Annotated in this window: 58 protein-coding genes and 2 rRNA genes; 3 read left to right on the forward strand and 57 right to left on the reverse strand. The window is 36.1% G+C overall.

Annotated elements, in window-relative coordinates:
* From ACK4M9_RS19805 to ACK4M9_RS19940, 28 genes are all read right to left on the reverse strand, one after another.
* Positions 1–90: ribosomal RNA gene (locus tag ACK4M9_RS19805) — 16S ribosomal RNA — on the reverse strand; the annotation flags it as partial.
* A gap of 348 nt (positions 91–438) precedes the next feature.
* Positions 439–1,929 (reverse strand): lysine--tRNA ligase, encoded by a 1,491-nt coding sequence (lysS, locus tag ACK4M9_RS19810; protein ID WP_409854384.1) that lies wholly within the window; start codon positions 1,927–1,929, stop codon positions 439–441.
* A gap of 240 nt (positions 1,930–2,169) precedes the next feature.
* Positions 2,170–3,162, reverse strand: coding sequence for a tRNA dihydrouridine synthase DusB (gene dusB / locus ACK4M9_RS19815; RefSeq protein ID WP_409854385.1), 993 nt, complete (start codon positions 3,160–3,162; stop codon positions 2,170–2,172).
* 22 nt (positions 3,163–3,184) lie between these two features.
* Positions 3,185–3,391, reverse strand: a complete 207-nt coding sequence (locus tag ACK4M9_RS19820; protein WP_409854386.1) for a helix-turn-helix domain-containing protein — start codon at positions 3,389–3,391, stop codon at positions 3,185–3,187.
* Positions 3,343–3,876 (reverse strand): 2-amino-4-hydroxy-6-hydroxymethyldihydropteridine diphosphokinase, encoded by a 534-nt coding sequence (gene folK, locus ACK4M9_RS19825; RefSeq protein ID WP_409854388.1) that lies wholly within the window; start codon positions 3,874–3,876, stop codon positions 3,343–3,345. Before folK ends, ACK4M9_RS19820 begins: the two co-directional genes overlap by 49 nt.
* Positions 3,869–4,234: a dihydroneopterin aldolase gene (folB, locus tag ACK4M9_RS19830; protein WP_409854390.1), complete on the reverse strand. Its 366-nt coding sequence runs from the start codon at positions 4,232–4,234 to the stop codon at positions 3,869–3,871. The genes folK and folB overlap by 8 nt, the downstream gene beginning before the upstream one ends.
* Entirely contained in the window at positions 4,227–5,069 is an 843-nt protein-coding gene (folP, locus tag ACK4M9_RS19835) for a dihydropteroate synthase (protein ID WP_409854392.1), read from the reverse strand. The genes folB and folP overlap by 8 nt, the downstream gene beginning before the upstream one ends.
* Positions 5,070–5,076: 7 nt before the next feature.
* On the reverse strand, positions 5,077–5,937 hold the full coding sequence (pabC, locus tag ACK4M9_RS19840) for an aminodeoxychorismate lyase (protein WP_409854394.1): 861 nt from the start codon (positions 5,935–5,937) through the stop codon (positions 5,077–5,079).
* Between the two features lie 5 nt (positions 5,938–5,942).
* Positions 5,943–6,515, reverse strand: coding sequence for an aminodeoxychorismate/anthranilate synthase component II (gene pabA / locus ACK4M9_RS19845; protein ID WP_409854396.1), 573 nt, complete (start codon positions 6,513–6,515; stop codon positions 5,943–5,945).
* A gap of 12 nt (positions 6,516–6,527) precedes the next feature.
* Complete coding sequence (gene pabB, locus ACK4M9_RS19850) at positions 6,528–7,901, reverse strand: aminodeoxychorismate synthase, component I (protein WP_409854470.1); 1,374 nt, start codon at positions 7,899–7,901, stop codon at positions 6,528–6,530.
* A gap of 212 nt (positions 7,902–8,113) precedes the next feature.
* Entirely contained in the window at positions 8,114–9,037 is a 924-nt protein-coding gene (gene cysK / locus ACK4M9_RS19855; RefSeq protein WP_409854397.1) for a cysteine synthase A, read from the reverse strand.
* A 181-nt stretch (positions 9,038–9,218) separates the two neighbouring features.
* On the reverse strand, positions 9,219–10,097 hold the full coding sequence (hslO, locus tag ACK4M9_RS19860; RefSeq protein WP_409854399.1) for an Hsp33 family molecular chaperone HslO: 879 nt from the start codon (positions 10,095–10,097) through the stop codon (positions 9,219–9,221).
* A gap of 180 nt (positions 10,098–10,277) precedes the next feature.
* The gene (locus tag ACK4M9_RS19865; RefSeq protein ID WP_409854400.1) at positions 10,278–11,045 is read right to left on the reverse strand and encodes a type III pantothenate kinase; all 768 of its coding nucleotides are present in this window, start codon (positions 11,043–11,045) and stop codon (positions 10,278–10,280) included.
* Between the two features lie 115 nt (positions 11,046–11,160).
* Entirely contained in the window at positions 11,161–13,158 is a 1,998-nt protein-coding gene (gene ftsH / locus ACK4M9_RS19870) for an ATP-dependent zinc metalloprotease FtsH (protein ID WP_409854401.1), read from the reverse strand.
* A gap of 71 nt (positions 13,159–13,229) precedes the next feature.
* Positions 13,230–13,769 (reverse strand): hypoxanthine phosphoribosyltransferase, encoded by a 540-nt coding sequence (gene hpt / locus ACK4M9_RS19875; protein WP_409854473.1) that lies wholly within the window; start codon positions 13,767–13,769, stop codon positions 13,230–13,232.
* A gap of 230 nt (positions 13,770–13,999) precedes the next feature.
* Positions 14,000–15,388: a tRNA lysidine(34) synthetase TilS gene (gene tilS / locus ACK4M9_RS19880; RefSeq protein WP_409854402.1), complete on the reverse strand. Its 1,389-nt coding sequence runs from the start codon at positions 15,386–15,388 to the stop codon at positions 14,000–14,002.
* Positions 15,372–15,815: a threonine/serine exporter family protein gene (locus ACK4M9_RS19885; protein ID WP_409854403.1), complete on the reverse strand. Its 444-nt coding sequence runs from the start codon at positions 15,813–15,815 to the stop codon at positions 15,372–15,374. The genes tilS and ACK4M9_RS19885 overlap by 17 nt, the downstream gene beginning before the upstream one ends.
* Before the next feature lie 16 nt (positions 15,816–15,831).
* Positions 15,832–16,587: a threonine/serine exporter family protein gene (locus tag ACK4M9_RS19890; RefSeq protein WP_409854404.1), complete on the reverse strand. Its 756-nt coding sequence runs from the start codon at positions 16,585–16,587 to the stop codon at positions 15,832–15,834.
* Positions 16,588–16,652: 65 nt separating this feature from the next.
* Positions 16,653–17,624, reverse strand: a complete 972-nt coding sequence (locus ACK4M9_RS19895; protein WP_409854405.1) for a serine/threonine protein kinase — start codon at positions 17,622–17,624, stop codon at positions 16,653–16,655.
* Positions 17,593–18,324: a VWA domain-containing protein gene (locus tag ACK4M9_RS19900; RefSeq protein ID WP_409854407.1), complete on the reverse strand. Its 732-nt coding sequence runs from the start codon at positions 18,322–18,324 to the stop codon at positions 17,593–17,595. The genes ACK4M9_RS19895 and ACK4M9_RS19900 overlap by 32 nt, the downstream gene beginning before the upstream one ends.
* Positions 18,325–18,563: 239 nt before the next feature.
* A complete protein-coding gene (gene spoIIE, locus ACK4M9_RS19905) occupies positions 18,564–21,020 on the reverse strand; it encodes a stage II sporulation protein E (RefSeq protein ID WP_409854409.1) in 2,457 nt (818 codons plus the stop codon).
* Positions 21,021–21,387: 367 nt separating this feature from the next.
* Positions 21,388–21,861: a S1 domain-containing RNA-binding protein gene (locus tag ACK4M9_RS19910; RefSeq protein WP_409854410.1), complete on the reverse strand. Its 474-nt coding sequence runs from the start codon at positions 21,859–21,861 to the stop codon at positions 21,388–21,390.
* A gap of 70 nt (positions 21,862–21,931) precedes the next feature.
* Positions 21,932–22,309 carry an FtsB family cell division protein gene (locus tag ACK4M9_RS19915; RefSeq protein WP_409854411.1) on the reverse strand — a complete coding sequence of 126 codons (378 nt, stop codon included), beginning with the start codon at positions 22,307–22,309 and terminating at the stop codon, positions 21,932–21,934.
* Positions 22,310–22,321: 12 nt separating this feature from the next.
* Positions 22,322–22,912, reverse strand: a complete 591-nt coding sequence (yabQ, locus tag ACK4M9_RS19920; protein WP_409854412.1) for a spore cortex biosynthesis protein YabQ — start codon at positions 22,910–22,912, stop codon at positions 22,322–22,324.
* A complete protein-coding gene (gene yabP, locus ACK4M9_RS19925; protein WP_409854414.1) occupies positions 22,909–23,217 on the reverse strand; it encodes a sporulation protein YabP in 309 nt (102 codons plus the stop codon). Before yabP ends, yabQ begins: the two co-directional genes overlap by 4 nt.
* Positions 23,218–23,447: 230 nt before the next feature.
* On the reverse strand, positions 23,448–23,717 hold the full coding sequence (locus ACK4M9_RS19930) for an RNA-binding S4 domain-containing protein (RefSeq protein ID WP_409854415.1): 270 nt from the start codon (positions 23,715–23,717) through the stop codon (positions 23,448–23,450).
* A 42-nt stretch (positions 23,718–23,759) separates the two neighbouring features.
* Positions 23,760–25,223, reverse strand: coding sequence for a bifunctional methyltransferase/pyrophosphohydrolase YabN (gene yabN, locus ACK4M9_RS19935; protein WP_409854416.1), 1,464 nt, complete (start codon positions 25,221–25,223; stop codon positions 23,760–23,762).
* 69 nt (positions 25,224–25,292) lie between these two features.
* Positions 25,293–26,885 (reverse strand): putative polysaccharide biosynthesis protein, encoded by a 1,593-nt coding sequence (locus ACK4M9_RS19940; protein ID WP_409854417.1) that lies wholly within the window; start codon positions 26,883–26,885, stop codon positions 25,293–25,295.
* A 132-nt stretch (positions 26,886–27,017) separates the two neighbouring features.
* On the opposite strand from ACK4M9_RS19940, the gene ACK4M9_RS19945 reads away from it, so the two are divergent.
* Entirely contained in the window at positions 27,018–28,031 is a 1,014-nt protein-coding gene (locus ACK4M9_RS19945; RefSeq protein ID WP_409854419.1) for an NAD-dependent epimerase/dehydratase family protein, read from the forward strand.
* A gap of 47 nt (positions 28,032–28,078) precedes the next feature.
* Here ACK4M9_RS19945 and spoVT read toward each other — a convergent pair whose 3' ends face one another.
* The 19 genes from spoVT to metG all read right to left on the reverse strand — a co-directional run bounded on the left by spoVT (position 28,079) and on the right by metG (position 47,731).
* A complete protein-coding gene (spoVT, locus tag ACK4M9_RS19950) occupies positions 28,079–28,618 on the reverse strand; it encodes a stage V sporulation protein T (protein ID WP_409854421.1) in 540 nt (179 codons plus the stop codon).
* Between the two features lie 257 nt (positions 28,619–28,875).
* Positions 28,876–32,397: a transcription-repair coupling factor gene (gene mfd, locus ACK4M9_RS19955; protein WP_409854423.1), complete on the reverse strand. Its 3,522-nt coding sequence runs from the start codon at positions 32,395–32,397 to the stop codon at positions 28,876–28,878.
* A gap of 177 nt (positions 32,398–32,574) precedes the next feature.
* Positions 32,575–32,805: an anti-sigma-F factor Fin gene (gene fin / locus ACK4M9_RS19960; RefSeq protein ID WP_409854425.1), complete on the reverse strand. Its 231-nt coding sequence runs from the start codon at positions 32,803–32,805 to the stop codon at positions 32,575–32,577.
* Between the two features lie 150 nt (positions 32,806–32,955).
* On the reverse strand, positions 32,956–33,513 hold the full coding sequence (pth, locus tag ACK4M9_RS19965; protein WP_409854427.1) for an aminoacyl-tRNA hydrolase: 558 nt from the start codon (positions 33,511–33,513) through the stop codon (positions 32,956–32,958).
* A 158-nt stretch (positions 33,514–33,671) separates the two neighbouring features.
* The gene (locus tag ACK4M9_RS19970; RefSeq protein ID WP_409854429.1) at positions 33,672–34,304 is read right to left on the reverse strand and encodes a 50S ribosomal protein L25/general stress protein Ctc; all 633 of its coding nucleotides are present in this window, start codon (positions 34,302–34,304) and stop codon (positions 33,672–33,674) included.
* Between the two features lie 108 nt (positions 34,305–34,412).
* Complete coding sequence (locus ACK4M9_RS19975) at positions 34,413–35,363, reverse strand: ribose-phosphate diphosphokinase (RefSeq protein WP_409854430.1); 951 nt, start codon at positions 35,361–35,363, stop codon at positions 34,413–34,415.
* A 35-nt stretch (positions 35,364–35,398) separates the two neighbouring features.
* Positions 35,399–36,769, reverse strand: a complete 1,371-nt coding sequence (gene glmU, locus ACK4M9_RS19980; protein WP_409854432.1) for a bifunctional UDP-N-acetylglucosamine diphosphorylase/glucosamine-1-phosphate N-acetyltransferase GlmU — start codon at positions 36,767–36,769, stop codon at positions 35,399–35,401.
* Positions 36,770–37,000: 231 nt separating this feature from the next.
* Positions 37,001–37,294 (reverse strand): septation regulator SpoVG, encoded by a 294-nt coding sequence (gene spoVG / locus ACK4M9_RS19985; protein WP_129078280.1) that lies wholly within the window; start codon positions 37,292–37,294, stop codon positions 37,001–37,003.
* A gap of 177 nt (positions 37,295–37,471) precedes the next feature.
* Entirely contained in the window at positions 37,472–37,846 is a 375-nt protein-coding gene (locus tag ACK4M9_RS19990; RefSeq protein ID WP_409854475.1) for a RidA family protein, read from the reverse strand.
* A gap of 2 nt (positions 37,847–37,848) precedes the next feature.
* Positions 37,849–38,691: a pur operon repressor gene (gene purR / locus ACK4M9_RS19995; RefSeq protein WP_409854434.1), complete on the reverse strand. Its 843-nt coding sequence runs from the start codon at positions 38,689–38,691 to the stop codon at positions 37,849–37,851.
* 59 nt (positions 38,692–38,750) lie between these two features.
* The gene (gene ispE, locus ACK4M9_RS20000) at positions 38,751–39,614 is read right to left on the reverse strand and encodes a 4-(cytidine 5'-diphospho)-2-C-methyl-D-erythritol kinase (RefSeq protein ID WP_409854436.1); all 864 of its coding nucleotides are present in this window, start codon (positions 39,612–39,614) and stop codon (positions 38,751–38,753) included.
* Positions 39,615–39,924: 310 nt separating this feature from the next.
* The gene (locus ACK4M9_RS20005; protein WP_409854438.1) at positions 39,925–40,107 is read right to left on the reverse strand and encodes a small, acid-soluble spore protein, alpha/beta type; all 183 of its coding nucleotides are present in this window, start codon (positions 40,105–40,107) and stop codon (positions 39,925–39,927) included.
* A 305-nt stretch (positions 40,108–40,412) separates the two neighbouring features.
* Complete coding sequence (veg, locus tag ACK4M9_RS20010; protein WP_409854440.1) at positions 40,413–40,679, reverse strand: biofilm formation stimulator Veg; 267 nt, start codon at positions 40,677–40,679, stop codon at positions 40,413–40,415.
* A gap of 219 nt (positions 40,680–40,898) precedes the next feature.
* Positions 40,899–41,768 carry a sporulation peptidase YabG gene (gene yabG, locus ACK4M9_RS20015; protein ID WP_409854441.1) on the reverse strand — a complete coding sequence of 290 codons (870 nt, stop codon included), beginning with the start codon at positions 41,766–41,768 and terminating at the stop codon, positions 40,899–40,901.
* 75 nt (positions 41,769–41,843) lie between these two features.
* On the reverse strand, positions 41,844–42,713 hold the full coding sequence (gene rsmA, locus ACK4M9_RS20020) for a 16S rRNA (adenine(1518)-N(6)/adenine(1519)-N(6))-dimethyltransferase RsmA (protein WP_409854442.1): 870 nt from the start codon (positions 42,711–42,713) through the stop codon (positions 41,844–41,846).
* Positions 42,706–43,269, reverse strand: coding sequence for a ribonuclease M5 (gene rnmV, locus ACK4M9_RS20025; RefSeq protein ID WP_409854444.1), 564 nt, complete (start codon positions 43,267–43,269; stop codon positions 42,706–42,708). Before rnmV ends, rsmA begins: the two co-directional genes overlap by 8 nt.
* Before the next feature lie 201 nt (positions 43,270–43,470).
* Complete coding sequence (locus tag ACK4M9_RS20030; RefSeq protein ID WP_409854445.1) at positions 43,471–44,685, reverse strand: ubiquitin-like domain-containing protein; 1,215 nt, start codon at positions 44,683–44,685, stop codon at positions 43,471–43,473.
* Between the two features lie 230 nt (positions 44,686–44,915).
* The gene (locus ACK4M9_RS20035; protein ID WP_409854447.1) at positions 44,916–45,683 is read right to left on the reverse strand and encodes a TatD family hydrolase; all 768 of its coding nucleotides are present in this window, start codon (positions 45,681–45,683) and stop codon (positions 44,916–44,918) included.
* Positions 45,684–45,781: 98 nt separating this feature from the next.
* The gene (gene metG, locus ACK4M9_RS20040; RefSeq protein WP_409854449.1) at positions 45,782–47,731 is read right to left on the reverse strand and encodes a methionine--tRNA ligase; all 1,950 of its coding nucleotides are present in this window, start codon (positions 47,729–47,731) and stop codon (positions 45,782–45,784) included.
* A gap of 826 nt (positions 47,732–48,557) precedes the next feature.
* On the opposite strand from metG, the gene abrB reads away from it, so the two are divergent.
* Positions 48,558–48,845, forward strand: a complete 288-nt coding sequence (gene abrB / locus ACK4M9_RS20045; protein ID WP_409854451.1) for a transition state genes transcriptional regulator AbrB — start codon at positions 48,558–48,560, stop codon at positions 48,843–48,845.
* A 37-nt stretch (positions 48,846–48,882) separates the two neighbouring features.
* On the opposite strand, the gene rsmI is transcribed toward abrB, so the two are convergent.
* The 8 genes from rsmI to ACK4M9_RS20085 form a co-directional block, all read right to left on the reverse strand.
* Positions 48,883–49,755 (reverse strand): 16S rRNA (cytidine(1402)-2'-O)-methyltransferase, encoded by an 873-nt coding sequence (rsmI, locus tag ACK4M9_RS20050; RefSeq protein ID WP_409854453.1) that lies wholly within the window; start codon positions 49,753–49,755, stop codon positions 48,883–48,885.
* Between the two features lie 166 nt (positions 49,756–49,921).
* A complete protein-coding gene (locus tag ACK4M9_RS20055; protein ID WP_409854454.1) occupies positions 49,922–50,659 on the reverse strand; it encodes a tRNA1(Val) (adenine(37)-N6)-methyltransferase in 738 nt (245 codons plus the stop codon).
* Positions 50,660–50,815: 156 nt separating this feature from the next.
* Positions 50,816–51,166, reverse strand: coding sequence for a DNA replication initiation control protein YabA (gene yabA / locus ACK4M9_RS20060; RefSeq protein ID WP_409854456.1), 351 nt, complete (start codon positions 51,164–51,166; stop codon positions 50,816–50,818).
* Between the two features lie 7 nt (positions 51,167–51,173).
* Positions 51,174–52,007 carry a PSP1 domain-containing protein gene (locus ACK4M9_RS20065; RefSeq protein WP_409854457.1) on the reverse strand — a complete coding sequence of 278 codons (834 nt, stop codon included), beginning with the start codon at positions 52,005–52,007 and terminating at the stop codon, positions 51,174–51,176.
* Positions 52,008–52,011: 4 nt separating this feature from the next.
* The gene (gene holB / locus ACK4M9_RS20070) at positions 52,012–52,998 is read right to left on the reverse strand and encodes a DNA polymerase III subunit delta' (protein ID WP_409854459.1); all 987 of its coding nucleotides are present in this window, start codon (positions 52,996–52,998) and stop codon (positions 52,012–52,014) included.
* 11 nt (positions 52,999–53,009) lie between these two features.
* The gene (locus ACK4M9_RS20075) at positions 53,010–53,339 is read right to left on the reverse strand and encodes a cyclic-di-AMP receptor (protein WP_409854461.1); all 330 of its coding nucleotides are present in this window, start codon (positions 53,337–53,339) and stop codon (positions 53,010–53,012) included.
* A 273-nt stretch (positions 53,340–53,612) separates the two neighbouring features.
* Positions 53,613–54,245 carry a dTMP kinase gene (gene tmk / locus ACK4M9_RS20080; RefSeq protein ID WP_409854463.1) on the reverse strand — a complete coding sequence of 211 codons (633 nt, stop codon included), beginning with the start codon at positions 54,243–54,245 and terminating at the stop codon, positions 53,613–53,615.
* The gene (locus tag ACK4M9_RS20085) at positions 54,238–55,689 is read right to left on the reverse strand and encodes an aminotransferase class I/II-fold pyridoxal phosphate-dependent enzyme (protein ID WP_409854465.1); all 1,452 of its coding nucleotides are present in this window, start codon (positions 55,687–55,689) and stop codon (positions 54,238–54,240) included. Before ACK4M9_RS20085 ends, tmk begins: the two co-directional genes overlap by 8 nt.
* A 248-nt stretch (positions 55,690–55,937) precedes the next feature.
* On the opposite strand from ACK4M9_RS20085, the gene ACK4M9_RS20090 reads away from it, so the two are divergent.
* Positions 55,938–56,132 (forward strand): sigma factor G inhibitor Gin, encoded by a 195-nt coding sequence (locus ACK4M9_RS20090; RefSeq protein ID WP_409854467.1) that lies wholly within the window; start codon positions 55,938–55,940, stop codon positions 56,130–56,132.
* A gap of 121 nt (positions 56,133–56,253) precedes the next feature.
* Here the strand turns inward: ACK4M9_RS20090 and ACK4M9_RS20095 are convergent, their stop codons facing one another.
* Both ACK4M9_RS20095 and rrf read right to left on the reverse strand, forming a co-directional pair.
* Entirely contained in the window at positions 56,254–56,766 is a 513-nt protein-coding gene (locus ACK4M9_RS20095; protein ID WP_409854469.1) for a GrpB family protein, read from the reverse strand.
* Between the two features lie 107 nt (positions 56,767–56,873).
* Positions 56,874–56,989 (reverse strand): 5S ribosomal RNA (rrf, locus tag ACK4M9_RS20100).
* Positions 56,990–56,996 lie beyond the last annotated feature (7 nt).

A 56,996-nucleotide genomic window follows, 5' to 3' on the forward strand; every position in this document is an offset into this window, starting at 1 on the left:
AAAGTAAACTTTTTTTCAACTCCGCTCGACTTGCATGTATTAGGCACGCCGCCAGCGTTCGTCCTGAGCCAGGATCAAACTCTCCATAAAAGTGTTTGATATAGCTCAAAAAATTTTGTTACATTGACGAGATATTACTATCTCTTTAATTCGCTTGGCTGTGTGTTCAGTTTTCAAAGAACAATATTCGCTCATCGGCGACTTTATTAATATAACATAGCAACAAAACAATGTCAATAACGTTTGTTGAAAAGTTTTTGATGGTGTCTTGAAGCGACAAGTAATAATTTATCATGTACAAATATAAAAGTCAATAACTTTTTATCAACTTCTCCTGTTCCAGTTATTCTATTTCTTCTTATCTTAATTTGAGTATTTAAAGAAAAAAAGCCGATCCGTAAAAGCTACGAATCGACTACTTCCATATTTCTATATTTTTTATTCTTTATGTTTCATTTGTGGGAATAACAGAACATCTCTAATTGAAGGAGCATTTGTTAATAACATTACTAAACGATCGATGCCAATTCCAAGTCCACCAGTAGGAGGCATGCCGTATTCCAACGCTTCTACAAAATCATCGTCCATCATATGAGCTTCATCATCACCTTGGGCACGTTCTTCTAATTGCGCTTCAAAACGTTGACGTTGATCAATCGGATCGTTCAATTCAGTAAACGCGTTGGCATGCTCTCTACCAACAATAAATAATTCAAAACGATCAGTAAATCTCTCATCTTCAGGATTTTTCTTGGCTAAAGGCGAAATCGCTACCGGGTGCCCAAAGATAAATGTAGGTTGGATTAACTTTTCTTCAACAAAGTGCTCGAAAAATTCATTAACTACATGACCATATGTCATTGTTTCTTTAACTGGAACCTTGTGTTCTTTAGCAATCTGGCGAGCCTCTTCGTCCGTCATCTCTCTCCAAAAATCTACACCTGCATACTCTTTAATCGCATCTACCATGTGAAGTCTTTTCCATTGCGGCTTTAAATCAACTTCATAATCTCCATATTGAACAGTTGTTTTCCCTAATACTTCTTCTGCGATATGAGCAACTAAATTTTCAGTAAGAGCCATAATATCTTTATAATCAGCATACGCCTCGTATAATTCAATCATTGTAAATTCTGGATTATGTCTTGTAGAAACCCCTTCATTTCTAAATACTCGTCCGATTTCATATACTTTTTCAAGCCCACCAACAATTAAACGCTTTAAATGTAATTCGATTGCAATACGCATGTATAATTCCATATCCAACGCATTATGATGAGTAATGAATGGCCTAGCTGAAGCTCCACCAGCAATTGAGTGCATCATTGGCGTTTCTACTTCTAAGTAGCCGTTAGAATCTAAATAGTTTCTCATCGACTTAAGAATTTTACTTCTAGTAACAAACGTTTTTCTCACTTCAGGATTCATAATTAAGTCAACATAACGTTGACGATATCTTTGTTCAACATCTTTTAATCCATGAAACTTGTCAGGAAGGGGACGTAGTGATTTTGTTAGCAATTGAAATTCTTTTACTTTAACTGATAACTCTCCTACCTTCGTTTTGAATGCAGTTCCCGTCACACCAACAATATCACCAATATCAATTGTATCAAAAATAGCATATTGTTCTTCACCAACTGCATCTTGACGTACATAGATTTGAACTTGTCCTGTAAGATCTTGCAAATGAGCAAACCCAGCTTTACCTTTTCCTCTTTTAGTCATAATACGACCAGCGATAGTGACTTCAATTTCCTTTGCTTCTAGATCTTCTTTTGTTAAACCTTCAAACTCCACTTCCATCTTCTCGGCTGTATATGTTCGCTCAAATCTTTTCCCAAAAGGATCTAACCCTTCGTTAAATAAGTTTTTGAGCTTCTCTCTCCGCACTCGCAACTGATCATTCAATTCTAATTCATTTGTCATTTATCTCATCTCCTAACAATTTATTAGCAACATTTATGTATGTAATAAGTTTATTATCTTGTATGTCCATTTCCAATTAAATGTATAATTTTAATTATTTAATCCATGCTTTGTTCAATAATGCGATTAAACGTGCAACTAAAAAAGATATAATTGCCTTTGTATAAGAAAACTGCCAGCGTCTTGCTGGCAGTTACCAATTACAGAGGTATTATAGGTTACATAAGTTAGATTGTCAAATTACTTTGTTATTGACTCATTAGCTTCGATTTCACTAACAAAACCATATAAAACTTCTTTAATCTCTTCTCTAGAATTAAATTGGTTAATTTGATCCTTAATTTTTGATGCACCTTTCATGCCTTTAACATACCATGCAACGTGCTTTCTCATTTCACGAACAGCTACATACTCTCCCTTAAGGTCAATGAGACGATCTAAATGCAGCATGCACACATCGACTTTTTCTCGAAGAGATGGATCGGGAGCTAATTCACCAGTTTCTAAATATTGTACCGTTCGATACAACATCCATGGATTACCTAATGCTGCCCTTCCAACCATCACTCCATCAGCGCCAGTTGTCTCTAATAGCCGTTTAGCGTCTTGAGGGCTTTTCACATCACCGTTGCCGATAACTGGAATATTTACGGATTCCTTTACTTGCCTAATAATATCCCAATCTGCTGTTCCCTCATACATTTGCACACGAGTTCTGCCATGAACAGCAACTGCTTTGCCCCCAGCTCGTTCAACAGCTTGTGCATTTCGAACTGCATAGATATGCTCTTCATCCCAACCCATGCGCATTTTCACCGTTACAGGTTTCTTTACGACATCAACAACAGCTGCTACCATTTCATATATTTTATCTGGATCTAAAAGCCATTTCGCTCCAGCATCACACTTGGTAATTTTCGGAACCGGACAACCCATGTTTATATCAATGATATCAGCATTCGTTTGTTGGTCTACTACTTTTGCAGCTTCAACTAACGTTTTTTTATCACCACCGAAAATTTGTAAACTTAATGGTTTTTCCCGTTCATCTACATATAGCATTCTTAATGACTTTTCATTTTTATAGAGGATCGCCTTGTCACTAACCATTTCTGCACATACTAACCCTGCTCCAAATTCTTTAGCAATTAATCGAAATGCCGGGTTACACACACCAGCCATTGGAGCTAATACAACAGGGTTTTTCATAGTAATGTCACCTATTTTCAACATGGATGCCACCCCCTATCTAAATTTAGTTAATTGAATTTAAGTCTTCTTTAGCAACTTTTAAAACTAAAGATATTTGATTAATCAAATCTTCAGAAGGGATTCGATTTCCTCGTTCGATTTCTCCTAATACCGATACTGATACTCCCAACTCTGTCGCAAGTTGTTCCTGAGTATAGCCTTTTAGTTTTCGAAATGCTCTAATTCTTCTTCCCCAAATGGATTCTTCCATAATCGAACACCTTCTTTATCTAATAATTCTTGATACACTTCTTGAATTGACTTTTTGATAGCGCTGAAGTAGAGAGATGGAGCAACTTCCTTTAAAGGCACCATAACAAAACCTCGTTCAAACATCCTCGGATGGGGAACAATTAATTGTTCCATTTCAATATTTTCTTGATTATATAGTAAAATGTCAAGATCTAATGTTCGTGGACCCCATTTAATATTGAATTTCCTTCCTGATTTCCTTTGAATTTCTTGGGTACATTTTAATAGCTCTAGAGGAGTATATGAAGTCTCAAGCTCAACAACCATATTCAAAAAATCCGCTTGATCTAAAAAACCAACTGGTGTTGTCTCATATATAGACGAACAATTTTTTATGGTTATATTTACATTTTCATTTAAATTCATCACACCATATCTTAAAAACTCTAGGCGGTCTCCCATATTTGAACCTAATGAAACATATACTATATTGCCTTTATTCATATCGACTTCTCGTTATTTCAACAGCTACAGAATGATAATGCCCGACAATTGGCGGATTAGGCTTGATTAGTTTTATTGTACAAATTGAAACTAAAGTAAAGCGGCTTAATATATCGTTAGAAATCTTTTCGGCCACTGCTTCAACAAGCTTATACGGGGGACCTTCAACTACCTCTTTAACTACTTCATAAATTTCTGCATAGTTTATCGTTTTTGTTAAATCGTCTGTTTTTCCAGCATCCTTAAGGTCCGCTTCTAAGATAACGTCAACAATAAAACGTTGTCCCAATTTAGTCTCTTCTGGAAACACACCGTGGTAGCCATAAAACTCTAACTGATTCAATAAAATTTTATCCATTTCTTAAATCACTTCTTCCCATTAATACATCCATCATTTGGGCAGTTCTTGAAATTTGTAACACATCATGGACACGCATAATGTGACAACCCTTCATTACTCCATAACAAACCGTCGCTTGAGTTCCTTCTAGACGTTCTTCTGCCGGTAAGTTTAGAGCCATACCAATCATTGATTTTCTTGAAGTTCCTAACAATACTGGGTAACCCAAAGCAGTAATTCTATCTAAATTTTGCATAACCTCAATATTTTGGTCATACGTCTTAGCAAAACCAATGCCTGGGTCTAAAATAATTTTATCGTGTTCAACACCTGCCTGTTCACAAATCGCAATACTCACTTGTAGATCAGCGATCATGTCATTTATCAGGTTTGTATAGTTTTTGTTATCACGGTTATGGGTTAAGACAATTGGCAACTTATAGTTAGCAGAAAGTTCAGCTATTTTCGGCTCAGCTTTCGCTCCCCATACATCATTGATAATAGTTGCACCGGCTTTTATCGCCTGTTTCGCTACTTCGTACTTATACGTATCAATTGATATTGGAATATCAACAACATTAGAAACCGCCTGAATAATTGGGATTACACGAGCGAGTTCCTCTTCCGCACTTACCTTCACTGCACCGGGACGGGTCGATTCACCACCAATATCGATGATGTCAGCCCCTTCCTCTACCATTCTTATTGCTCTTAAAACAGCTAAATCTATATCGTTGTATTTACCACCATCTGAAAATGAATCTGGAGTTATATTTAGAATACCCATAATGAAGGTTTTCTTCGAAAAATCTAATTCGTGTATTCCAAACTTCATTAAGTTCGTTTTGTTCATAAGACAATTAACTCCTTTCTTCTATCTCTTTTATTCCACAAAGGCGTTTCGTTTTATAATCATCATAAAACTCCTGTAATAATTGAGTTATTTCAGATGAAGAATACTCAAAACCATTCACCATCGTAATCGATACGATTTCTTGAATCGAGTTGGTAATAAAGACCTCATCAGCTTCCAATACTTCTTCAGCTTTGTAAAAACCCTCATGACATGGAATATCGTTCTTTTTCAATAACTCAATAACGAATTTTCTGGTAATGCCATTTAAGATCCCTGTCTTTACTGAGGGAGTATAGACATGTCCATTTTTAACCCAAAAAACATTTGAGACAACACCCTCGGCTACAAAACCATCCTTAGTTAAGAATATACCTTCAGTATCTTGATCAGGAACTTCTCGTTTCCCAAGAATATTATTTAAGTAATGATGTGACTTTAATCTGATAGTACCTTCTGGTGTGTTTCTAACAGTATTTAGGAAAATAGCTTTCTTTGCGTGCAACATTTGACCAATAATCGGCTTTATAAATGCAATAACATTTGGATTATTATACACTTCTGTTTGTAAACCAATTGGAGCTTCTCCCGCGGAAACATTAAACCTTATATATGCATCCCGCAACTTGTTAATTTTCAATAGTTGCTCAATAATCTTCAAAAGATCGTTTTTATCCAATGGAAGTATAATATTCAGTTCTTTTACACTACAAGCTAAGCGTTGAAAATGGTCATCCAATAAAAATGGATGACCATCATAGGTACGAAAAGTTTCAAATACGCCAAGTCCATATAAAAAACCATGGTCAAAAGGAGAAATTCTTGCATCTTTTTGTAAAACAAACTCTCCATTCATATATATATACATTTGAGTTACCTCGAATAATGTTCAATGAAATTTTTTAATAGCTTTTTTCCTTCGACTGTCATAATTGACTCTGGATGAAACTGCACGCCTTCAATCGGTAATTCTTTATGACGTAGGGCCATTATTTCACCTTCAGCCGTTTCTGCTGTTATTTCAAAACAATTCGGAAGCGTTTCTCTTTTTACAATTAAAGAATGATATCTTGTCGCTGTAAAAGGTGAAGGCATTCCTTTGAAAATCGTATTTGCATCATGGGACATCTCTGATGTTTTACCATGCATGAGACGGTCAGCGCGAACAACATCACCGCCAAAAACTTGAGCAATTGCTTGATGTCCTAAGCACACACCAAAAATAGGGATTTTCCCAGCGAAATGTTTAATTGCTTCCAAACTAATACCTGCCTCATTTGGACTACATGGTCCGGGTGAAACCATAAGGTATTTAGGATTTAAACGTTCAATTTCTTCGATACTAATTTTGTCATTTCTTCTTACAATTAACTCCTGGCCCATTTCACCTAAATATTGAACAAGATTATACGTAAATGAGTCATAATTATCAATCATTAAAATCATTTTTACTCCTCCTCAGCTCTTCACTTTACTATTCTCTACTTCACTCAACTCTTTTGCTTTCCATAAAGCCCTTGCCTTTTTTAATGATTCTTTGTACTCTGCCTCTGGATCAGAATCAATTACAATCCCTGCACCAGCTTGAACATAAGCAAAACCATTTTTCGCTACCAATGTTCTAATCGCAATATTTAATTCCATATTACCATTATAACCGATCCATCCGATAGAGCCAGTATAAACACCCCGTCGCACTGGTTCAAGTTCTTCGATAATCTCCATCGTCCTAACTTTTGGAGCCCCTGTTATTGTCCCTCCTGGAAAAGTAGCTTCAATAACATCAAATAAATCATAGCACGAGTCAAGCTTCCCACGGACATTTGAAACGATATGCATGACGTGCGAATACTTTTCAATGACCATCAGTTCATTTACTTCGACAGATCCAAACCGGCTAACTCTTCCTAAATCATTTCTCTCTAGGTCTACTAGCATCACATGCTCAGCTTTCTCTTTTTCGTTTTCAATTAGCGTTCGTGCTAATAATTCATCTTCCTCAGAATTTTTCCCTCGAGATCTTGTACCAGCAATTGGTCGAGTACTAATGTCCTCTCCTTGTTTCTTTACTAACAATTCCGGGGAACTACTCACTAATTGCACCTCTGGCGTATGGAAGTAAGACATATATGGTGAAGGATTTAGTTGTCGTAATTTTTCATATATATGTAGCGGATCAGTCTGTAACTTTTTCGCTTGGCGCACTGATAAGTTCACTTGAAAAACATCACCCGCTGCAATATAGTCTTGAATACTTGTTACTGCTTTCTTGAACTCTTCTTCCGAAAGTGATGTTTCCCAATGGTTATCTTCTTCTACATCAACATCCTCGAAACGCCTTTCTTTTATAGGACTTGTCCAAAGCTTTTCTAGTTCAACTAGACGCATTTCTGCTTCTGCCTTTTTACCATCTTGATAATGAGTAATTATCCAAAACAGCTCTTTTTTATGGTCGTATACCAATAAATCATCAAACAATAAGAAGTATATATCTTCCGTTTGTAAGTCATCTTCGCTTGAATTCGGTAACTCTTCAATCTGTCTCACAAGATCATAACTTATAAAACCAACTGCTCCACCTTGAAATTCTGGTAAATCATTATCCACTTCAGTTTTGAAATGACTCAACCATTCTTTCATTGACCTTAAGAGCGGCCCAGTTTTTTTATACACTTCATTGTTAATATTTATCAGCAACTCTTCATCTTTACCCGTTAAAACCGCCCAAGGGTCAAGACCGATGATGCTATAGTTTCCACCTCGGCCACTTTCTAAAATAGTATGATGTACTTTACCTTCTGAAAGTTCCTTATATTTCCCAAACCAGTCCATTTCTTTCGCACATAAAGACTTACCAAGTGGAAACCTTTGTATAATTTGATTATTTATCTTTTGTCCCAAAATGACATCCACACTCCAAATAACACTTTTTTATTAGTCTATCTGCTTTTTCTAAATATATTTTATCATTAATGTCCGGGATACTAAAAGCAGGAAAGCACGATAATACTAAAAAGCAGCCCCAATGGGACTGCCTCGAATTATTAATCTTCAAATTGATATAATGGTGTACTTAAATATCGTTCTCCATTACTAGGGATAATTGCTACGACTTTTTTGCCTTTGCCTAACTTTTTCGCTACTTTTAATGCTGCCGCAATAGCAGCTCCTGAAGAAATACCGCCTAGAACACCTTCTTCTTTAGCAGCACGGCGCGCAAATTCAAAGGCTTCTTCGGTCGAAATTTGAATAACTTCATCATAAATGTTTGTGTTTAAAATATCTGGAACAAATCCTGCACCAATACCTTGGATTTTATGAGGGCCAGGCTTTCCACCAGATAATACAGGTGAGTCAGTCGGTTCAACTGCAGCAATGTGCAAATTCGGGAATTTCTCTTTTAAAACTCCACCTGCACCAGTGATTGTTCCTCCTGTTCCAATTCCTGAAACGAAACCATCTAATTGATCACCAACTTGCTCAAGTAGTTCTTTACCAGTCGTTAAACGGTGCACTTCAGGGTTTGCCTCATTCTCAAATTGTTGAGGAATGAAATATCCATTCTCTTTTGCTAATTCTGTAGCTTTACGAATAGCTCCCCCCATACCTTCTGGTCCTGGAGTAAGAACTAACTCTGCTCCATATGCACGAAGTAGATTACGCCGCTCCAAACTCATCGTTTCTGGCATTACCAAAATGGTACGGTATCCTTTAGCAGCAGCAACCATCGCTAAACCAATTCCAGTGTTACCACTAGTTGGCTCAATAATAGTATCTCCTTCGTTTAATCTTCCATCTTTTTCTGCACTTTCAATCATTGCCAGGGCAATACGGTCTTTAACACTACTACCTGGGTTCATATATTCAAGCTTTAAATAAATATCTGCATGATCCTCTGTAACAAGACGATTTAGTTTAACCAATGGTGTTTGACCAATCAAATCCGTAATTGAGTTTGCTACCTTCATATTAATTTCCTCCTCGAGCTATTTTATTTTAATACCGAGTAAATTCATTGGTTTAATTAATATTAATTTATCAGAGGATTTAGAAACTGTCAATATACTTTTTTGGAAAAAAATCCCCTACAACTAAGAATATACTTCTCTATCGGGATATTTATGTAATTTAACGACAGAGAAAAGTTGACTAGTTGGCGTCTTCCCTTAGCTCTTCTAGTTCAGTTTTCGTGAAATGATATTTCTCATTGCAGAAATGGCATTCAGTTTCAGCGCCGCCATCTGTTTCAATCATTTCAGTGAGTTCTACTTTTCCTAAGCTAAATAACGCTTGAGCTATTCTCTCTTTGGAGCAAGTACACTTAAATATTACATCCATCTTATCAAGAACTTTAACATTTTCATCACCTAAAAGAGCATAAAGGAGTTCCTCAGGTGGCATCCCTGCTTCTATAAGCTTTGAAACTGGGGGCAATGTACCAAGCCTTTTTTCAATAAAGGTGATTGTTTCATCATCAGCACCTGGCATTAATTGAATGATAAAGCCACCAGAAGCAAGAATTGACTCATCAGGATTAACTAAAACTCCTACACCAACAGAAGCTGGTGTTTGCTCTGACGAAGCGAAATAGTAAGTGAAATCCTCACCTAACTCACCTGATATAAGCGGAACACTACCTGTAAAATGATCACGCATACCAAGATCTTTGACAACGGCTAACAAGCCATCTTTACCAACTGCGCGAGCGACATCTAATTTACCATGCTCATTTAAGTCAAAATGAACTTTCGGGTTTCCAACATAACCCCTTGTTTCCCCTTTGGCATTACTATCAACTATGACCGCACCAATTGGACCTCCTCCTTCAATTTTTACAGTTAGTTTTTCTTCACCCTTTAACATGGCAGCCATCATTGTTGCAGCAGTCATAGCTCTCCCAAGTGCCGCAGAAGCTGTTGGCCAAGTTTGATGACGTCTAACTGCTTCACCAACCATATCAGTCGTTTTAATGGCGTATGCCCTTACTTTACCTTCAAATCCAATAGCTTTAACTAAATAATCTGTCATTTTTTTCCCGCCTTTACTCATTAGAAAAACTTAAGCCAGTTGCTTATTTGCACCATTAGCTTTGGTGTAAATTATGTTGCTACGTAGTCTTTGTTAAAATCGTAATACAATGAAGAGGCTGTATCAAATTGGTTTGACTCCATAATGGTGACTGACCGCCTCGAAACATCCTCTTATAAATTACTCTAAATTTTTAGTATAGATCATTTGTAATCCCTTTAATGTTAAAAAAGGATCAACGATGTCAATCATTGTTGATTCATTAGCAATTAACGGAGCTAAGCCACCTGTTGCAATCACTTTAGGATTTCCATTGGCTTGTTGTTTCATTCTAGTTACAATTCCTTCAACTTGTCCAACATAACCATATAAAATGCCAGCTTGCATTGCGGTCACCGTGTTTTTGCCAATAATATTTTTGGGTTTTGCAATTTCAATTCGAGGTAACTTAGAGGCGCGTGTATACAGGGCCTCTGTAGAAATACCAATTCCAGGAGCTATAGCGCCTCCCATATATTGTTTTTCTTCATTTATATAACAATATGTAGTTGCAGTTCCAAAGTCAACTATGATAAGTGGGCTACCGTATAAATCGATTGCTGCCACAGCATTTACAATTCGATCGGCTCCTACTTCTTTTGGATTGTCATACTTAATATTTAATCCTGTTTTTATTCCTGGTCCAATAACCATTGGTGTTACGGAAAAATACTTTTTACACATACTCTCTAGGGAGTACATGATTGGTGGTACAACTGACGAGATAATGATCCCTTCAATTTCCGATGTTTTTAAACCTTCATAAGAGAACAGCTGTTTAATAATCATCCCATATTCATCTTCAGTTTTCTGACGATTCGTCCCTATTCGCCAATGGTACTTCAGTTCATCACCATCGTACACACCTAACACGATGTTTGTATTTCCCACATCTAAAACAAATATCATTTGAATGTCACCTGCTTTTAGGTTTTATTTAACGCCTTTTTATTATAATTACTTATCCTCAAAAAATGAATAACCTAATGTGAAAAAAGGTGTCTTATGAAGACACCTTTTCACGTTACTCTTTTTTGTTATCATCCAGCTTTTCTTCGTTTTCAGACGGAAGAAATGCTTCTTCTGAATCAGGAGTTTGTGAAGGCTTAACTTCGTCTTTCTTCGCGTTAATATTCACTTTCACATCGCCTTCAGCAGTTGTATCTACGTTTTTCTTATTAGAGTGGTGATCTTCAGGAAGTTTTCCTTCAGTCATTAATGCTTTAATTTGCTCAGCATCTAAAGTTTCTACCTCTAATAATGTTTTAGCAATTAGCTCAAGCTTATCCTTATTTTCGAGTAAAATTGTACGACATCGCTCATAGCTCTCTTTAATTATGCGTTGCATTTCTTGATCAATCTCATATGCAATTGCATCACTATAATTTTGCTCATTATTAATATCTCGACCAAGGAATACATTGCCTCCTTGAGCAGAACCAAATTGCATTGGGCCTAACTTATCACTCATTCCGTATTCAGTGACCATTTTACGGGCAATCCCTGTAGCACGTTGGAAATCGTTATGGGCACCTGTACTGACTTCACCGAAAATCACTTCCTCGGCAACACGTCCACCCAATAAACCTACAATCTTATCTAACAACTCTGGTTTTGTCATGAAATAACGATCTTCTTTCGGAAGCATTACCGCATAGCCCCCAGCTTGACCACGAGGAACAATCGTTACTTTATGAACTAAGTCAGCACTCTCTAACTTTACACCTACTACCGTGTGACCAGCTTCATGGTAGGCAACGATATTCTTTTCCTTTTCAGAAATGACCCTACTTTTCTTAGCAGGTCCAGCAATAACGCGGTCAATCGCTTCTTCAATATCATTCATATCGACTTTCTTCTTATCACGACGGGCAGCAACTAAAGCAGCCTCATTTAATAAGTTTTCTAAATCAGCACCAGAAAATCCTGGGGTACGAGTTGCAATCGTTTTTAAGTTTACATCTCCTGCTAAAGGCTTGTTACGAGCATGTACTTCAAGCACTGCTTCACGACCTTTAACGTCAGGACGGCCGACTAAAATTTGGCGATCAAATCGACCTGGACGAAGTAATGCTGGATCTAAGATATCTGCGCGATTTGTTGCCGCAATAATGATAATCCCTTCATTAACTCCAAAGCCATCCATTTCAACTAATAGTTGATTTAAGGTTTGTTCACGCTCATCATGACCTCCACCAAGTCCTGCACCACGTTGACGACCTACTGCATCAATTTCATCAATGAAAATAATACAAGGCGCATTTTTCTTGGCATTTTCAAATAAGTCACGAACACGCGAGGCACCTACCCCAACAAACATCTCAACAAAATCTGAACCACTAATTGAGAAGAATGGTGTACCTGCTTCCCCTGCAACAGCTCGGGCAAGTAAAGTTTTACCTGTCCCTGGAGGACCTACCAAAAGGACGCCTTTAGGAATTCGAGCACCAATAGCAGCAAATTTGCGAGGGTCCTTTAAAAACTCAACAACCTCTACAAGTTCCTGCTTTTCTTCGTCAGCGCCTGCTACATCTGTAAACTTCGCTTTCTTTTTATCGTCATAAAGCTTTGCTTTACTTTTCCCAAAGTTCATAACACGGCTTCCGCCACCCTGTGCTTGACTTAAAAGGAAAAAGAATAAGATAAAGATAATCACAAAAGGAATAATTGACGTAAAAAATGTGACCCAACCACTCGTTTGTTCAGCTTCTAGAACTTCTAACTCAATGCCACCTCTTTGGGCGGTTTCATGAATATCAGAAAGAGCAATGTCCGATGCCGGAACATTAACTACGAAAGTTTCTCCTTCAGGAGCAGATTTAAGCGTTCCACGAATAACATATACATTCCTCACAGGTTGTATAGTACTAGGACCTACTTCACCTTTTTTTAAGTGGTCATAAAATTCACCGTACTTCATATCCTTTGTGTCTGTTGGCGGCCCATTAAAGAAACTTACTATGCCGACAATTACTAAAAAGATTAATAAATAAAAGACTGTATTTCGAAAAATTCGATTCATCCTTTACCTCCTCCCACTGGCGAATAAAGCTTAAATAATAGTATCACAAAAGTCATCTTATCCACAATTAATTACCTCTGATAAATTTCTGGCTTCAGAATACCGATATAAGGCAGATTGCGGTAACGTTCAATGTAATCTAAACCATAGCCAACAACGAACTCATCAGGAACAATAAATCCAGTCATATCAGGCTTTAAGTCGACTTTACGACCTTCAGGCTTATCCAATAATGTGACAACCTTCACCGACTTTGCTTTTCTATAACGGAATAAGTCAATTAAATAGCTTAAAGTTAATCCACTATCGATAATATCTTCTATAATTAATACATCTCTTCCTTCTACCGAAGTGTTCAAATCCTTAATTATTTTTACTTCACCAGAAGAAACCAATTCATTGCCATAGCTAGATACGTCCATAAAATCTAACTCTAAATGGGCATCGATCCTTTTAATCAAATCGCTCATAAATGGCATTGCGCCTTTTAGTACACCAACTACAAGCGGAAAACGATCTTGGTATTCATCAGATAGCGCTGCCCCTAATTCTTTAATCTTTGCTTGGATTTCCTCTTCAGATATTAATATTTCTTTAATTTCATCTCTCATCATGACTTGTTATTAACCCCCTAAAAGTAATGTATAACTAAAAAAAATAATCATTCTTTATTTCAATAAAAAATAAAAAAATAATTTAATGAATTTCATAATTCTATATTATCGCCATTTAGATACTATATGTAGTTGCGTAAAATCACTCGCAACTACATATAGTTTGATATGGCTCATTTTTGTTAATTATGAAATTCACTCAATTGTAAAGCAATATGTAATTCTAACTACAGATCCTTATACTCTAACACCAAAAATTGTTTTGTTTCTTTAGTAGGCAGTGCAATATTCGATCTTCTTAGGCCTGGTACCCAAAGAAGATCACCAGTGTTATTTACTACAACTGGCCAATGATCTCGATCGTTTCGATCAACTTTTTCATCAATGAAGAGTGTTTTAAGCTTCTTTGTCCCTTCCATTCCTTGTAGTGACATACCATCACCTTGTTGGCGAGTTCTCACTATTAAAGGTAACGTTAATTTTTTTAAATCACAAATAATTACGTTTTTATTTAATTGAATATCTGGAAAGGAATCAGTCACTTCACCAATTATCTTACCCTTTTTCAAAGTTACAATCCCTGGTATCGATAATTCGAATTCATAACTACTTGCTTCTGTTTGCATGTCAAATGATAAGACACACTCATCATAGGACTTCACAATCTTTAAACCGTTCGGGAAATCTAATGACCCAGATGGATGAGGAATTTTTATAAGATGCAAAAATTGCTCAATATGTAAAGCGGTAATTTGTGGCATGTTTTGCTCGTAAAGATAGTTTAATATTAGTTGAAAGCCTCTTCTTTGTAAAGGGATAGGGATATCAAGTAGTTTTGAAATCGACAAAACGACCTTTTTCTGTTGTTTAGAAAGGTATGTCTTGGTTAACTCTTGCTCAGTTAATTGTGTTAAAAACAACTCATCGTCTACCATTAGTTCACTTTGTTGTTGAAACCTTACATGTACCGATGGATTTTCTTTTTTTAGTATAGGTAAGATCTCATTTCTAATACGATTCCTTACGTATTTAGACGTAAAGTTACTTTTATCAATCCTAGGAAACAAGTTTTCCTCTTGACAATACTTAATAATATCTTCTTTTGATATACAAAGAAACGGCCTGATAATAACTGCACCACTAAACGGACGCTTTACCGGTATTCCCGCCAATCCAAATCCATAAGCTCCCCTAAGTTGACGCATAATAATTGTTTCCACTTGGTCATCGCCGTGGTGAGCTAGCGCGAGTAACTGGCCACTATGCTTTTGCAAGACCGATTCAAAAAATTGATAGCGGCATTCCCGAGCCGCAACTTGGGAAGTTAACTTATATTCTTCTTGGTATTGCCGTACATTTATTTGTTTGCCCTCAAAAGGAATGCTCTCTTTTTCGCAATACTTTTTCACAAAAATAAAATCTTCGTTAGACTCTTCACCACGAAGCATATGGTCTATATGAGCGGCAACAACTTTTAAATTCATTTGTTTTTCTTTTGCCTTTAAAAAATGAAGCAACGCAAGGGAATCGGGACCTCCAGAGACACCTACAACAACTGTTGCCCCCTCAAATAAAAGGGCATGCTTCTTAATAAAGGAATTAACGACCTCCTTCATAACGGTGACCAATCCCCTTTCCAAAAGAAAATACAGCTAATGCAAAAACAATGCCCGCAGCAATTGCACCTGCTTGTAACATTGTCACTATTCCAAGTTCAAGGCCGCCAATATAATCACCTTCAACAAAGGCTAGCATTGTATAATACGCTTTACTGCCAGGAACTAGCGGAATAATTCCCGGTATTGTAAATGCCGTTGCAGGGATACGATATTTACGCGCTAAAAAGTGTGCCAGCATCGCCGCCGTTATCGACGCGATACTAGTAGCAAAGATAGACGTTACCCCATATTCCGGGAGTAATCGATATATCGCCCAGGCAAGTGATCCAATTCCACCACCAAGGAGAAGCGAATTCCTTGGCACGCTGAAAATAATACCAAAGGAAACTGTAGCAAAAAAACAGACTATGAGTTCAATAATCATATTAACCACCCTGCAATTATGTAAATAAGGTAATTGCCAAGGCAATTCCTGTAGCAATTGATAATGAAGTGATCGTTGCTTCTGCACCACGACTGACACCGGCAACAAGATCGCCACTCATTAAATCTCTTACCGCATTTGTTAACGGTACACCTGGAACTAAAGGCATTAATGTACCAATAATAATCTGATTAATATTCGTACCAAGTCCAAAGTAGACGAGAGCAATAGCAACTGCCCCTCCAGTAAATGCAGCAATGAATTCAGCGAAAAATTTCACTCTTAGATACCGCTCAACTTCAATAAGAAAAATACTAGCCGTCACACCTGCAATAAAAGCAGGAAGCGTATCCTTTACTCCTCCACCAAAAAGGTATGAAAAAGCACCACCAGCTATCCCAGAAGCAAAATGGATAAGCCATATTGGATAATTCATTGGAGCTAAAATAATCTTTCTCAGTTTTTGATACGCTTGTTCAGCTGTTAGAGTACCAATGACAAACTCACGTGACACTTGGTTAACTAGTGTGACTTTGTTCAAATCATAATACCTATCATCGACACGAATCATTTGCATCAGGTCACCACGACCATCTTCCTCAAAAGAAATAAAGATGCCCGTAGTCGTCACAAAGCTATGAACATTTTTTAAACCTGCTGCTTTGGCCATTCGTTCAAGAGTTTCTTCAACGCGGTAAGTTTCTGCACCATATGTAAGCATAATTTCCCCAGCAAGTAAACATATGTCCATCATTTGATCAGCCTTGCCCATTTTACCCCTCCCGTCTACTAGCAGTCATAGAGAGTGTAGAGTTTTTTGTTTTTGATCCTTTACACTCACATCATTTGTCCAAATAAGTATAGGATATATGCTAAAAGAAGGAAAGAGGCAAAAAGAAATGTTTCCATAATTCCCGATGTTTTTTCTTTACCTCTTCGTTTTGGTTTATCAACTTGCTTTTTCCTAATTATCTGCTTTTTATTATTATGAACGGTTGCATTCGTAGATCTACTAATAGATTCGACAACTTCTTTTTTCATTAACTGAGCATTCTCGTACTTCCCTTGTAATGCATTTAGCAATATTATATCGTATTGTTTTAAAATAGGTTTACGCTGAATTTTTTCCTTTAACTGTTTTATTCCTTCTCCATTTTTCTCAAAGCGATTTTGGTAGCAAATATTGATAATAATCATTGCTACTGCAAATAAGTCATAGGTAGGTTCTGCCTTCCTAGTACCTAGTCCCCAATAACCTCGATCATAAAACTCAGTATATTCTTTGACTGACCTTCCTAATAGAGTTGTTCCACCGACATCAAGCCAACGAATACGTGGGGGTGGGCCAACAATTATTAAGTTATCAGGCTTTAAGTCTCCAAATACCCAACCAGCTTGATGGAGACGATCAAGGTCACCTAGTAACTGAACCATAAAAATACCAATCCACTCACTCCCTTTCCCCGAAACGAAAGTAAATAAGTCTTGTCCATTTAAATATTCCATGACATAAAAGGGGATGGTTCCTTCAGGTGTTACCCAATCGTCTACATCAATTAAAGAAGGACCAAGGACTTGTCCTTGGACCTTGGAAAAATGTTTGAGGACGTTTACCTCTGAAGTAATTGCCATACTATTTAGACCCATTTTAATGGCTACTAAGCCTTCAGGTGAATCTGCTAAATAAACTGTACCCGTTGCACCGTTTCCTAGCTCTCTTACTATTTTATATGGCCGTTTATGCCATTTTCCGATTAGTTTTGTTTCCGGAGGCAGGTTACATACTTGACTCTTCTTGATACTGCTCATCAGCTAACAAACTCCTTTTACTCTTTTGCGGAAACATCGAAATAGCAAGATGAAGCGCAGGACCTGTTGGTGTAATTCCTCCTGAAGCAAGCTTGTGAAAGACATCTGTTAGTGATTCAATTTTTGGAGTCCAATTTAACAATCTGTCGACTTCTTTTCGTTTTCCTGGAAATGAGTAAAGTGAAAATTTATTAGCACCCAATCTAGAATTTAAACTAATTGATAAATCTGTCAAAGCTTCTTGAACCATTGCTAGTTTATTTTTCATACTCGCACTTGTATCTACTAATATTAAAAGCTCAAGGTCCATTGTTTCGCCAAGTTCATCAACAACTTCCATCACTTGTCCACGTTTCTCTGGCGGTAAATCTTCTATATCTTGGTCTTTTCCTAGTATTTGTGTTAGTTCTCTATTAACGACTCCATGAATCGTCTGTGTCATTGCTTTCCTAGTTACCATTTGAACTGTTTTTGCCAGTTGTTGTGTATATACTACTTGGCTAATTCCCCCACCCGACATTGCAATTGCTTTTATCTCTTCAATCCCTCGATCACTTATCTGATCATCGTCTACGACTCCAATAACATTTACAGTAATTCCTTGTTCTTTTGCTAATGCTGCAATCGCAATTGGATCCTCCCCTTGATTAGAGCAGCCATCAGTTAACAGTAGAATTTGCTTTAATGTACCTTTTCTCATAAATTCAATTCCCCTCCAATTTTATACTTTAAGAAAGTTTAACTTTGTTAAAGTATTAAAGTATAAGAAAAACTAATATACTTGGCTAAAACTTGGTCGTAAATTAATTTTTCTAATGAATGTTACCATCATTCACTTATTCAAAGAGGAATATACTATTAATTTAGAATTTAAAAAGAAATTTATAGAGTTATTTGCTAGATAAGTTTTGCAATATCAATCTCTACGTTTACAAGCTTTTATGCCTGTTTCCTTCTTAGAGCACTAGTTTGATACATTGGTATTGTTGCCCATTTAGGTAAGTTTCTTTTAACAGCAGCAACTACAACCGTCATATCATCTTCAATGCGATTATCACCTGTTCGAATCACTTGTTCAATAATAATATCAGCTACAGCCTGCGGTTCTGCTGCCTCAATTTCTTTAATAATTCGCTTTATCCAAGCCTCACTATTTTCAACATGTTTAGGACCATCAAATATCCCATCACTCATCATGATTAATAAATCTCCAGCCTTTAACTGTTCACTTACTACATCTACGTCAAACTCATTGATTATTCCCATCGGAAGATTGCTCGCCTCAATCATAAAAACTTTCTCACCCCTTTTAATAAAGCTAGGAGTAGAGCCAATTTTTAGAAACTTTGCTGTGGCATCTTGTAAATCTATCATTGCCAAATCCAATGTTGAAAAAATTTCATCAGTAGACCTTAATGATAAGACTGAATTTATTGATTTAATTGCCACTGTTTCTTCAATGCCAGATTGCAATATATTCTGTAGTAACTGGAGCGTCTCATTGCTTTCTAAATGAGCTCTTTCACCATTTCCCATTCCGTCACTAATAGCAACAGCATATTTACCAGAGCCAATCTCCATTGTTGAGTAACTGTCTCCAGAGATCCAAGCCCCACCTTTCGCTACTGTAGCAATCCCCATTTCGATCACAAATTGCTTTGCACAACCGAATGAAACGTTAGTATGGCCATTAGGGTAATGGCTTTTTTCAACTTTTTTCACAATAATTTGTTCTTCTAAAATATGTGATAACATTGGTGCAATCACTTTTTCACATTCACCGTGTTCATTCGTAGGAACACTAATCTCAATATCTACATTACCTTCATCTAGTTGAAAAATTTCGACATGCCCGATATCGACACCTGCATCACGAAGTGCATCTAGAATTTGCTCCTCTTGCATTTGCAAATTTTCGCGCTCTTTCTGAATTTCTTTTGCGAAATCTCCCATTACTTTGGAAACCCCTAATAGCTGATCAGCGACAAGCCGTCTACTTTCAAGAAGTTGGCGTTTTAATTTTTTTCCTGCCTGATATTGGTTTAATTCATGTTGAATGACATGAATTACTTTCTCCGCTTTTAAACAATACCTTGACCAATCTGCCTTTAGACGTTTATTCACATTCTCATCTTCTTCACAGCTAACCATAATATCTTGCATAAAGTTATAGGTCTTATCAAAGTTCTTAGTCCAGCATTGTTGTTTCCTAAAGCACATTTGACATGTCTTTTCAGTAACATTACTTAAAAAGAAATCTACTTCTCGCTCTGTATCTTCAATTTCAGGTGGTAGACTCACATTTGAAAAACTATTAGATAATGTTTGAAATAAAGTAGAAAATTGTTCAACTTTACCTGCTGTCACATCTCGAAATTTCCGTAAATACTGTTGCTGTTCCTTCCAGTACTCAGTTGTACCAGGAATATATTTTGCGAGTTTCATTATTAACGTTCGTGGTGTAGCCATAAAGACTATGATAGCGACTACTGACTCCATGACAGTTGTAGATACTTGTCCATTCCCATCTCCATATAAACCAATAAGGAGAGTTCCAACTAGTAAACCAACTGCAACACCAGTTTTTCTACCTTCTTTCAGTAACCCACCTAAAAGGCCAGAAAAGGCTAATAAGCTCATTTGGTAAAGACTTGCAACACTTGCTAAACTTAAAATTAATCCCGTCACAACTCCTACTGTTGAACCTATGGCTGCTCCACCAACAAAAGCAAAGATTAAGACTAAATAACGCGCCAACATATTCTCTGCTGCCATTCCGTATACAATCCAGCCAATTGTACCTGTCATAATAGAAGCTAATAAAATGATCAGACAAATAATTTCCTCATTTTTTAATGAGTATTTCCTCTTACGTTCTGTTACAATTGGGACACTTTGAATAAAGATCATCGTTAAAATGAAACTAAGGCCAGCTTCAACAACTGTCATTAACCAATCATAGTTAGAAATCACACCTTCAAAAGCATACGTTAAAATAATATTTGATGTTATAACTGAACTAAGCACAATTACCGGTAATATTTTCATTTTGTTTTCATATAATTTATTAAATAAACGGTATAGAACCAAAAAGCTTACGATAGAAATAAATACATATGCACCATTTAGTGGTATTACTGTAATGGCTCCTGCAATTAATGCTAGCATAGCAATAGGTGCTTTTTCACGTTTCATTAAAAAGATTGTTGCAAAGAAAGGTAAAACGAACGGAAGTATCTCTGATAAAATCATTGCTCTTCCTAATAAAAATCCAATAACGAAAATTAAAAAACCCCATTTATAAAAAACAAGTGAGGCTATGCCTCCAATCCGATTACTCATATTTTCTTTTAGATTCACTTTTCCTACTGGATCTGAAAGTACCATTTCCCTCATAGGTCCCACCACTTTTAGTACTTTTCGAAACACTATATCCACCACCCGTAAATTTATCGTGTTTCTATTATAAACAGATACTTCTTTCAATTTTTGTCAAAACAACAGAGCATGTCTAAAAAAGTGTTCGACTAGTTTCTAGTAGGCATGTCAAAATACCACTAAATGGTAGCTTATTACTATGAGAAAGTGTAAAACTGTCTCGAATTATATTGCACAAAATCTTTATAAAGGCGAAATTTGCAATAATAACTTATATTTTATATTCAATTCATAGTTAAATATAAAAAGCACCCCTTCTTTTGAAAGGATGCTAATAATATATATTTATAAAATAAGAAACAATTAACTTGTCAACTGAAGCAAGTTAGCCTCGTCTAGCACCTCGACCTCCACGTTTTGATTCCGTGTTACGCTTTAAAGAAGAAAGAGTTTCCTCACTATCCTTTAAGAAGCGATTCATTTTATCCTCAAATGAAAGCGATGGACGAGCTTGGCTATTTCTATTGCCACTATTACGAGAACCGTATTGTTTATTTCCTGGTCTTTCTGGTGGACGCTCACGCGGCGGACGTTTCTGTGGTCTAGGTTGTTCTTCAGGTGGACGCTCTTTAGCCTTTCTAATTGAAAGACCGATCTTGCCATCCTTCTCAACTGCTATAACTTTAACCTCAACCTCGTCACCAACTTTTAGAAACTCATTGATGTCTTTTACGTAATTATCCGCTACCTCACTAATGTGAACAAGACCAGTATTACCACCTGGCAGCTCAATAAATGCTCCAAAATGGGTGATACCTGTTACCTTCCCTTGTAACTTGCTGCCTACTTCGATTGACATGAAAAAAATGCTCCTCCTTAAAAAAATGTTTATTTTACTTTCTAATTATACATGAAAAAAAAAACAAGTGTCAATCTGTAGAAGTTGGTGCAACCTTGAAGATGATTTCTCCTGGTTTAGACAAGAAATAATCCCTTCTAGCAATCTCAGAGATGTATTCAAGATTGTTTAAGTTCTCTATTTCATTTGTTAAATCTCTTTCAACAAGCTCTAGTTTGGCAAGCTCCTGCTCAAGCGCTTGTTTTTTCTCAAGCTTTGATCCTAAGACACTATTTTGCGAATAAAGGGTAATCATTGTTGCAGCAATGACAAATACAACAAAAACACTTAAAGCGCCAAGACGTCGAACAAGACCTTTTCTACTTTTTGATTTTTGCTCCATTTGGTATTCATGCTGTTCTGTGTAACGAGAATTTAGCTCGCTAACTTTTCTCTGTTGTCTACTCATGCCCCTCACCCTTTAAGATCCTTTTTTTGTAAACCATCTCTTTATATAGTTCTCTACCTTTTTGAAAAACCCTAGCTTACTTTTTAACTTTTTTAGTTTTTCTTTCGGCAAAAGCCACCAAATTCCTCTACCAATCCAAACAAAAGGAGTATAAACGACCTTTAGGAGGAAAAAAATAACTGTAATTACCATTCCTATAATCATCATACACAGCTTGTATAAAAACTTCAATAATACTTTCACTGGATTTATGACGAAAATAAATAACATGCTTTTGAAAAAGTAATAAGTCCTAATCACACCTTGGATAATAGCTTCTAAAATTTTCATATAAACATTAAATAAAAGTGCTCGATAAGAAGCGTAGCCACATAATAAGGCTAATAAAATATAAAATCTCATTTCACCTTCATTAATTTGTAATAACACATAAAAAACAAAAAGACCTTGGAGAATCCAAAATAAACTATCATTAATCACTGTAATCCATTTATTCCAACAACGACCTCGGATTAAGCGGCTATAGGTATCAATAGCTACTCCTAGCCATCCACCCATAGCCACCATCGCTAACATTGTTTGTAACTGAACTGTCAGGCTCACTTGAATATCTTTCCAAAGAAGCCTTTAGATTTATCATTTTGTTGTTGATCCAAATAAACGAGGTCATATACTTTTCCTTCAATGGATACAATTCCTTGGTCCACATCTAAGTTTTTCATATGAAGGTTGTTGCCTCTAATCGCTAAAAAACCTAGTTCTGTTTCTAGTAAAAACTCTTCATTATCAAAGCTTTCAACTTGTTTTACACCAGTAATATCTAGATGCTTTCTGCCTCGCATCGTTATATTATGTTCCTTAACCTTTCTATCTCTTCCAACTGGGGCACCAAACTCATAATGTTCCATTAAATAATTCCTCCCTATTCCTCTTTTACGCTTATATTTATGTTCACGAGGTTGAGAATAGAACAAGCCTTTTTAACAATTGTAATATAGACTTGGTTGGGAGGAGCTTCACATAACCCTTCAGGGATATTATTCATTGCCTGCTATTAACGTTTATTCTCATTGTCTAGTACATAACGTAGACAGTTCATTTCATCAATAAAAAGTCGCTCGATTTCCGATTTTTATTCTCATACTTCTTCATTAGTTAATTTTTCTTCTCCAATGATTGTGTACATATTAGCGGCTTCATCTTTTTTCGATGTTTCTTTGATATCGTCGATTCTTACTGTAACAATCTTTTGGCCAAAACGTACTTTTAATTCGTCTCCTACTTTTACAGTTGAACTAGCTTTTGCTACTTGGTCATTTATAGTAATACGACCTTGATCGGAAACTTCTTTTGCTAATGTTCGACGCTTAATTAAACGCGAAACTTTTAAAAATTTATCTAATCTCATTTTCTTTCACCCCTTTTAAGTCTAATTAATCATCAATCCAGATTATGAATTACTCTTCGCCTCTTCCCAAATCTCATCTAAGTAAACCAGATCTACTTCTTCAAATGTAACTCCTCGTTCATGGAGTTTTCTTTCAATATATAGAAAACGGCTATAAAACTTTTCATTGGTAGCTTGAAGAGCTAGTTCTGGATCAATCTCGTAAAAACGCGCTAAATTTACAAAAGCAAAGAGGACATCTCCGAACTCTTTATTAGCCTTCTCGGAGTTATTATTCTTTAGTTCAAACATAAATTCAGCAATTTCCTCTTGGACCTTCATCCAAATTGGTGCAACCTCGGGCCAATCAAATCCAACCTTTGCTGCCTTCTTTTGCAGTTTTGCTGCACGGTATAGGGCTGGCATACTCTTAGGAATTCCCTGTAAAATTGAGGTGACTTCTTCGCCATTATCTAGCCTTTCTTGCTTTTTGATTTCATCCCATTGTTGAATTACTTCGTCCTCATCTTCTAATTTTCCTGCTTCAAATACGTGAGGATGTCTCCGAATCATTTTTTCCGTAATTGCTGCAATTACATCGTCAACGGTAAACATCCCCTCATCCTCACCAATTTGTGCATGGAGTAGCACTTGAAGAAGGACATCGCCTAGTTCTTCTGCTAAATGATCATCATCTTCTTCATCAATTGCATCTAGTACCTCATAAGCTTCCTCTAATAAATATTTTTTTAGTGATTGGTGCGTCTGTTTAATATCCCATGGACAACCGTTAGGGCTGCGTAGCTCAGCAATAACTTCCCGTAATTTACCGAAATCACGATATAAAAGTTGCTCATCTAAAACCGGTGGGACATAAACTGCTGTTAAATTATTTAATGTTGTGACGCGATCTAGCTCGTAAAGAGGTACTGTTTGTATTTTTTCTTGACTACTTCCAGCTGCAGTAACAATGGTAACTTCATAATCATCAGGTAGTAATTCCATTAATGTTAGCTTTACTTCACTAGCTATAAACGCATCATATACTTGGCAAACGATAATATGATGTCTCACTTGTAATTCCACTCGATTTAAAGACGTTCCATCAACAATTTGACAGCCTTCAATTGGATCAATTTGAACAGCCTGAAATAAATTATCTAAGAAGCTTTGTCCCCCCGATATTTCCACAGCAATCTGGTGATTTTCGGCCTGTTCTAATAACAGCTGTACAGTACTTTCAGCAACAAAAGGGTGACCAGGAACTGCATAAACGATGTCACTCTCTTTCGCATGCTCGATAAGTTGAGAAGCTATCTCCTGATAGACATCACTAAACTGATCGTTATTTTCGTATATATGATCAAAAGAATGATATGTAAAACCTTGTTCCTCTAATTCGGTAACAACAGGATGTTCCTTAGTACGCAAAAATACATTCTCGCTTTTCATTAGTTTATGATAAACACCTAAAGGCAATTGTTGTAAATCTCCTGCTCCTAAACCTAAAATAACTATTTTTCCCATGTATAAACTCCCTTCATTGGTAGTTTTGAGTTTTGAAAGTAGAGTCCAACAAAAATAACTCAAACCTATTTATTTACTCTTTTTTGACTGCATAAACACTGCAAGCTTTCTCATTTTTGGTATTTGTTCTAATTCTTCCTCTGTAAATAGGCGTGTTGCAATAATAAAACTAAAAAAAATTACTGTACCTACCGCAACGCTAGTTAACGCAATAAACATATTGCCTAGGCGGCTACTAGTGACTTCATCAAGTATGATATAAACGCCTTTTTTCCAGTAAAAAGTGCCTAGTGCCATTGCAAATAAAGAGAAAGAAATCTTTCCTGCCCTTCGAATGGAGAGCTTAGGTAATGCCTCTATTTTTCTTAAAGTATAAATATTAAAGCAAGCACAAACAGCACACGCAATCACAGTAGCCACGGCTGCACCTAATGTACCGTAACTAGGGATAAGAATAATATTAAGAATTGTTTTTACGAATAATCCAGTGAAAACATGAACAACAGTGACATGGATTTTATTTAAGCCGTGTAAAACCGCTGATGTTGTCAGAAAGATTGATGTAAAAAAGATCGCTAGTCCCATGACCGCAAGTACTAAGGAATCTGTACTATCTTTAAACAACATGATATTTGTTGGCTTTATAATTACTGCTAAGCCTACAGAAGCAGCACCACCAACAAGAAAACTAATACGAAAGGCAAGGCTACTATATTTTTGAATTAAATCTTGTCGACCTTCGATACTAACCTTTGCAATTAACGGAACGACAACTAATGCGAAAGATGTTGTTATGACTGTCCCCATTTGGATGAGTGGTTGTCCACGATCAAAAACACCTTTAGCAACCTTAGCCGTATCAATGACAACACCACTCTCCGTTAGAAGTCGCAATACGGTTAGTGAATCCACGAACTGAAACATAATCAAGATCAGACTACTGAAGCAAATCATAAATCCTTGAAAAATGATTTGGTTTATCGTTGTAAACGATAAACGATGATCGTGCAGTCCCCTTGCAGTGTTTTTCTGATGTTTATAATAAAAAATCAATAAAACGAGAAAGCCAATAAAACCACCAATAATCGAACCAAGCGCTGCTCCGGTTCCAGCTGCATATGGACCATAACCATGACTTATAAAAAAATAAGTCAAGAGCAATATTGCACATACGCGGCTGAATTGTTCAACTACTTGTGAAACAGCTGTTGGTAGCATTTCACCATCCCCTTGGAAAAGACCCCTTAATACCGAGAGTAGAGGTACAATAATGAAGATAATCGAAATAGTTCGTAATGGCAATTTTAACTGTTCATCTCCCATTACATTTGCTAACCACGGAGCACTACCATAAAGAATTATAAATGAAATGAAACTAATGATTGCTATGCTAAAAAAAGCATTTTTAATAATTGAATGGCGATCTTTAGCATTCTCCGATATTAGCTTAGATATAATTACAGGAAATCCATATGTAGATAACATAATGGCCACACCATAAATCGGATATATTTGTTGGTAAACATAAAAGCCAACATCGCCAGCGATATTTTGGTATGGAATCCGGTAAATTGCACTTAGGATTTTAATTAAAATTGCTGCAAGAGATAGGTAAACTGCACCTTGCCACAATTTTTTTCCTTTTATATTTTGACTCGACATTAAAACCTCCTACAAACTTACAAATAATCTACAAATTATTATAGCATAACCGTCTACAGCACCCTGAATTGCTTGAAGGAATATTATTATCTCTCACGAACTATATTGAGAAGGAAAGTAGAAATAGGAGGGATGAAAGTGAAAATATTAATCATTGGTGGTACAAAATTTATTGGAATACATATTGTCGCAGAATTATTAAAAAGGGGACACACTGTCACTATCTTTAATAGAGGAGTAACAAATGCAGGGTTATTTCCAACTGTCGAAAAGCTTATTGGCGATCGAGAAAAAGATCTAACGATGCTACAAGGAAGGCATTGGGATGCAGTTATTGATACATGTGGTTATGTACCTAGGATTGTTCAATATTCAGCCGAGATTTTAGAACCCTTAACTGATTTATACGTTTTTGTTTCTACCATTAGTGTCTATAAGGACTTCTCAGTGAAGTATATTGATGAAACAGCGGAGTTGTCTATTTTAAAAGATCCAACAACCGAAGAAGTTACTGGTGAAACATACGGACCATTGAAAGTACTATGTGAAAAAGCTGTTAATGATGCATTCCCGGGTCGTTCTCTAATTGTTCGTCCAGGTTTAATTGTAGGTCCACATGATCCAACAGATCGATTTACATATTGGCCTGTGAGGATCGCTCAAGAGGGCGAAGTTCTTGCTCCTGGACACAAGGATGCTCAAGTTCAATTCATAGATGCTCGTGATTTAGCATCGTTTATCGTCTCTAGCATTGAAAAGAAAGTGGTCGGAACATTTAATGTCACAGGCCCTAAAGAGTTACTTACACTAGAAAACTTTCTCCTTACTTGCAAAGCGACATTAAACAGTGAAGCAAAGCTAACTTGGATAGATGACTTATTTTTAGAAGACAATGAAATAGGGTTTTGGACCGAGCTACCTCTCTATATTCCAGAAAATAAAGGTATAAGTGGCATGTTGGCAGTAAATATTGATAAGGCATTACAAGCTGGACTTACCTTTATACCCCTTGCTAACACAATTACTGATACCCTCAAATGGGATCAATCTAGGCAAATAACAGAAGGGGAACGAAAAGCAGGCTTAGCTTTGGCAAAGGAAAAACTTGTCTTAACTAAATGGAAGGAAAATCCTATTAATAAATAATAATCAAAAAAGAAGAAGGGAACTACATCCCTTCTTTTTTACAATCACTATTGTTCCATCTGTCTTGCTAAAAAACCAGCCGCAGTCTCTGATAATTTTTGTTCAACGTCACCCATTGTGCGATCATTTTTCGAAATCATTACAACTGCACCTATTGGATCGCCATTTGCAATTATTGGAGCGATAACATACGCTGCTAGTTCTTCCGACGAATCACCAACGATATTATATTCTCCTTTAGTTGTCTGAATAAATGACTGTCGCTCATTCATAGCATTTTCAATTATTTCACCAATACTCTTATTGGCATAATCTTTCTTCGACCCACCAGCTACCGCTATATATGTATCGCGATCAGCAATAAGAACTATATGGTTTAGACTTTCATAAAGGGCCTCAGCATATTCTCTTGCAAAGTCACCCAACTCAGAAATTGGAGAGTATTTCTTTAGAATAACTTCTCCATCCCTATCGACAAAAATTTCTAAAGGATCGCCTTCGCGAATTCGAAGCGTTCGGCGAATTTCTTTTGGGATTACCACACGACCTAAATCATCAATTCGACGTACAATTCCTGTAGCTTTCATTTGTGATGATGCCTCTCTTTCTTTGTTGTAGTTACTTGTTGTAAGGAATCAATTTCTTTAGCTTAGAACTAAGAAATCAATACTTAATTCTTGGTCTTATTATCCTTCTTTCGAAAAGAACTATTCACCAAATCTGCAATTAATTGCTCAATTGAAAAACTGGCTTTTACCATTTTTATCACGGTAAGCTTAGTTTTGCTTTTTTAGTGAACATTATTCAACAAAGGGCATCTTACTCACAATTAGGCCATTGGGAGTCACTCGTCTTCTTTTTTCACAGTCCATAGTTTGGATAAAACTTCCTCAATTACCTCTAAGTACTTGATGGGTTTTAAATTTTTCTTTTTAATATTAATCTTTATTTTTTGTCCTGCCGTCCCTACAGAAAGTTCCCGCCCCATCTTACTAATCATTTCAAATAGCTTTATGCCGTCAATCCGTTGACTTTCCACCTCAGCTAACACGATTGAACATTGTTGAGCGTCTTCTGTGATCGTTTCAACTCGCTCTTGCCTAGCTAATAGCTTTATGGTTGAAATTTTATATAGGTATGTGACTTCCTGAGGATAATCGCCAAAACGATCTATCATTTCACCTTGCAAGTCTTCAAGGTCATCTTTTGTTTCTATGGACTTAAAGCGCTTATACATATCAATTTTTTGCTTAGAGTCATTAATATATGACTCTGGAATGTATGCATCGACACTTAAATCAATCTCTACCTCTTGCTGAACTTTTTCCTCTTTATTTCCTTTACGTTCTTCAATCGCTTCTTTTAACATTTGTGAATAGAGGTCAAACCCAACTGAAGCAATAAATCCATGCTGTTGAGCCCCTAACAAGTTCCCTGCACCACGTATAGATAAGTCTCGCATTGCTATTTTAAAACCAGAGCCGAGTTCTGTAAATTCTTTTATTGCTTGTAGGCGCTTCTCCGCTACCTCCGTTAAAACTTTATCTTTTTGATAAGTAAAATAAGAATAAGCAACCCGATTTGAACGCCCAACACGCCCTCTTAATTGATAAAGCTGGGATAACCCCATCTTATCGGCATTATAAACAATTAACGTATTAACATTAGGAATATCTACACCAGTTTCAATAATCGTCGTCGTAACTAGTACATCACTATTTCCTTCTAGGAAATCAATGATAACCGATTCTAATTCTGTTTCATTCATTTTTCCATGAGCAAACGAAACTCTAGCATCAGGTACTAACATCGATATTTTATCAGCCATTTTTGATATTTCTTCAACTCTATTATAGAGGAAATACACTTGGCCACCTCTACTGAGTTCTCTTTCAATTGCCTCACGCACAAGAGCCTCATTGTACTCCACTACATACGTTTGTACCGGAAAACGATTTTCAGGTGGTGTTTCAATGACAGATAGGTCACGAACACCTAACATCGACATATGCAGTGTTCGTGGAATTGGCGTTGCCGTCAATGTTAAAACATCTACGTTAGCTTTTAATTGTTTAATTTTTTCCTTGTGTGTTACACCAAAACGCTGTTCTTCATCAATAATTAGTAAACCAAGATCTTTATAAACCGCGTCTTTTGATAAAAGACGGTGTGTCCCAATGACGATGTCAATAATGCCAGACTTCAATCCTTTAATTGTCTCATTCTGTTCTTTTCGAGTTCGAAAACGGCTTAACAAGCCAATGTTAATTGGGTGTTCTGAAAAACGTTCACGAATAGTTTCATAGTGCTGTTGTGCTAAAATCGTCGTAGGTACCAAAAAGGCAACTTGCTTTCCATCCATAATCGCTTTAAAAGCGGCTCGAATGGCAACTTCCGTTTTCCCATATCCAACGTCTCCACAAAGCAGACGGTCCATTGGGCGTTGTTTCTCCATGTCTTCTTTAATTTCTTGAATACAGCGGATCTGGTCTTCTGTTTCTTCGTAAGGAAACGATGATTCTAGCTCTCTTTGCTCAATGCCATCCTTAGAAAAAGCATAACCGATACTAGCTTCTCTTTCAGCATAAAGCTTGATTAAGTCATCAGCTATATCTTCAACTGAAGACTGAACTTTCTTTTTAACCTTTTTCCAATCGCTTCCGCCTAATGCATAAATCTTTGGTTCTTTATCTTCTTGCCCAACATACTTTTGGACTTGATCAATTTGTTCAACAGGAACATAGAGTTTGTCGTTCCCCGCATAAGTTATATGCATATAATCTTTGTGAATTCCATTGATCTCCAAAGTCTTAATACCTAAATACTTACCGATACCGTGATTAATATGAACGACTAAGTCGCCAACTTTCAACTCTGAATAATTTTTTATTCGTTCAGCATTAGATAATTTTTGTTTTCGTTTCGGACGTTTTGTTTTCTTTGTAAAAATCTCTTCTTCAGTAATGACGATAAGTTTTTGTAAAGGCAACTCAAAGCCACCTGTTAATTGACCAAGGATGATTTGGCAACCGTTAACAAGTTCTGAAGCATGGTCTACTACCATTGCTTCAATCTTATAATCTTCCAATATACCTTCAATGCGCTTGGCACGGTCTTTCTCAGATGCTGTAATCACAATTTTATAATTAGTTTTGGCCCAACGATCTACTTCACTTTTTAGCAAATTTAGTTGACCATGAAAGCTTTGCATAGATTTACAATTAATATTAATTATATTTTTGGGACTCGTATGAGGCACATGTCTTAAAAACAAAGAGAAATAAACAACTGGTTTTTTTGTTTCCATAATAATTTCATCTAAATGTTTTGACATCTTTAAATCGGCGATAATTGCCCCTTGTCCAAGTAATGCCGTTTGCCATTCAGCCTCTTCTTTATCAAGGTTAGCTCCCATTTCTTGCACACGACTAACCTCATCAATGAATATAACACCATTTTCAGGTAGATAATCAACTAATGTTGTTACGTTTTCATAGTACAAAGACATGTATTTATACATACTTTCAAATGAATGCTTACCACGAAGTAACTCTATTTCATAGGAAACTTGTTCAACCATTGCCTCTTTCGCTTTGGAATCTTTCAGTTTTGCTAAACTACTAGATAGTCCTTCTTTTAGCCGTTGTGCCCCTAGATCGTAATGTTCATCATATAGAATAACTTCTTGAGCTGGACCTATCTGAATTTCATTTAGTTGTTTTTGAGATCTCTGTGTATCTACATCAAAAAACCGAATCGAATCTATCTCTGTATCGAATAATTCAATTCGCAACGGCATTTCTTCAGTTAGTGGATATATATCGATAATCCCCCCGCGCAAACTAAATTGCCCTGGGGAAGCAACCATTTCTGACCTTTGAAAGCCTGCTTGCACAAGCTTTTTAAGCTTTTCTTCTACATTGATTTCTTCGCCTACTTTAAACTTTAACTGGCATTGTTGCCATATCTCTTTAGGAGGCAATAATCTTCTTAGACCAGCAATTGGTGTAACGACAATACCGGTTTTCGTTTGACTCCAATAATTTAAAGCTTCAATTCTTTGCCCTTTCATTTCCGGACTCGCTACAGCTATTTCCGAAGAGATAAGTTCATTTACAGGATATAGATAAACAAGTTCTTCTCCAACTAGACTAACTAGATCATCATATAGCTTTTGGGCTTGAAATAAATTATTTGTAACTACAATTTGTGGTCTTTTCGTTTGTTCATAAACAGATGCTAGTAATAAAGTACGTGCCGAGCCCGTCAAACCAGAAACCATCTGCTCGCTTAACTGAGCCTCGATTCCGTCCAAGACTGCTCTAACATCATCGTCTTCAATAAAAAATCGTTTTAAACCTAACAATGCCCATGTTCCCCCTTTCAAACTCGGCTGCTACTCATGCCTTTTCTTTATTAATTTCAATTACTAGTTGAAATTAAATTTCTTCCGCCAGTTCCTCATAAATAAGTGATTAAGTGGAAAAATGCTTTGGTATAAACCAAAGCTAAAACCCTTATCTTAAAAACTCATTTTCAATCTTTATTGAATAAACGTTTGGTTTTCGTGGAATTGAGGATTTCTATCAAGAGCTTCGTGACAGTCCTCACAAATCGTGTTTACATGCATATCGCCACTTTCGTCATATTGAATCATTTCCGTTCGTTCAATATGATCTAATTGATGAAAGCCTAACTTTTGACTATCTAAATTTTGATCTTCTATTTTGCCTACACTAATCCCACAATGGCGACATCGGTAGTGGATTGCCATACAATTTCCTCCCTACAAAGATCATAATAATACCCTCTATACTTTTTACCACGGATCGGCATAAAATATAAAAAATCATATTATAGTATGAACATTATGGAGGTTATCTATGCATAAAGAAGTAGGCGGTTTTATTGATAACGATAAGACTTAATTAAAACTATTCATGACATTTAAAAAATCTTTACTTAGCCAGCTTTCACATGCATTTACAGCTTGAGAAACTGCTTCCTCAACCTCTTGCTTCTCATCAGGTCTAAAAGTACTAAGCACATAATTAGCGACAGCAATTCCTGGTTCTGGTCTACCTACGCCTACTCTTATTCTTTTGAAATGTTCTGTGCCGAGGTGAGCTAATAATGATTTTATGCCATTGTGGCCTCCATGACCACCTTTTTGTCTTAACCTGATTTTACCTGGAGGTAAATCTAAGTCATCATACACAACAACAACATCATCAATACTGATTTTGTAAAAGTCAATTAAAGGTCGAACCGCTTCCCCTGATAAGTTCATATAAGTAAGCGGTTTTAGTAGGAAGACTTTTTCTCCATTTATCGTATCGAATCCAAAAACACCTTTAAACTTTTCCTGGTTTAAAGTAATTTTTAAGCTTTTTGCTAATTCATCTATGACATGAAACCCGATATTATGTCTTGTTTCATCGTACTTTTTACCAGGGTTTCCAAGTCCAACAATTAACTTCACGTCTTCTTCCTCACTTTCCATTATGTATCACATATACATTCTATTATCCATTTCGATAAAAGTACAACAAATCCTTTGTAAGATTAAATTTTTAAAATAAAAAACTAGAAGATCAAACCTTAAAAAAGGCATAACCTTACGGCTACACCTTTTTATGGCTATTCTTCTTGAGCTGTGTTTTCCTTCTCAGCTTGTACTTCTTCTTTGTCTTCCATTTCCTGTTGCTCATCAGGTTCATTCATTAAGGCAGGAGGTAAAATTGTCATAATACCTTCTTCAGGTTCATTGTTAATTTCATACTTATCGAAGTTTGGCAAGTCTCTAACTTGCAATGAATCGCCAATCCTCATGTCACTAATGTCTATTTCAATCGACTCAGGAATATCTGCTGGTAACGAGCGAACAGAAACTTCGTATAATGTTTGTTGGATAATTCCGCCATCCTTCACACCAATTGAGTCTCCTACTAGATGAATAGCAACATTGGCATCCATCTTCGCTGACATATCGACTTTATAGAAATCAATATGAATAATGTTTCCCTTAAGCTTTTCTTTTTGAATATCGTGAGTAATTACATCGTAAGTTTCTTCGTCTGTTGCCAATGAGATAATCCCATTTTTGCCTGCTACCTTTAAAGTCTTTAAGAACTCTATTTCGTCTATAGAAACGGATTTACTAGGTAAGTCCTTTCCATAGACTACTGCAGGAACACTCCCTTGATTTCGAAGCTTTCTCAATGTTGAACCCTTTAAATCGCCTCGACTAATAGCTTTTAACATAGTACTCATATTTTTCACCTCGTATTTTTCGTTCTCTATATGGTCTACCCATTACAGTAGTTTTTTAACCAATAAATTCTAGAAAAATATATTGAGGTATAAATTAAGTCTAGAAACTTAGTCGAAAAGTTGGCTAACAGATCTCTCTTCGTGAACATGGATAATGGCTTTAGCAATTAAAGATGCCACAGATAATGGTTTAATTTTCGAAATTAACTTATCTTCACTTAAAGGAATTGTATTTGTTACAACTAGCTCTTTAATTTTTGAATTATCGATCCTTTCAATTGCAGGCCCAGAAAGCACTGCATGAGTACAACAAGCATAAACCTCTTTCGCACCACTTTCAATTAATGCATTGGCTGCAAGAGTAATCGTACCAGCAGTATCAATAATATCATCAATGATAATACAAGTTTTCCCTTCAACATTCCCAACAATATTCATTACTTCAGATACATTTGGCTTTGGACGGCGCTTATCAATAATCGCAATTGGTGCCTTTAGACGATCTGCCATCTTTCTAGCTCGTACTACACCACCATGATCTGGTGATACAATTACAAGATCATCCATTTGCTTTTCTTTGAAATAATCTGAAAGTAGTGGTACACCAACTAACTGATCAACGGGAATATCAAAGAAACCTTGAATCTGGGTCGCATGTAGATCCAATGTAATCACACGAGTTGCGCCTGCAGTTTCCAGCAAATTCGCCACTAACTTTGCAGTAATTGGCTCACGTGCTCTTGCTTTACGATCCTGACGTGCGTATCCATAATACGGAAGGACAACGTTAATAGTTTTTGCAGATGCTCGTTTTAGGGCATCAATCATAATTAATAGTTCCATAATATGTTCGTTTGCTGGAGCAGATGTTGATTGAATAACGAACGTATCACAACCACGAATACTTTCCTCAATATTGATTTGTACCTCTCCGTCACTAAATCTAGAAACAGAACTAACCGAAAGCTCTATGCCAATTTTCTCTGCAATTTCATCTGCCAGCTTTCTATTTGAGTTAAGCGTTAATACCTTTAAACTTGGATCACCATATTTAACCATTGTCAGACTTACCCCCATATTTTCAGTTATTAATGTTATTTTTCTTTTAATTTAGTAACATATTCATTTTTGACAATTTGTCTCTCACGAGCAATAGCCAAAGCATTTTCTGGTACATCATTTGTAATAGTAGAACCTGCAGCGATGTAAGCATCTTTACCAATCGTAACAGGAGCAATTAAATTTGAATTGCATCCTACAAAAGCTCCATCTTCTATCTTCGTTAAAAATTTATTTTTTCCATCATAATTAACAGTAATTGAGCCACAACCTAAATTTACATTACTACCAACCTCAGCATCACCAATATAGCTTAAGTGTGAAGCTTTACTACCTTTTCCAAACATTGATTTTTTTATTTCTACAAAATTACCAATTTTAACCTCATCGCCGATTTGTGAATCTGGCCTAATATGAGCAAACGGGCCAATACTTACTTCATTTCCAATTTCACTTTTGGAGACTACAGACTGCTTAATAGTTGTTCTATCTCCAACGTAACTGTCAATTATTTCTGTGTTAGGACCGATTTCACAATCGCTTCCAATAACAGTTTTTCCTGTAATCATCGTTCCTGGCTTGATGATTGTGTCAGTTCCAATCATTACTTCAGCGCCAATATGAGTGTTGTTTGGATCAGTAAGTGTTACACCATTTCTCATATGCGCTTCATTTATACGCTTTCTCATAATTTCTTCTGCGCTGGCTAAAGCAACACGATCATTTACACCTAGCGTCTCATCAAAGCTATCCGTTTGATAAGCTGCTATTAACTCGCTTTGCCTCTGCAGTATTTCAACTACATCTGGAAGGTAATATTCGCCTTGAACATTTTTATTACCAACATGTCTTAAAGCCTCAAATAAGGCTGCATTATCAAAACAGTATGTTCCTGTATTTATCTCTGTTATTGACCGCTCTTCATTACTTGCATCTTTATGTTCAACAATTCGCTGAACTGCCCCTTGTCTATCTCGGACAATTCTCCCGTATCCCGTAGGGTCACTTGCTTTTGCTGTAAGAATGGTAGCTTTCGCATTGTGTTGTTCATGATACATTATGAGAGATTCGATTGTCTCTTTTGTGATAAGAGGTGTGTCACCGCACAATACTACCGTCACGCCTTCTTTATCTTTTAACAATGTCTCAGCTTGCATTACTGCGTGACCAGTCCCTAATTGTTCTTCTTGTAAAATATAAGTGATTTCGTCACCTAACTGTTCTTTTACTTTTTCTGCTCCATGCCCCACAACAACAACAGTTCGATCCATACCAACTTGAGAGACTTGATCAACTACATGTTGCACCATAGGCTTACCACAAACAGAATGAAGTATTTTGTATAGGCGGGATTTCATTCTAGTCCCTTGACCAGCCGCTAAAATAATGGCATAACGATTCTTCATAGCTACCCTCCAAAGGTTCTTTTTTTCCATTACGAATATATCTCAAAAACGTTGCTATTTCAAGCTAACAATCACAATTCTTTAAAATACATTATTTTCTTGCTAACGAAATTGAAGCTCATTCACAAGGAAGAGAAAAAATCCATTAAAGATCATCTTGTTTTTTGCCCATTCCTCATCATAAAAAAAGAATGACCAAGGAAATGATTCCTCGGTCATTCGTATTCGTTGTTACGAAGCGCCTGCTTCTTCATATTCAACTTCTTCAATGTCTCCAGCCTTTTCATATTCAGCTAAAACAGCTGATTGAATTTTCTCTCTCGTTTGAGAAGAAATAGGGTGAGCGATGTCTCTAAATTCGCCATCTGGAGTCCTCTTACTTGGCATTGCTACAAACATCCCATTATTTCCATCAATAACTCGGATATCATGAACAACAAACTCATGATCAATCGTAATGGATGCTATTGCACGCATGCGTCCTTCCGTTGTCACACGGCGTAGTCTCACGTCTGTTACTTCCATTTCTGCCACCACCTTTTTCCAAATGAATAAGTCCTAGTTATAAATTCAACGCACTTTTTCATATTCCTTCTTTTTCATACAAAAAAACAAAAAAAAAATCAGTTTTTTCTAATTTTTACATATTGTTCACAAAAAGTTCATAAAAAAAGGCCTTATAATCGGCCTTTAAACGAATTCTTATTTAACTAATGCTATTACCTCGATTTCAACCAGAACATCTTTTGGAAGTCTTGCCACCTCTACACAAGATCTAGCTGGTTTGTGAGCAGAAAAGTAACTTTCATATACTTCATTAATTAACGGAAAATCGTTCATATTTTTAATAAATACCGTTGTCTTTACTACTGTATCACGAGTCGCACCGGCTTCCATCAAAACAGCGTCAACATTTTTTAATACTTGTTGAGTTTGCTCCTTGACATCACCAACCACTAGCTCACCGTTTGCGGTTAAAGGAATTTGCCCTGAACTATAAAACATATTATTGACAACAATGCCTTGTGAGTATGGACCAATTGCTGCAGGAGCTTTTTCTGTTTGGACAACTTTCATCATTATTCCTCCTTGAGTATGTTCAACTTTTCAAAAAAATTACCTATCTCAACCTTAACTAATTTTTCCTTTGTGTTTACTTCTGATAACCGTGTCATTGATGTATACTTGTCAACTAATCTTTCTTCAACATGATCAGCTTCTACCAAAACTCCAGTTCCAACGACATTAGATTGAAATTCTTCAACTAAATTAATCATCCCTTTTATCGTTCCGCCAGCCTTCATAAAATCATCAATGATGAGGACATTCGAACCTTCTTTTAAACTTCTTTTTGCTAAAGACATCGTTTGGATTCTTTTTGTAGAACCTGATACGTAATTTATACTAACGAGCGAGCCTTCCGTAATACGATGTTCATGTCTGACAATACAAACAGGGACATTCATATATGTAGCAACCGCATAGGCCAAAGGAATTCCTTTTGTCGCCATTGTCATGATGACATCTACATGATTATTGGCAAACAGTGTTGCAAAATAACGGCCAATTTCATTCATTAGTCTAGGGTTACCTATAATATCCATCATATATAGATAACCACCTGGTAGGACACGATTAGAGTCCTCCAACTTGGAACATAAGTCTGTAAGAAATTTTCTCATCTCGACTTTACTAGCAGTAGGAATATACTTTACTCCTCCACTGGCACCAGAAACAGTTAATAAAAGTCCCGTCTCCTGACTTTCAAAAATTTCTTTAATAATTGCCAAATCTTCGCTAATTGAAGATTTGGCCGATTCATAACGCTCCGCAAAATATGTTAATGGTATAAGTTGATGGGGATTATGTATTAAGTGATTGGTCAAGTCTATTAAACGACCGCTTCGGCGAATCTTTTTCATAATTACCTCCAAAAAATCCGAATGTTTGAATGTAATATACCATTTTTATACGTATTTTTTCAATAGGAACGTTCTCCAATTAATCGAACAGCATATACATCATTACAAAAACCTCTTAGACCATTATAGATACGTAACATCCTTGATTCGTGTTTAACGATCCCAAAAACAGTTGGCCCACTCCCGCTCATCAAAACACCGTCGGCTCCAAAGCGGAGCATTTGATCTTTAATTCTTTGAACCTCAGGATAAAGCTTAAACGTTACGGTCTCAAGAACATTGCCTAGTTGCCCACAAATTTCTTCATAATCGCGACCTTCAATAGCTGAAATCATCTTCATAATATCAGGATGAGAAAGGTCTTCAAGTTTTAGATTACGATAAATTTCTGCAGTAGACACTCCTATCGGAGGTTTAGCTAGAATAATCCAACAAGGAGGGGGGGCAGCAATATGTTTAATTTTTTCTCCTCTTCCAGTAGCTAACGCTGTTCCACCATACACACAGAATGAAACATCTGAACCAATTTTAGCCCCTAAAATTGCGAGTTCATCCAAACTTAAACCTAGGCTCCAAAGTTCGTTAAGCCCTCTAAGAGTAGCCGCAGCATCACTGCTACCTCCTGCTAAACCTGCCGATACAGGGATATTTTTTTGGATTGCAATTCGTACGCCCTTTTCAACATTAAAGCGATCTTTCAATAGTTGTGCGGCTTGAAATGCTAAGTTTCGGTTGTCACTCGGGACAAAACCTTCTGATACGTCAATAATAATCTTATTTTCTTCCAACAACGTTAGTTCAATTCGATCAGCTAGATCAACCGTGGTCATAATCATCTCTACTTCATGGTAGCCATCTTCCCTTTTTTGAAGGACGTCTAGAGACAAGTTTATTTTTGCTGGAGCCTTAATTGATATTTTCATCGTTTTTTCACCTTCTATGTCCATATGCTTACGCTATTTTATCACTTGTTGTCGACGTAAACCACCCTATTTCGTGACAATTTTTTCAAGTATCTTCGTAATTATTTTTATATAAGCATAACCGAGTCTCTTTAAGTATATAACCATTAATAGTGTAGCATTTAAAACTTAATGTTTATAGATATCACAGTAATTCAAAACACACTAATGATAAATCAACTGTATCAAGTAATCTCCATAAAAAAAGCCGCCCCATTTATGAGAATTTCTCATAAATGGGCCAGCCTGTCGTAACATCGAAGTCTTTTGTTTATTTTCGGGCGTTTCCAGCAAGTTGCTCTTGGGCAATTTCAATTGCACGTTTAACCATATTTCCAGCATCACGAGAGCGAATTCCGCCCCAACCCTCTTTTTGGACAGTGTCGTAAATCCCAAGCTCTTTAGCAAGTTCAACTTTAAATTGCTCAGACATAATTCCTCGCCTTTTAGCCATAAAAACAACTCCTTTACTTGTCGTGCTACGACCGTAATATTATCCCCTATATGAACAATCGTTATGAGAATGTCTCTCTTAACCGAGTATGTAAATTTCAGGCTTCACCGCGCTGTTATCCAACTTATGTCTGGAAGGCTTGCGCAATAAAAAGCGCTGATAGAAAACAAAAAAAGAGGTATACTCATAAATAGAAGGTCAGGCACCTCCCTTAAAAAGCATTTTCATCACCGCTTAAACGGTAGTAAATACTTTTCTAGGGAGAAGTCAGACCTAAATGAGTATACCTCTTTTTTCACAAATGACTATTTAACCTCTACAGCAAAAGGTATTTCTTCCTCACAAACCGTTAATTGCACCGTTTCTGTTAAAACGTCTGCATAACTATATGACACTCTTTCAAAGGCATTTTGATCTTCATCCAACTTAATAATGAATACAGACGGGTACGTTTCTTCAAGAAAACCAGAACGTTCAATCGTCTTACGACGGCCACCATTCGCTTTGATTGTAATTCTCTTCCCAATATTCGCGTCTAGCGTTCGCTTAATATCAACTAATGTTTTTCCCATTGTTGAAACCACCTCACTTATATAAAGTGTAACACAATCGAATAATAATGTCAAACAAAAACTAAATTATAGCAAGTAAACAAATTATTTGTCAACAATATTTATTCAACTTTTTTTGACTTATTTCTCACAATGTTATTATGGCTTAAAAGTTAGGAATTTATGTAATACTTTTTCAAATGAAAAAAGAAAGAGCACACTGCTCCTTCTTTCTACTGGCTATCCTCTATCATCGATATATTTTACTGGCATCCCTCTACGCAAAAGCCCTTTTGTTTCAACACCACCTAGACCCTTTTCTCCTGTTAACGTATTTCTAAGCAATTCCCAAATACTAACACTATCCATAAATGGTGTTAAACTAACCTTTGCTGCAATATACACGGGATCTAAGGCATGAATATTTATTCGATCCGGAGAACTTGCAAAGTTAGCCCCAGCTCTTATTAAGGTTTCAAAGTAAGACTGACAAGCACCTGCAAAAATAACCAAATTATCCATATGAGGTTCAAACTTCCGCGCCTCTCTAACTGCCTCTGCAAAATACTTTGTATTACGGTAAGCTTTTACTTCATTCTGTTCACCTTTACTTCTCATATAAGCATCGTGACCTGTAATGACTAGAATGTCTGGTCTAACCATTTCTAAAAGTGATGTTATTTGAAGTGGCATCTCTTTTTCCTGCATATGAGCTCCAGAAACAGGCACACCTAACTTTTCATAAAGATCCGTACACTTCTTCAAATAAACAGGATCGCCATCAATGTGAAGGATTCGTCCAGGTAATTCGAAATAAGAACTATTATTAGTATACCCACCTGTCATTTCATACTGATTTCTATTTCGCATAAGCCTACTATCTTGCCTAAATAAGCGATAGCAACTCTCTGATCTCTTCTTTTCTTCAACTATATGAGTATTTCTTTCCACATCAGAAACAAAGGTTAAATCAGATAAAGGAGCATCTGCAATCAAGCGAATTTCCTCACCGACGATTTCTACGCGGTTTTCATCTATTTTTAATATCCGAAACAATAAATCATTACCGTATGATTTACGAGTAACAAAATCACCGACCTTCAAACTCAAAAAACACACCTCCTCACCTATAGGCTATGAGCGAGGGTGTAAAACGTGATTATAAGATAGGTTCACTTGCATAAATTATTCGGGACAAAGTGTATTAGCGAGTAGCGCAAATTCCTCTATACTTAATGTTTCTCCTCTACGCGTCGGATCAATTTGACAATTCATTAAAGCAAATTCAACTTTCTCTTTTTCTGCTTTTGTAAATAAGTTATGAGTCAAATTATTTATTAACGTTTTTCTTCGTTGTGCAAAGCTGGCTCTGATAAGCGCAAAGAAGAATTGTTCGTCTTTAACTTTTACTGCAGGCTCATCTCTTATTGTAAGCTTTAATACTGCAGAATCTACATTTGGTTGCGGAACGAATACTGTTTTCGGGACAATCATCTCTGTCGTAGCTTTTGCATAGTATTGAGCAGCAATTGACAAGGATCCATAATTCTTCGTGCCAGGTTTTGCCGCAATCCGTTCAGCTACTTCTTTTTGAATCATGACAACTATCCCTCTAATTGGCAATTTCTTTTCAAGAAGACTCATTAAAATTGGTGTCGTAACATAGTAAGGTAAGTTAGCTACTACCATTAAATCTTGGCCTACCAAGAAATTATCGCTTATTACACTATGTAAATCAGCTTCTAATACATCTGAATGAATGACAGTTGCATGTGGATAAGGCGCTAGTGTTTCGTTTAGGATCGGTAGAAGCCGTTGGTCAATTTCAAAAGCAACTACTCTTTCACATCGTTTTGCAAGTTGCTCTGTAAGTGCCCCTATTCCTGGACCGATTTCTATCGCCCCAGAGTCTGGCTGTAAGTCTGCACAATCAACGATATTATTTAATACATTCGTATCAATTAAAAAGTTTTGTCCTAAACTTTTCTTAAAGGAAAACCCATATTTTTTTAAAATTTCCTTGGTTCGATTAGGTGTTGCAATATCCTTATTCAATTACATTTTCCTCCTTTAACACTATAGACAATGCTTCTGAAAACTCTTCTGCTCTTATTTTAAACATAATTAATCTTTTATAAAGCTGTTTCCCATTTGTATATCCTATCTTCAATAAATCACCTAAATGTTCTCGTCGACTCCTTGCTTTTTTTCCACCAATTAACCCCAATGCTAGAAGTTCCTCCAAACTAACTTGTTCAACCCATTCCTCTTCTTCTTGTTGCGCATCTCTTAACGATAAGCGAATGGCTTCTGGAGAGGCATTTTCAACACCAAGGTCATCGCCCTTTTTAGAAAGAGCGTCTTTTTTTGGTAAAAAGGCATGCTTGCAGCCTGGTACTTTCTGAGCAATAATCTTTCTAATTCTCTCTCCAGGATAATCTGGGTCTGTTAAAACTATAACGCCTCTACGGTCCCTAGCTAGCTTAATTTGCTCAATTACTTGTTTCCCTATGGCAGAGCCATTCGTTTCAATTGTATCGGCATCTACGGCCCTCTGGATAGCTACTGTATCATCCCTGCCCTCAACGACAATAATTTCTTTTATTTTCATAAATCCTCCGGTTTAAACGATATACGATATAGATGTAAAATTTCGAATTTACCTCTAGATGAACAATTCGAAAAAACATTATTTTAAAATGAAACTAACTCATAGTATATAGCGTCTAACTTATTGAAACAAGAAAAGGATAGCAATTCATTAGTTAAAGAAAGAAAAAGAGGATGACTGTGTCACCCCCTTTTAGCAAAGCTATTTTACAATTCGTACCTGAACATTTTTACGACCCCATCTAAGTGCATCGCTACGTTCAGCCATGAAAATATCAATTTTACGACCTGATATCGCTCCACCAGTATCTGCTGCTTTATATTGGCCTAGGATTCTACCATTATGCTTAATTTCAATAATTGAACCTAAGGGAATCACATTAGGGTCAACAGCAACAACATTACTACCTGGATTAGCCTTTAAATTTATCCCAGTAGCTGTCACTCCTGAGCAACCATCACAAGACGCTGTATAGGCTGTAGAAGAAAATGTAAGCCAATCTCCAGCTGTCCCGCCACGGGATACCTCTTGTGTCACTTTTGGTGCTACTTGTTTTGTTCCAACAGCTACAATACGGTCTTTACTTTCTAGAACAGTTTCTGTTTTCACTAATTCCCGTGAAACTTCTTCACCATTTTCTATTATTACTTCATAATGCTTTGCAATCTTACCGGTTTGACCAGATTGTACTTCTCGTTCGGTACCCCGAGTAAGTGAATCATCATTTCTCGTTACCGTTGCAAAGTTAATTGCTTCTTCCACAACATCGGTGACCTTTTGTACTCTAATGATATTGATGTCTGTATTAGCTTTTACAATTTCTACTTGTGATGGCTCTACTCGATCAAGCTCTCCTAGAACAATGTCTTCTGCTTCTAAAAAGTCAGCGACAGTTGTCGAAGTCGTCCACACTTCTTTTTCCTTACCATCACTTCGTAAAGTAACGGCAAAGGCGGACTCGTAAGTAATTTTCATATCTTCTACAAGAGCAGATTCTAGAGTCGGCTCGATTTTATCATGTTCCCCAACTTCTATATTTAACTCTGCAACTAATTCTTGTATCGTATCAGATGTGGTCCATACTGGTAGCTTTTCACCATTATTTGTTAAATAGACTAACTTTGCAGGAATCCATACTACATTGACATCTTTTATTAAACGAGTATCCAGCGCTGGTTCAATAAAGTCATGATCCCCTACTAAAATATCATTCTCCAACATTAGTTCATCTACAGTCTTGGCATGAGTTTTGAGGATTGTTTCTTCCCCATTTATTACTAATGTAACAGATGTTTTTGTTAGTTCATAAGCTGAAACACTAACGACACCTACTAGTAATATCATACTAACGATGGACATGATTAACCTTTTTCCAGTTAAACAGTTAGAAAAAAGTTTTTTCATGTTTACTATCATAGTTTTAAACTCCCCCTTCTAAGGACCGAATTATATACAGTTATGCTCGTCTTGTCAAATATTAAAATTCCCCCTCCCAGAAGTCTTACGTAAGATTATCCATAAAAACGATCAAAAAAGGAACAAAAAGTCTTCGACAAGACTAGCATATGCATGTTTTTTCGATTGTAGAACTAACTAGAAGAAGTTTCTAATAGACAAGCCTCCAAAAAATCCGACAAAAAAACCTGTCATTTTATAGCAAAAAGTTTCTTTGCATTCTGATTAGTAATCTCGACAACTTCTTCATAAGTCATTTCTTTTATCTCGGCAATTGTTTCAGCTACTAGTTTAACATAACTCGGCTCATTGCGCTTTCCTCTATATGGGTGTGGTGCCAAATACGGACAATCGGTTTCAATTAATAAACGATCTAGTGGAAGATTTTTAACCACTTCTTTTGGCCGTTTTGCATTTTTAAATGTTACTGGGCCGCCAAATGATATATAAAAATTCATATCTATACACTGTTTAGCGATTTCATAACTACCTGCAAAACAATGCATAATTCCACCAACCTCGCTAGCATTTTCCTCTTTAAGAATTTTCACAATATCCTCATGAGCATCTCTATTATGAATAATTATTGGTAATTTTACTTTTTTAGCTAATTGAATCTGTCTTCTAAAAACTTCTTTTTGAATATCTTTAGGTGATTTATCCCAATAATAGTCTAACCCCATTTCACCTAAAGCGACTACTTTGGGATGTGACGCTAACTCTTCAAGCCAAGCTATATGTTCATCCTTCATATCAATTGCATCAACAGGATGCCACCCTACTGCTGCATAGATAAAATCATACTCCTCAGCTAACCTAAGCGCACCTTTGATCGTCTTTTCATCAAAACCGACGACGACGATATTTGAAACTCCTTCTACTTGCGCCCGCCTGATAACATCTGCAACATCTTCTTCAAACTGATCCGCATTTAAATGTGCATGCGTGTCAAATAACATTTAGCAAAACCTCCACTTTTAAATGTAGAATGTAATCGGCAAGGCTTCAAAGTTAAGCTCAAGACAGTTACATTCTACATTCTGAATTCTACCTACTATTATTTCACCTGTGAACCGTTTGGCAGTGATTGTTCGATGGTTGCGAGTGTTAGTTTGCCGTTTTGAGAAGCAGCTAAAATCATACCTTGGGATAGCTCACCTCGAAGTTCAATTGGCTTTAAGTTCGTTACGCAAATTACCTTCTTACCTACGAGTTCTTCCGGTTTATAATGCTCAGCAATACCTGACACGACTTGTCGTTGTTCGTAACCTAAATCAAGCTGAATTTTTAAGAGCTTCTTTGCTTTTTTTACTGGTTCAGCTTTAATAACTTCAGCAACCCTTAGGTCAACTTTCATAAAGTCCTCTATCGTAATTTCCTCAGTATTAGGTGCCTCAACAGCCACTTCTACTTCCTCAACCTTTGGTTCTGGCCCTTGCATCATTTCAGTAATGAACGCTACTTCTTCAGCTACTTCAAGCCTTGGGAATATAGGTTCACCTTTAGCTATTTTTGCGCCCGATGGCAGTTGGCCAAACTGTTCTAGACTAGCCCAAGCTGTTCCTTCCTCAGTGATGCTTAATTGCTCCCAAACTTTCTTTGGTGTACTCGTCATAAATGGTTGGATCAAAACAGAAACGTAGCGTAGTGATTCAGCTAAATGATACAGCACTGAACCGAGTTGCTCTTTATTTTCTTCATTCTTCGCCAAAACCCATGGCTGTGTTTCATCAATATATTTATTTGTTCGGCTTACAAGCTGCCAAATAGCTGACAATGCCACAGAAAACTCCATGTCCTCCATCGCTGCCTCAACTTTTTTGACTGTCTCTTCAGCAAGGCTAACTAGATTAGCATCAACGCTTGTTGCATTCTTTATATACACAGGGATTACACCATTAAAGTATTTGTTGATCATTGCTACCGTTCTATTTAATAAATTTCCTAAGTCATTGGCTAAATCGAAGTTTACTCTTTCCACGAAGCTTTCTGGTGTAAACACTCCATCTGAGCCGAATGGAACTTCGCGAAGTAAATAATAGCGTAAAGCATCTAGACCATATCGATCGATCAGTGGCACTGGGTCAACTACATTACCCTTCGATTTTGACATTTTCCCATCTTTCATTAAAAGCCAACCATGTCCAAATACTTTTTTAGGTAATGGAAGGTCAAGCGCCATTAACATAATTGGCCAGTATATTGTATGGAATCGAACGATTTCTTTTCCTACTAAATGAACATCTGCCGGCCAGTACTTATCATACTTACCTTGATTTTCCGATCCATAACCTAATGCGGTAATATAGTTGGAAAGAGCATCAATCCATACATAGATAACATGCTTAGGGTCACTAGTGACTTTTACCCCCCACTCAAAAGAAGTTCTAGAAACCGCAAGATCTTCTAGGCCAGGTTTAATAAAATTATTAATCATTTCATTTTTTCTAGACTCTGGTTGAATAAAACCTGGGTTGTCCTCGTAATACTTTAAAAGTCGGTCAGCGTATTTACTCATTTTAAAGAAATAAGATTTCTCTCGCACTTTCTCAACTGCTCTATTACAATCAGGACAATTCCCGTCCTTTAATTGTCTTTCAGTGTAAAACGATTCACAAGGTGTACAATACAAACCTTCATATTCGTCAAGGTAGATATCGCCTTGATCAAGAAGTTGTTGAAATATTTTTTGTACAATTTCCTTATGTCTCGGTTCTGTCGTACGAATGAAATCATCATAGGAAATGTCTAACTTACCCCATAAATCTTGAATACCAGTTACAATGCCATCAACGAATTCTTGAGGACTAACTCCTTTTTCAGCAGCTTTTCGCTCAATTTTCTGTCCATGCTCATCTGTTCCAGTCAAATACATGACATCAAATCCACGTAGACGCTTATACCTTGCCATGGCATCTCCAGCCACAGTTGTATACGCATGACCAATATGGAGCTTGTCACTAGGATAATAAATTGGTGTTGTTAAATAGAACGTTTTTTTCGACATAATACTTCCTCCCAAATTTCAATATATAACTAATGTCTAAGGCGAGCGTATGTTTTTAGACATAAAAAAACCCCCGCCCTATAAAGGGACGAGAGATAAATTCTCACGTGTTACCACCCAATTTCCCTTGTTTCTCACGAAAACAAGGCTCAGAAAGTTACTAAATATAACTTTTAACTAATTAACGCTTAGTCCACGTCCCCCCCTTATTACAATGTAACTCGAAGGAAATTCCTCCAAGACCATTTTCAAAAGTTCCACCTATACCAGTTTTCAGCTCCCCTGGCTCTCTGCCTATGAATAAAGATGCGGAAGTGATCCGCTAAATCCTAAAATCATAGATAGGATTTCCTTTTTACTTATCTTTTCAACGGAAATGTTTATAGAATGCTAACTCAATTCTAAAGGTTCTTTATAATTTGTTCAATTCCTTTTGCAAAAATATATCTAAAAGTGTAACTCATGTCAAGTATACCCAATTTCACATTTTTTATTGCTGTGATTTTTGTCGAATTATTTTGCTATTACTAAAAGTTTTGTCGAAATAACAAATGGCTATTTTTATAAAAAAAATAAAAAATTGTAAAAAGAAATTGCAGTTTATTACTAATCAATTGAAATCATGATACATAAAACGAAACAAGAATATTGTTATATCAACTTTCCTATATAAACATCAATTAAAATTCTACAAAACTAGTAAAAATTTGAATAAAATTAATTGACTTCTTTTGGAAACACTGGTATTCTAAATTCATAGAGAAAATTGTCGAAAAATGATGAATTAGACGATAAATATTACCCAAAACCTAGGAGGAGAAATTAAATGAAATCTACAGGAATTGTTCGTAAAGTTGATGAATTAGGACGCGTGGTTATTCCAATCGAGCTTCGTCGTACACTTGATATCGCAGAGAAGGACGCTTTAGAAATATATGTTGATGGCGACAGAATTATCTTAAAGAAATACAAGCCTAATATGACTTGCCAAATTACTGGTGAGGTTAATGACGATAACTTATCTTTAGCTGGCGGAAAAATAATTTTAAGCCCAAGTGGTGCTCAAGAAATTATTGCTGAGCTTCAAAACTTCGTTGGGAAAACAACAAAATAATACAAAGAGTTGGCTGACGATTTTCGTCAGCCTTTTTTTAATCTTCCTGATGATAAATTTGATATATTTCTCGCTTTTGAAGGTTACGATCCTTTGCTACTTGCTTAATTGCTTCCTTGGAAGACAGCTGAATGGCAATGTAGTGATCAATATGCTGTTCTATCGATAAATCGTGCCACCACTGTGAATTGGTGGCAGTCTCTTCTTCTAAAGATCCTTCTAAAATTAGACAATATTCGCCTCTTGGATCTTCTTGTTCATAGTAGCTTATTAATTCACTTACATTTCCTCTAATGAATTCCTCAAACTTCTTTGTCAATTCTCGGCAAACGGAAATTTTTCTGTCACCTAATTGGTCTAGCAGTAGTTTTAACGTATCTTTTATGCGATGTGGAGACTCATAAAAAATAATTGGGCATTGAATATTTCTTAGTGTTTCTAGTTGCTTTTTCTTATCTTTTTTTTGTCGATGCAAAAATCCATAAAAATAAAAATTATCTGTAGGGAAGCCTGAAGCTATGAGGGCAGGTAATGCTGCATTGGCTCCAGGTAACGGAATGACTGGTATTTTTTCTTCAATACAGCTTACAACTAATTCATAACCTGGATCTGAAATTGCTGGCATGCCGGCATCGCTTACTAAAGCCACCTTCTTACCAGCCTTTATTTCTTCTACTAACTTAAAGCCACTAGATTGTTTATTATGATCATGATAGCTAACAAGCTTTGTTACGATTTCAAAGTAATTGCAAAGCTTTCTTGTTTGCCTTGTATCTTCAGCAGCAATAAGATCTACTTCCTTTAAAATTGTTAAGGCTCGATACGTTATATCTTCTAGATTGCCAATGGGAGTAGGAACCAAATATAAGACTCCTTCTTCTTCATTACGAAAGCTTTTTTGTATCCACATTGATAAAATTAACCTCCCTATAAATAACCACTGCATTGATTTTATTCATAACCTTTTAATTGCATACTCTGTTTTTAATAACCTTTTCTTTTGTTTCAAACTTTTTTGATAAACTAAGTTAAGTGAGGTTCGACCACGACTATACATAGCACCAAATCAATTTATATCAAGAAAAATACACATCACTAAATTGTTTTGTATAAGTATTGTCGTTATCATAAACAAATAGTGGTTGTAATATCTTTATTCCTGGATTTCCATTTTTTATCCCTTCTATTAATAGGATATTTGCTTCCTTTTCTTTTTTGGGATGTATAAATTGAATCCGTTTTGGTTCTATATGGTATTTTCTCATAATCATAATTATATCAATTAAGCGGTCAGGACGATGAACGATGGCCACTTTCCCTTTTTGTTTTACAAGCTCACTACTAATCCGGATTACATCATCTAGAGTACAATATATTTCATGGCGAGCAATGGCAAAATGATGATTTTCATTCCAATCTTTTTCGGTTACATTTTTAAAATATGGAGGATTACATGTTACGACATCAAAACTTCCTCTTGTTAATGTTTTATCAATGTCTTTTATATCTTCATGAATAAAATTTAGCTGCTCATGCCTCCCATTTAACTGTGCACTCCGGAATGCCATTTTATAAAGACGTTCTTGAATTTCTACACCGATTATGTCAGCTTTACTTCGCTCGCTTAAAATGAGGGGAATAACACCATTACCAGTGCAAAGATCAATAATCTTCCCCTTCTGTATTGGTACATAGCAAAACTTCGCTAAAAGAATTGCATCCATGGAAAAAGAGAAAACATCTGGACTTTGAATTATTTTTAATTTTTCATTAGGTAAGTAGTCAATTCGTTCATCTTGCTCGATTTTTACCATTATAAATTCCTCTCAAATACTTGATAATGTTGATTATATCAAAACAATACTTATAGTTGCCAGACCACCAAATTTTCTCGCAATAAAATTCCCTCATAAACCAAATCTTTCAACAATAGAAAAGAGATAGACCAATGCAGTCTATCTCCAAAAAATTCACTTTTTATTTAAGAACGACAGGCAAAATAGACAATCCCCTTCTTTACGGATACTTCCGTAATGAAGGTTACAAATATGAAATCCTTCTTGATATAGTCTCGCTAAGTTATCATAACCTTCACCTATATCAATTTTTTCTTCATCTTCTTTTGTTTCTTTTACTTCTTCTTGCTCTTGTTCAGCTGCTTTTTCGATCCGAGAACGTAGATGGTCATTTTCAATCTTAAGATGTTGATTCTCTTCTAAAAGGAGCGCTAAATGTTCTTTTAGCTCCCCTAATTCACGATAAAGGCCACCTATTTTTTCTTCCATAAGACTTACTCGTGAAAAGACCCCTTTTTTATCCACGTTTACTTTACACCTCAATATTTGTGGTATGAGTAGGTAATGCACCTTCATTTATTAACTCGTCAAGAGTATATTCCATGATACGCTCATCAATTAGCTCAACTTGAACAAGCTGTTCTAATATATTTAAGCCAACGACTCGACCTTTACCATGCCCTGTGACGATAGACTTTCCAATATCAGGCAGTTGTTTTTTAGCAGTTTCATAATTATCATTCTCATACTTTAAACAACACATTAATCTTCCGCATAAACCAGATATCTTTGTTGGATTAAGTGATAAGCTTTGGTCTTTTGCCATTTTAATAGAAACTGGCTCAAAATCACCGAGAAAAGATGAGCAACATAAAATTCTACCACAAGGACCAATGCCACCTAACATTTTCGCTTCATCTCTAACACCAATTTGCCTAAGTTCTATTCTTGTCCGAAAAATAGCCGCTAAATCTTTCACTAGCTCCCTAAAGTCTATCCTACCATCAGCTGTGAAATAAAATAGTACTTTATTTCGATCAAACGTATATTCAACGTCAACAAGCTTCATGTCTAGGTTATGCTCTTGGATTTTTTCGGAACATACCTCAAAAGCTTCTTTCGCAGCGATTTTATTCTCTTCTACAGTAGTTCGATCTTTTTCATTAGCAATTCGCACTACCTTTTTAAGAGGAAATACTACGTCTTGGTCACCAACAACTTTCCTACCAATGACGACCTTGCCATACTCTATCCCTCGAGCAGTCTCAACAATTACTAGCTCACCTTTTTGTGCGTCTATATCTTCAGGGGAGAAATAATATATTTTTCCCGCTTTTTTAAATCTAACACCGACTACTTGATGCACTATACTATCCCTCCTGTAACCTCATCATTAATTGCTCCATTAACAGTTGAGGATTTACATTTGCACTTAGACGTCTCTTCGCTTCCAAAATAGCAGCCATATGCTGACTAACTTTTCGCTGTGAGCTCTTTAATGCATGTTGTTCTAATTTATCAATCTGATCAACAAAGACTAGTTGATCTTCATTTGCTAATAAAGTTCGTAAAACATCACGATACCATAGTAACAATATATCTAAGCCTAAATTAAGTTGATTCTTCTCTTTAAAATGAGTAAACCAACTTTCTTGTAAAGTAAGCATGACTTGATGTGGTCTCGTACACACTTCTTCTCCTAATTGTATCACTATGGCGCGGGCTTGTGCAATCCAATCATCATGGTAAAGCTGGTAAGCTTCCTCCAAGTCATTGGTCAATTGACCCAAAAGCTTAGCTAGTGGCTTTTTTACCCCGTTATTTTCAAGATTTTCCATTAACTTTTGCGGTGTCAACGGGACGAAAGAAAGAATTTGTGTCCTCGATAAAATTGTGCTTAAAATACGGTGAACCTCAGCTGTTGTTAAAACTGCAATAGATTGACCATCTGGCTCTTCTAAAAACTTTAACAGACCATTGGCAGCACTAATCGTCATTTTTTCGGCATCTTCAATAATATAAAACTTTCGTACCGATTCCATCCCCCGGTACGAAAATTCCTTCTTTAAATGACGAATCTGTTCAATTTTAATCGTTTGTCCTTCTGGTTGAATAATATGAACATCTGGGTGATTACCTGATGTAATCCTTTTACAATCAGAACAAGTTTCACAAGGATCTTGTTCCTCATTTCTTTTACAAAAAAATGTCTTTGCCAATTGTAGTGCAACATCTCTTTTTCCAGTTCCCTTTGGTCCATCAAATAAATAAGCATGAGATAAGCGTTGCTTTCGAATACTATTTGTTATAATTTTCACTACTTTTTCTTGAGTTTCAGAAATCTGCTTCCAAGTCATTTTTCCAACACCTAAAATTTCTCAAATTGGTCAACAGGCAATACAAACACAGTAGCACCACCAACTTTAACATTTACTGGATAAGGAATATAAGAATCCGCATTTCCACCCATCGGTGAAATTGGTGCAACTAATTGATCTCTATTTTTACAATTGTCTTTAATAATTGTTAAGACATCTTTAACATTTTCGTCTTCTGTACCCACAATAAAAGTTGTGTTTCCTGCTTTTAAAAAACCACCGGTACTTGCAAGTTTCGTAGCTTTAAAATTTCCCTTCACTAGGGCGTTTGCTAGGTTACTACTATCTTTATCCTGGACAACTGCTACAACAAGTTTCATTCGTTGACCTCCTTCGAGAAATTAATATCTATTATTAATGATCGTGTTCTTTATTATCCCTATTATAACAGATGTCCCAAAAAGAACCTATGTTGTAACCTCATCTTAAAAAATGCTGTATCAGTTAGCCCACTAAATATTATAAACATGTGAAAAAGCCTTCAAAACAAGAAAGTTTAGATATTGATCTTAGTTGAACTTACTTCTTAGATAACGTTTTTAGACTGATCTCCTTTTGATATTTAAGAGATACTGCACCTTTCTAAATAACCATTACATTACCTGTAAGTATGACATTATCTTTTCTTTAGTTTCTGTTATCACTTCTTCTAATGGCCTATTAGCATCTATGCTAACAATTCTTTCCGGAAACATTGTTAATAGCTTTAAATATCCTTCTCTTACACTGTAATGGAAATCTAAATTCTCCATGTCTAAACGATTGATTTCACGATTTTTATTTTTGGCAATTCTAGCTAACCCTATTTCGGGATCAATGTCAAAGTAAAATGTCAGCTTTGGCATACAATTTTCAATAGCAAAGTTATTTATCGAAAAAATTTCATCTAAACCGATTTTTCTAGCTATCCCCTGATAAACTAAGCTGCTATCTAAAAATCTATCACAGAGAACAATTTTACCTAAGTTTAGCTCAGGTATAACCTTTTCAACTAAATGTTGTCGCCTTGCAGCGGCATATAAAAGTGCCTCTGTTCTTCCATCCATGGCAGTATTATTCGGATCTAAGATTATTTGACGAATGTTTTCGGCAATTTTAATACCACCAGGTTCTCTCGTAGTTATTAAATTGAAACCCGCACCTTCGAGGAATTTAGATAACTCCGATATAACAGAAGTCTTCCCTGCTCCCTCGCCGCCCTCAAATGTAATAAACTTATTATTCATAGCTGTCCCTCGTTTCATCTGTTTTATAAACTTTCAGTCCATAGGTGAAAACATCTTTTCCTTGAAAGTAAGCGCCCGCTTTCTTTAATGCAAATAAACGTTCAAGATGGGCTTTTTCAATTTTTTCACCGCTTATTAATAATGGGATACCAGGTGGATAAGGAATGATATCTTCAGAGATTACTTTCCCTAAAGCTTTTTCTAGAGGTACTACTTCTATATCCATTTGTTCCATCTCAGCATATGTAAGATCTAAGCTTGATACTTTACTTTCAAATTTATTGAATATCTTCATTCGGTTTACGTTTACTTTCTTTCCTTTAAGCTTATCCTTGATGTTTTTTGCCACTGAAATAAGATCAGTATTTATTGTTAATGGCAGTACAAATAAAACATTACACTGATCTGCAAGTTCAGTATAAATACCTTCTGTCTCTAATAATTTTTGTAGTTCGAAACCAGTTAATTGACAACGAGATTGAATCGTCACCTTCAAAGGATCAATTTTGTACTCGGCACTTTCGACTACTTTTAGCTGTGGAATTTCATTTAGCACTTTTTTGAAATCTCCAATTAGTTTTAAAGTCATCGCTAAGTCAACTTCCGGAAGTTTAGCTAAATAAAACCTTGCCAAATCAAGAGATGCCATTAATGGATAAGAAGGACTACTCGATTGAAAAAGCTGTAAGTAATACTTTAGTTTATTTATATCAACTAATTTACTATTGTAATGTAAATAAGAGGACATTGTCATCGCAGGTAATGTCTTATGCGCTGATTGAACTACAATATCTGCGTGATAATCAATCGCCGAATTAGGTAGCATTGACGTGTGATGGCCAAAGTGGGCTCCATGAGCTTCATCAACTAGCACTACTACATTCAACTTGTGTGCAACTTCAACAATTTTTTTTATTGAACTCGTATATCCATAATAATTTGGTCTTGTCATAATTAAAGCTTTTGCATTCTTATACTTTTTTAATGTGTCAATTACAAGAGATTCGTCTAGGCAGGTGGCTATTTGAGCGTGATCATCGTAGTTAGGTTCTATAAATATAGGATTTACCTTCGCTAATTTTAATCCATTTATAATTGATTTATGGCTATTTCTTTGAACTAGAACTGTATCTCCCTCTTCGCACGTTGCCATAATCATAGCTAAGTTCCCTACAGTAGAACCACCGACAAGAAAAAAACAGGACTTTGATCCATATAAATCGGCAGCTAAATCTTCAGCTTCCTTTATCACACCAGAAGCGTGATGTAAATCATCCAAACCAGTAAGCTCGGTAACATCAATCGATAATACAGATTGGTATATATGTTGTGCTTGTATAGGAAGAACCGAGCCATTTTTATGACCTGGAACATGAAAGGAATGAGTATTTTTATTTCGATACTCCAAAAGAGCTTCATAAAGAGGTAATTTATTTTGATCCATATCTTAGTTCCTTTACGGTTTGTTAATTTAAACACTTTTCTATTATAACGAAGTTAACGTTTTAACTAAACATTTCATTTAATAATTATATTTAATTACAAATGTAAATTTGTACTTTTATAAAGACATACACTATCAATAAACTATGTGCATATAATTGAAAAAGTAAATATTTTAGTAAAAATCAGAATTTTTCATGTATAGTTTACCTTTCATTGGAAATGAATGAACTATGGAGGTGAACAACTATGAATGAAGGGCATAACTTAGAAAGATGCTCAGTGTGTGAGCAAAAACAAGAAGCAGGAATTCATATTTGTGATATCTATATCTGTGAAGCTTGTGAGCGCGAAATTGTTAGTTCAGATGTGAGTGATGAGTTTTATAGGTACTATTTACAGAAATTAAGAAAATTAAAGCACTCTTTATTAAATATTTCCTAACAGACCTTTTTATAGGTCTATTTTTTTTGATTTTGAATGAAAAAGAAACAGCTTTAACATAAATGATTATACCTTCTCTATATCCCACCTGGTTGTTACTGTAGGAACGATAAATCTTCTTTTATATCTTTTTGAGAAATTCGTGAAATATTTCAGAGGAAAAGATATTACCTATAAAAATACTCTTTTCCTCTCTGTACTTATCCATGTATTTACCGTTATTACTTTCTTTTATTTGGTTATACCTTGCCAAGTATTCAGGATACTCTCGAAAAAACTTTGCTAACTTCCAAAAATGGTCTAACTCTGATGAGATAGCTGTTAGTTGTATCCCTAACGGAAGAATTTCATCATGTTTTTCAAATGCACAAAAATAACTAGTTTGGTCACTGCCTTCGTTAATTTTGTAAAGTTCCTTTAAGATTACTTTGGCATGTTCAAATTTTGATTGACTTACACGAACCTGAAGGTCAACATCTCCCTTTGTTAACGAGCCTTCTACTGCTGTACTGCCAACATGTAGCACCTCAGCATCTGGCAACACTTTATTTATTTTTTCTTTATGCTTACATACAACTATCTTTGCCTTATCTCTAAAAAGTTTTTCATTCGAAAAAGTAACTATTTCATCCATTTTATGCTCACCGCCATGTTATTAATTTTGTAATATATAACATATAGTTAAATTAGCTGTTTATACATAATAAAAAAAACACATTCGCAATGAATGTGTTTTGGTATGCCTAGCAACGTCCTACTCTCACAGGGGGAAACCCCCAACTACCATCGGCGCTGAAGAGCTTAACGATCGTGTTCGGCATGGGAACGAGTGTGACCTCTTCGCTATCGTCACTAGGCTATTAA

Source organism: Anaerobacillus sp., from assembly GCF_046314235.1.
Classification (GTDB): Bacteria; Bacillota; Bacilli; order Bacillales; family Anaerobacillaceae; genus Anaerobacillus.

Bases quoted from the DNA above. Each gene is read 5' to 3' on its own strand.
- lysS (WP_409854384.1), bottom strand. From the start codon at position 1,929: ATGACAAATGAATTAGAATTGAATGATCAGTTGCGAGTGCGGAGAGAG.
- dusB (WP_409854385.1), bottom strand. From the start codon at position 3,162: ATGTTGAAAATAGGTGACATTACTATGAAAAACCCTGTTGTATTAGCT.
- ACK4M9_RS19820 (WP_409854386.1), bottom strand. From the start codon at position 3,391: ATGGAAGAATCCATTTGGGGAAGAAGAATTAGAGCATTTCGAAAACTA.
- folK (WP_409854388.1), bottom strand. From the start codon at position 3,876: ATGAATAAAGGCAATATAGTATATGTTTCATTAGGTTCAAATATGGGA.
- folB (WP_409854390.1), bottom strand. From the start codon at position 4,234: ATGGATAAAATTTTATTGAATCAGTTAGAGTTTTATGGCTACCACGGT.
- folP (WP_409854392.1), bottom strand. From the start codon at position 5,069: ATGAACAAAACGAACTTAATGAAGTTTGGAATACACGAATTAGATTTT.
- pabC (WP_409854394.1), bottom strand. From the start codon at position 5,937: ATGTATATATATATGAATGGAGAGTTTGTTTTACAAAAAGATGCAAGA.
- pabA (WP_409854396.1), bottom strand. From the start codon at position 6,515: ATGATTTTAATGATTGATAATTATGACTCATTTACGTATAATCTTGTT.
- pabB (WP_409854470.1), bottom strand. From the start codon at position 7,901: ATGGACTGGTTTGGGAAATATAAGGAACTTTCAGAAGGTAAAGTACAT.
- cysK (WP_409854397.1), bottom strand. From the start codon at position 9,037: ATGAAGGTAGCAAACTCAATTACGGATTTGATTGGTCAAACACCATTG.
- hslO (WP_409854399.1), bottom strand. From the start codon at position 10,097: ATGACAGATTATTTAGTTAAAGCTATTGGATTTGAAGGTAAAGTAAGG.
- ACK4M9_RS19865 (WP_409854400.1), bottom strand. From the start codon at position 11,045: ATGATATTTGTTTTAGATGTGGGAAATACAAACATCGTGTTAGGTGTG.
- ftsH (WP_409854401.1), bottom strand. From the start codon at position 13,158: ATGAATCGAATTTTTCGAAATACAGTCTTTTATTTATTAATCTTTTTA.
- hpt (WP_409854473.1), bottom strand. From the start codon at position 13,769: ATGAGAGATGAAATTAAAGAAATATTAATATCTGAAGAGGAAATCCAA.
- tilS (WP_409854402.1), bottom strand. From the start codon at position 15,388: ATGAAGGAGGTCGTTAATTCCTTTATTAAGAAGCATGCCCTTTTATTT.
- ACK4M9_RS19885 (WP_409854403.1), bottom strand. From the start codon at position 15,815: ATGATTATTGAACTCATAGTCTGTTTTTTTGCTACAGTTTCCTTTGGT.
- ACK4M9_RS19890 (WP_409854404.1), bottom strand. From the start codon at position 16,587: ATGGGCAAGGCTGATCAAATGATGGACATATGTTTACTTGCTGGGGAA.
- ACK4M9_RS19895 (WP_409854405.1), bottom strand. From the start codon at position 17,624: ATGAGCAGTATCAAGAAGAGTCAAGTATGTAACCTGCCTCCGGAAACA.
- ACK4M9_RS19900 (WP_409854407.1), bottom strand. From the start codon at position 18,324: ATGAGAAAAGGTACATTAAAGCAAATTCTACTGTTAACTGATGGCTGC.
- spoIIE (WP_409854409.1), bottom strand. From the start codon at position 21,020: ATGAGGGAAATGGTACTTTCAGATCCAGTAGGAAAAGTGAATCTAAAA.
- ACK4M9_RS19910 (WP_409854410.1), bottom strand. From the start codon at position 21,861: ATGTCAATCGAAGTAGGCAGCAAGTTACAAGGGAAGGTAACAGGTATC.
- ACK4M9_RS19915 (WP_409854411.1), bottom strand. From the start codon at position 22,309: ATGAGTAGACAACAGAGAAAAGTTAGCGAGCTAAATTCTCGTTACACA.
- yabP (WP_409854414.1), bottom strand. From the start codon at position 23,217: ATGGAACATTATGAGTTTGGTGCCCCAGTTGGAAGAGATAGAAAGGTT.
- ACK4M9_RS19930 (WP_409854415.1), bottom strand. From the start codon at position 23,717: ATGAGATTAGATAAATTTTTAAAAGTTTCGCGTTTAATTAAGCGTCGA.
- yabN (WP_409854416.1), bottom strand. From the start codon at position 25,223: ATGGGAAAAATAGTTATTTTAGGTTTAGGAGCAGGAGATTTACAACAA.
- ACK4M9_RS19940 (WP_409854417.1), bottom strand. From the start codon at position 26,885: ATGTCGAGTCAAAATATAAAAGGAAAAAAATTGTGGCAAGGTGCAGTT.
- ACK4M9_RS19945 (WP_409854419.1), top strand. From the start codon at position 27,018: ATGAAAGTGAAAATATTAATCATTGGTGGTACAAAATTTATTGGAATA.
- spoVT (WP_409854421.1), bottom strand. From the start codon at position 28,618: ATGAAAGCTACAGGAATTGTACGTCGAATTGATGATTTAGGTCGTGTG.
- fin (WP_409854425.1), bottom strand. From the start codon at position 32,805: ATGGCAATCCACTACCGATGTCGCCATTGTGGGATTAGTGTAGGCAAA.
- ACK4M9_RS19970 (WP_409854429.1), bottom strand. From the start codon at position 34,304: ATGAGTACTATGTTAAAAGCTATTAGTCGAGGCGATTTAAAGGGTTCA.
- ACK4M9_RS19975 (WP_409854430.1), bottom strand. From the start codon at position 35,363: ATGGTTAAATATGGTGATCCAAGTTTAAAGGTATTAACGCTTAACTCA.
- glmU (WP_409854432.1), bottom strand. From the start codon at position 36,769: ATGAAGAATCGTTATGCCATTATTTTAGCGGCTGGTCAAGGGACTAGA.
- spoVG (WP_129078280.1), bottom strand. From the start codon at position 37,294: ATGGAAGTAACAGACGTGAGACTACGCCGTGTGACAACGGAAGGACGC.
- ACK4M9_RS19990 (WP_409854475.1), bottom strand. From the start codon at position 37,846: ATGAAAGTTGTCCAAACAGAAAAAGCTCCTGCAGCAATTGGTCCATAC.
- purR (WP_409854434.1), bottom strand. From the start codon at position 38,691: ATGAAAAAGATTCGCCGAAGCGGTCGTTTAATAGACTTGACCAATCAC.
- ispE (WP_409854436.1), bottom strand. From the start codon at position 39,614: ATGAAAATATCAATTAAGGCTCCAGCAAAAATAAACTTGTCTCTAGAC.
- ACK4M9_RS20005 (WP_409854438.1), bottom strand. From the start codon at position 40,107: ATGGCTAAAAGGCGAGGAATTATGTCTGAGCAATTTAAAGTTGAACTT.
- veg (WP_409854440.1), bottom strand. From the start codon at position 40,679: ATGGGAAAAACATTAGTTGATATTAAGCGAACGCTAGACGCGAATATT.
- rnmV (WP_409854444.1), bottom strand. From the start codon at position 43,269: ATGAAAATAAAAGAAATTATTGTCGTTGAGGGCAGGGATGATACAGTA.
- ACK4M9_RS20030 (WP_409854445.1), bottom strand. From the start codon at position 44,685: ATGATAGTAAACATGAAAAAACTTTTTTCTAACTGTTTAACTGGAAAA.
- ACK4M9_RS20035 (WP_409854447.1), bottom strand. From the start codon at position 45,683: ATGTTATTTGACACGCATGCACATTTAAATGCGGATCAGTTTGAAGAA.
- metG (WP_409854449.1), bottom strand. From the start codon at position 47,731: ATGTCGAAAAAAACGTTCTATTTAACAACACCAATTTATTATCCTAGT.
- abrB (WP_409854451.1), top strand. From the start codon at position 48,558: ATGAAATCTACAGGAATTGTTCGTAAAGTTGATGAATTAGGACGCGTG.
- rsmI (WP_409854453.1), bottom strand. From the start codon at position 49,755: ATGTGGATACAAAAAAGCTTTCGTAATGAAGAAGAAGGAGTCTTATAT.
- ACK4M9_RS20055 (WP_409854454.1), bottom strand. From the start codon at position 50,659: ATGGTAAAAATCGAGCAAGATGAACGAATTGACTACTTACCTAATGAA.
- holB (WP_409854459.1), bottom strand. From the start codon at position 52,998: ATGACTTGGAAGCAGATTTCTGAAACTCAAGAAAAAGTAGTGAAAATT.
- ACK4M9_RS20075 (WP_409854461.1), bottom strand. From the start codon at position 53,339: ATGAAACTTGTTGTAGCAGTTGTCCAGGATAAAGATAGTAGTAACCTA.
- tmk (WP_409854463.1), bottom strand. From the start codon at position 54,245: ATGAATAATAAGTTTATTACATTTGAGGGCGGCGAGGGAGCAGGGAAG.
- ACK4M9_RS20085 (WP_409854465.1), bottom strand. From the start codon at position 55,689: ATGGATCAAAATAAATTACCTCTTTATGAAGCTCTTTTGGAGTATCGA.
- ACK4M9_RS20090 (WP_409854467.1), top strand. From the start codon at position 55,938: ATGAATGAAGGGCATAACTTAGAAAGATGCTCAGTGTGTGAGCAAAAA.
- ACK4M9_RS20095 (WP_409854469.1), bottom strand. From the start codon at position 56,766: ATGGATGAAATAGTTACTTTTTCGAATGAAAAACTTTTTAGAGATAAG.